The sequence below is a fragment of the Serratia sp. szju genome (assembly GCF_044594185.1).
In the GTDB taxonomy this organism is placed as follows: Bacteria; Pseudomonadota; Gammaproteobacteria; order Enterobacterales; family Enterobacteriaceae; genus Serratia; species Serratia bockelmannii.
In genome coordinates this window covers 2,853,346-2,908,424 of record NZ_CP172576.1, presented here as the reverse complement: position 1 = coordinate 2,908,424, position 55,079 = coordinate 2,853,346, and the positions used below count along the sequence as shown (strand labels likewise).

58 protein-coding genes (2 of these 58 only partly in view) are annotated in these 55,079 nt (G+C 60.8%); 16 read left to right on the top strand and 42 right to left on the bottom strand.

What is annotated here, in order from left to right; translation table 11 throughout:
* On the bottom strand, positions 1-100 hold the 5' end (the start) of the coding sequence (locus RE418_RS13825; protein ID WP_016926898.1) for a YfbU family protein. 395 nt of this gene lie to the left of the window's left edge; the window shows 100 of its 495 coding nt (coding positions 1-100); it begins with the start codon at positions 98-100; its stop codon lies off the left edge, out of view.
* A gap of 143 nt (positions 101-243) precedes the next feature.
* The gene (gene yfbV, locus RE418_RS13820) at positions 244-699 is read right to left on the bottom strand and encodes a terminus macrodomain insulation protein YfbV (protein WP_025303668.1); all 456 of its coding nucleotides are present in this window, start codon (positions 697-699) and stop codon (positions 244-246) included.
* 358 nt (positions 700-1,057) lie between these two features.
* Here yfbV and ackA point away from each other — a divergent pair, with 358 nt between their 5' ends.
* On the top strand, positions 1,058-2,260 hold the full coding sequence (ackA, locus tag RE418_RS13815; RefSeq protein ID WP_025303669.1) for an acetate kinase: 1,203 nt from the start codon (positions 1,058-1,060) through the stop codon (positions 2,258-2,260).
* Between the two features lie 74 nt (positions 2,261-2,334).
* Positions 2,335-4,494 carry a phosphate acetyltransferase gene (gene pta / locus RE418_RS13810; protein WP_049203683.1) on the top strand — a complete coding sequence of 720 codons (2,160 nt, stop codon included), beginning with the start codon at positions 2,335-2,337 and terminating at the stop codon, positions 4,492-4,494.
* Between the two features lie 71 nt (positions 4,495-4,565).
* On the opposite strand, the gene RE418_RS13805 is transcribed toward pta, so the two are convergent.
* The 7 genes from RE418_RS13805 to RE418_RS13775 form a co-directional block, all read right to left on the bottom strand.
* Positions 4,566-4,988 carry a putative T6SS immunity periplasmic lipoprotein gene (locus tag RE418_RS13805; RefSeq protein WP_049203685.1) on the bottom strand — a complete coding sequence of 141 codons (423 nt, stop codon included), beginning with the start codon at positions 4,986-4,988 and terminating at the stop codon, positions 4,566-4,568.
* On the bottom strand, positions 4,985-5,524 hold the full coding sequence (locus RE418_RS13800; RefSeq protein ID WP_399675163.1) for a hypothetical protein: 540 nt from the start codon (positions 5,522-5,524) through the stop codon (positions 4,985-4,987). The genes RE418_RS13805 and RE418_RS13800 overlap by 4 nt, the downstream gene beginning before the upstream one ends.
* Positions 5,525-5,747: 223 nt before the next feature.
* Entirely contained in the window at positions 5,748-6,707 is a 960-nt protein-coding gene (locus RE418_RS13795; protein ID WP_025303673.1) for a transketolase family protein, read from the bottom strand.
* Positions 6,700-7,551 carry a transketolase gene (locus tag RE418_RS13790; RefSeq protein WP_049207319.1) on the bottom strand — a complete coding sequence of 284 codons (852 nt, stop codon included), beginning with the start codon at positions 7,549-7,551 and terminating at the stop codon, positions 6,700-6,702. The genes RE418_RS13795 and RE418_RS13790 overlap by 8 nt, the downstream gene beginning before the upstream one ends.
* Positions 7,552-7,563: 12 nt before the next feature.
* A complete protein-coding gene (locus RE418_RS13785) occupies positions 7,564-8,943 on the bottom strand; it encodes a PTS ascorbate transporter subunit IIC (protein ID WP_043140091.1) in 1,380 nt (459 codons plus the stop codon).
* Between the two features lie 23 nt (positions 8,944-8,966).
* Entirely contained in the window at positions 8,967-9,248 is a 282-nt protein-coding gene (locus RE418_RS13780; protein WP_025303676.1) for a PTS sugar transporter subunit IIB, read from the bottom strand.
* A gap of 92 nt (positions 9,249-9,340) precedes the next feature.
* The gene (locus tag RE418_RS13775; protein WP_025303677.1) at positions 9,341-9,784 is read right to left on the bottom strand and encodes a PTS sugar transporter subunit IIA; all 444 of its coding nucleotides are present in this window, start codon (positions 9,782-9,784) and stop codon (positions 9,341-9,343) included.
* 310 nt (positions 9,785-10,094) lie between these two features.
* On the opposite strand from RE418_RS13775, the gene RE418_RS13770 reads away from it, so the two are divergent.
* On the top strand, positions 10,095-11,114 hold the full coding sequence (locus tag RE418_RS13770) for a LacI family DNA-binding transcriptional regulator (protein ID WP_089181150.1): 1,020 nt from the start codon (positions 10,095-10,097) through the stop codon (positions 11,112-11,114).
* Positions 11,115-11,168: 54 nt separating this feature from the next.
* On the opposite strand, the gene yfcD is transcribed toward RE418_RS13770, so the two are convergent.
* Positions 11,169-11,714 (bottom strand): NUDIX hydrolase YfcD, encoded by a 546-nt coding sequence (gene yfcD / locus RE418_RS13765; protein ID WP_004936086.1) that lies wholly within the window; start codon positions 11,712-11,714, stop codon positions 11,169-11,171.
* A gap of 99 nt (positions 11,715-11,813) precedes the next feature.
* Entirely contained in the window at positions 11,814-12,365 is a 552-nt protein-coding gene (gene yfcE, locus RE418_RS13760; protein WP_025303680.1) for a phosphodiesterase, read from the bottom strand.
* 233 nt (positions 12,366-12,598) lie between these two features.
* On the opposite strand from yfcE, the gene yfcG reads away from it, so the two are divergent.
* The 3 genes from yfcG (at position 12,599) to RE418_RS13745 (ending at position 14,642) form a co-directional block, all read left to right on the top strand.
* Positions 12,599-13,228, top strand: a complete 630-nt coding sequence (gene yfcG / locus RE418_RS13755) for a GSH-dependent disulfide bond oxidoreductase (RefSeq protein WP_043140104.1) — start codon at positions 12,599-12,601, stop codon at positions 13,226-13,228.
* Between the two features lie 111 nt (positions 13,229-13,339).
* Positions 13,340-13,711, top strand: a complete 372-nt coding sequence (gene folX, locus RE418_RS13750) for a dihydroneopterin triphosphate 2'-epimerase (RefSeq protein ID WP_025303682.1) — start codon at positions 13,340-13,342, stop codon at positions 13,709-13,711.
* A 16-nt stretch (positions 13,712-13,727) separates the two neighbouring features.
* A complete protein-coding gene (locus tag RE418_RS13745; RefSeq protein ID WP_043140109.1) occupies positions 13,728-14,642 on the top strand; it encodes a TIGR01777 family oxidoreductase in 915 nt (304 codons plus the stop codon).
* A 7-nt stretch (positions 14,643-14,649) separates the two neighbouring features.
* Here RE418_RS13745 and hisP read toward each other — a convergent pair whose 3' ends face one another.
* From hisP to RE418_RS13670, 15 genes are all read right to left on the bottom strand, one after another.
* On the bottom strand, positions 14,650-15,423 hold the full coding sequence (gene hisP / locus RE418_RS13740) for a histidine ABC transporter ATP-binding protein HisP (protein ID WP_004936098.1): 774 nt from the start codon (positions 15,421-15,423) through the stop codon (positions 14,650-14,652).
* A gap of 21 nt (positions 15,424-15,444) precedes the next feature.
* Positions 15,445-16,149, bottom strand: coding sequence for an ABC transporter permease (locus tag RE418_RS13735; RefSeq protein WP_025303685.1), 705 nt, complete (start codon positions 16,147-16,149; stop codon positions 15,445-15,447).
* Positions 16,146-16,832 (bottom strand): histidine ABC transporter permease HisQ, encoded by a 687-nt coding sequence (locus RE418_RS13730; RefSeq protein ID WP_089196116.1) that lies wholly within the window; start codon positions 16,830-16,832, stop codon positions 16,146-16,148. Before RE418_RS13730 ends, RE418_RS13735 begins: the two co-directional genes overlap by 4 nt.
* Before the next feature lie 82 nt (positions 16,833-16,914).
* Positions 16,915-17,697 (bottom strand): histidine ABC transporter substrate-binding protein HisJ, encoded by a 783-nt coding sequence (hisJ, locus tag RE418_RS13725; RefSeq protein ID WP_004936109.1) that lies wholly within the window; start codon positions 17,695-17,697, stop codon positions 16,915-16,917.
* Between the two features lie 303 nt (positions 17,698-18,000).
* Positions 18,001-18,573 (bottom strand): UbiX family flavin prenyltransferase, encoded by a 573-nt coding sequence (locus RE418_RS13720; RefSeq protein ID WP_019453741.1) that lies wholly within the window; start codon positions 18,571-18,573, stop codon positions 18,001-18,003.
* A 131-nt stretch (positions 18,574-18,704) separates the two neighbouring features.
* Complete coding sequence (gene purF, locus RE418_RS13715) at positions 18,705-20,222, bottom strand: amidophosphoribosyltransferase (RefSeq protein ID WP_025303688.1); 1,518 nt, start codon at positions 20,220-20,222, stop codon at positions 18,705-18,707.
* A 21-nt stretch (positions 20,223-20,243) separates the two neighbouring features.
* Positions 20,244-20,744: a colicin V production protein gene (gene cvpA / locus RE418_RS13710; RefSeq protein WP_004936119.1), complete on the bottom strand. Its 501-nt coding sequence runs from the start codon at positions 20,742-20,744 to the stop codon at positions 20,244-20,246.
* 234 nt (positions 20,745-20,978) lie between these two features.
* Positions 20,979-21,716 carry a cell division protein DedD gene (gene dedD / locus RE418_RS13705; RefSeq protein ID WP_025303689.1) on the bottom strand — a complete coding sequence of 246 codons (738 nt, stop codon included), beginning with the start codon at positions 21,714-21,716 and terminating at the stop codon, positions 20,979-20,981.
* Complete coding sequence (folC, locus tag RE418_RS13700) at positions 21,717-22,982, bottom strand: bifunctional tetrahydrofolate synthase/dihydrofolate synthase (RefSeq protein WP_043140120.1); 1,266 nt, start codon at positions 22,980-22,982, stop codon at positions 21,717-21,719.
* A 191-nt stretch (positions 22,983-23,173) separates the two neighbouring features.
* The gene (accD, locus tag RE418_RS13695; protein ID WP_025303691.1) at positions 23,174-24,082 is read right to left on the bottom strand and encodes an acetyl-CoA carboxylase, carboxyltransferase subunit beta; all 909 of its coding nucleotides are present in this window, start codon (positions 24,080-24,082) and stop codon (positions 23,174-23,176) included.
* A gap of 232 nt (positions 24,083-24,314) precedes the next feature.
* On the bottom strand, positions 24,315-24,977 hold the full coding sequence (locus RE418_RS13690; RefSeq protein WP_004936130.1) for a DedA family protein: 663 nt from the start codon (positions 24,975-24,977) through the stop codon (positions 24,315-24,317).
* Positions 24,978-25,055: 78 nt separating this feature from the next.
* Positions 25,056-25,877 carry a tRNA pseudouridine(38-40) synthase TruA gene (gene truA, locus RE418_RS13685; protein WP_025303692.1) on the bottom strand — a complete coding sequence of 274 codons (822 nt, stop codon included), beginning with the start codon at positions 25,875-25,877 and terminating at the stop codon, positions 25,056-25,058.
* Complete coding sequence (locus RE418_RS13680) at positions 25,877-26,887, bottom strand: aspartate-semialdehyde dehydrogenase (protein ID WP_089181153.1); 1,011 nt, start codon at positions 26,885-26,887, stop codon at positions 25,877-25,879. Before RE418_RS13680 ends, truA begins: the two co-directional genes overlap by 1 nt.
* Positions 26,888-26,997: 110 nt before the next feature.
* Positions 26,998-28,119: a 4-phosphoerythronate dehydrogenase PdxB gene (pdxB, locus tag RE418_RS13675; RefSeq protein WP_089181154.1), complete on the bottom strand. Its 1,122-nt coding sequence runs from the start codon at positions 28,117-28,119 to the stop codon at positions 26,998-27,000.
* Positions 28,120-28,172: 53 nt separating this feature from the next.
* On the bottom strand, positions 28,173-28,946 hold the full coding sequence (locus RE418_RS13670) for a helix-turn-helix domain-containing protein (RefSeq protein WP_025303695.1): 774 nt from the start codon (positions 28,944-28,946) through the stop codon (positions 28,173-28,175).
* Positions 28,947-29,063: 117 nt separating this feature from the next.
* On the opposite strand from RE418_RS13670, the gene RE418_RS13665 reads away from it, so the two are divergent.
* Positions 29,064-29,984 carry a DMT family transporter gene (locus RE418_RS13665; RefSeq protein ID WP_019453750.1) on the top strand — a complete coding sequence of 307 codons (921 nt, stop codon included), beginning with the start codon at positions 29,064-29,066 and terminating at the stop codon, positions 29,982-29,984.
* Here the strand turns inward: RE418_RS13665 and RE418_RS13660 are convergent.
* The 3 genes from RE418_RS13660 to RE418_RS13650 all read right to left on the bottom strand — a co-directional run bounded on the left by RE418_RS13660 (position 29,981) and on the right by RE418_RS13650 (position 32,557).
* The gene (locus RE418_RS13660; RefSeq protein ID WP_025303697.1) at positions 29,981-31,399 is read right to left on the bottom strand and encodes a sensor histidine kinase; all 1,419 of its coding nucleotides are present in this window, start codon (positions 31,397-31,399) and stop codon (positions 29,981-29,983) included. The genes RE418_RS13665 and RE418_RS13660 overlap by 4 nt on opposite strands.
* On the bottom strand, positions 31,386-32,060 hold the full coding sequence (gene tctD / locus RE418_RS13655; protein WP_025303698.1) for a transcriptional regulator TctD: 675 nt from the start codon (positions 32,058-32,060) through the stop codon (positions 31,386-31,388). Before tctD ends, RE418_RS13660 begins: the two co-directional genes overlap by 14 nt.
* A gap of 167 nt (positions 32,061-32,227) precedes the next feature.
* Positions 32,228-32,557 (bottom strand): hypothetical protein, encoded by a 330-nt coding sequence (locus RE418_RS13650; RefSeq protein ID WP_025303699.1) that lies wholly within the window; start codon positions 32,555-32,557, stop codon positions 32,228-32,230.
* A 275-nt stretch (positions 32,558-32,832) separates the two neighbouring features.
* On the opposite strand from RE418_RS13650, the gene RE418_RS13645 reads away from it, so the two are divergent.
* The 3 genes from RE418_RS13645 to RE418_RS13635 are packed head-to-tail and all read left to right on the top strand — an operon-like array spanning position 32,833 to position 35,789.
* The gene (locus RE418_RS13645) at positions 32,833-33,813 is read left to right on the top strand and encodes a tripartite tricarboxylate transporter substrate binding protein (RefSeq protein ID WP_025303700.1); all 981 of its coding nucleotides are present in this window, start codon (positions 32,833-32,835) and stop codon (positions 33,811-33,813) included.
* A 15-nt stretch (positions 33,814-33,828) separates the two neighbouring features.
* Positions 33,829-34,260, top strand: coding sequence for a tripartite tricarboxylate transporter TctB family protein (locus RE418_RS13640; protein ID WP_025303701.1), 432 nt, complete (start codon positions 33,829-33,831; stop codon positions 34,258-34,260).
* Between the two features lie 11 nt (positions 34,261-34,271).
* On the top strand, positions 34,272-35,789 hold the full coding sequence (locus tag RE418_RS13635; protein ID WP_043140139.1) for a tripartite tricarboxylate transporter permease: 1,518 nt from the start codon (positions 34,272-34,274) through the stop codon (positions 35,787-35,789).
* Between the two features lie 34 nt (positions 35,790-35,823).
* Here the strand turns inward: RE418_RS13635 and RE418_RS13630 are convergent, their stop codons facing one another.
* Positions 35,824-36,453, bottom strand: coding sequence for a CatB-related O-acetyltransferase (locus RE418_RS13630; RefSeq protein WP_089181155.1), 630 nt, complete (start codon positions 36,451-36,453; stop codon positions 35,824-35,826).
* A gap of 156 nt (positions 36,454-36,609) precedes the next feature.
* Positions 36,610-37,605: a DMT family transporter gene (locus RE418_RS13625; RefSeq protein ID WP_049203705.1), complete on the bottom strand. Its 996-nt coding sequence runs from the start codon at positions 37,603-37,605 to the stop codon at positions 36,610-36,612.
* A gap of 172 nt (positions 37,606-37,777) precedes the next feature.
* Between RE418_RS13625 and RE418_RS13620 the strand changes: the two genes are divergently transcribed.
* Positions 37,778-39,244, top strand: a complete 1,467-nt coding sequence (locus tag RE418_RS13620; RefSeq protein WP_089181156.1) for a PLP-dependent aminotransferase family protein — start codon at positions 37,778-37,780, stop codon at positions 39,242-39,244.
* Here the strand turns inward: RE418_RS13620 and RE418_RS13615 are convergent.
* The 4 genes from RE418_RS13615 to RE418_RS13600 are packed head-to-tail and all read right to left on the bottom strand — an operon-like array spanning position 39,241 to position 42,895.
* Complete coding sequence (locus RE418_RS13615) at positions 39,241-39,741, bottom strand: protein disulfide oxidoreductase (RefSeq protein WP_089181157.1); 501 nt, start codon at positions 39,739-39,741, stop codon at positions 39,241-39,243. The two genes, RE418_RS13620 and RE418_RS13615, sit on opposite strands and share 4 nt — an antisense overlap.
* Positions 39,734-40,450: a DsbA family protein gene (locus RE418_RS13610; protein ID WP_049294894.1), complete on the bottom strand. Its 717-nt coding sequence runs from the start codon at positions 40,448-40,450 to the stop codon at positions 39,734-39,736. Before RE418_RS13610 ends, RE418_RS13615 begins: the two co-directional genes overlap by 8 nt.
* Positions 40,447-42,483: a protein-disulfide reductase DsbD gene (locus tag RE418_RS13605; RefSeq protein ID WP_043140150.1), complete on the bottom strand. Its 2,037-nt coding sequence runs from the start codon at positions 42,481-42,483 to the stop codon at positions 40,447-40,449. Before RE418_RS13605 ends, RE418_RS13610 begins: the two co-directional genes overlap by 4 nt.
* A gap of 49 nt (positions 42,484-42,532) precedes the next feature.
* Positions 42,533-42,895 (bottom strand): hypothetical protein, encoded by a 363-nt coding sequence (locus RE418_RS13600; protein WP_033639760.1) that lies wholly within the window; start codon positions 42,893-42,895, stop codon positions 42,533-42,535.
* Positions 42,896-43,100: 205 nt separating this feature from the next.
* Between RE418_RS13600 and flk the strand changes: the two genes are divergently transcribed.
* Complete coding sequence (gene flk / locus RE418_RS13595; RefSeq protein WP_089181158.1) at positions 43,101-44,129, top strand: flagella biosynthesis regulator Flk; 1,029 nt, start codon at positions 43,101-43,103, stop codon at positions 44,127-44,129.
* A gap of 4 nt (positions 44,130-44,133) precedes the next feature.
* Here flk and RE418_RS13590 read toward each other — a convergent pair whose 3' ends face one another.
* Complete coding sequence (locus tag RE418_RS13590; RefSeq protein ID WP_089181159.1) at positions 44,134-44,589, bottom strand: rhodanese-like domain-containing protein; 456 nt, start codon at positions 44,587-44,589, stop codon at positions 44,134-44,136.
* 93 nt (positions 44,590-44,682) lie between these two features.
* Between RE418_RS13590 and RE418_RS13585 the strand changes: the two genes are divergently transcribed.
* On the top strand, positions 44,683-46,116 hold the full coding sequence (locus RE418_RS13585) for a PLP-dependent aminotransferase family protein (protein WP_199559652.1): 1,434 nt from the start codon (positions 44,683-44,685) through the stop codon (positions 46,114-46,116).
* A 27-nt stretch (positions 46,117-46,143) separates the two neighbouring features.
* On the opposite strand, the gene RE418_RS13580 is transcribed toward RE418_RS13585, so the two are convergent.
* Positions 46,144-47,040: an endonuclease/exonuclease/phosphatase family protein gene (locus RE418_RS13580; protein ID WP_025303712.1), complete on the bottom strand. Its 897-nt coding sequence runs from the start codon at positions 47,038-47,040 to the stop codon at positions 46,144-46,146.
* 217 nt (positions 47,041-47,257) lie between these two features.
* Between RE418_RS13580 and pepT the strand changes: the two genes are divergently transcribed.
* Positions 47,258-48,505 (top strand): peptidase T, encoded by a 1,248-nt coding sequence (pepT, locus tag RE418_RS13575; protein ID WP_089181161.1) that lies wholly within the window; start codon positions 47,258-47,260, stop codon positions 48,503-48,505.
* Here pepT and RE418_RS13570 read toward each other — a convergent pair.
* Entirely contained in the window at positions 48,502-49,614 is a 1,113-nt protein-coding gene (locus tag RE418_RS13570; protein ID WP_025303714.1) for an SLC13 family permease, read from the bottom strand. The two genes, pepT and RE418_RS13570, sit on opposite strands and share 4 nt — an antisense overlap.
* Before the next feature lie 154 nt (positions 49,615-49,768).
* Between RE418_RS13570 and apbE the strand changes: the two genes are divergently transcribed.
* Complete coding sequence (apbE, locus tag RE418_RS13565) at positions 49,769-50,800, top strand: FAD:protein FMN transferase ApbE (protein WP_060447961.1); 1,032 nt, start codon at positions 49,769-49,771, stop codon at positions 50,798-50,800.
* A 52-nt stretch (positions 50,801-50,852) separates the two neighbouring features.
* Here apbE and RE418_RS13560 read toward each other — a convergent pair whose 3' ends face one another.
* Both RE418_RS13560 and fabB read right to left on the bottom strand, forming a co-directional pair.
* On the bottom strand, positions 50,853-51,074 hold the full coding sequence (locus RE418_RS13560; RefSeq protein WP_004936201.1) for a hypothetical protein: 222 nt from the start codon (positions 51,072-51,074) through the stop codon (positions 50,853-50,855).
* Between the two features lie 212 nt (positions 51,075-51,286).
* Positions 51,287-52,507 carry a beta-ketoacyl-ACP synthase I gene (fabB, locus tag RE418_RS13555; protein WP_016926857.1) on the bottom strand — a complete coding sequence of 407 codons (1,221 nt, stop codon included), beginning with the start codon at positions 52,505-52,507 and terminating at the stop codon, positions 51,287-51,289.
* Positions 52,508-52,677: 170 nt separating this feature from the next.
* On the opposite strand from fabB, the gene mnmC reads away from it, so the two are divergent.
* On the top strand, positions 52,678-54,699 hold the full coding sequence (gene mnmC, locus RE418_RS13550) for a bifunctional tRNA (5-methylaminomethyl-2-thiouridine)(34)-methyltransferase MnmD/FAD-dependent 5-carboxymethylaminomethyl-2-thiouridine(34) oxidoreductase MnmC (protein WP_060433918.1): 2,022 nt from the start codon (positions 52,678-52,680) through the stop codon (positions 54,697-54,699).
* 41 nt (positions 54,700-54,740) lie between these two features.
* On the opposite strand, the gene RE418_RS13545 is transcribed toward mnmC, so the two are convergent.
* Both RE418_RS13545 and RE418_RS13540 read right to left on the bottom strand, forming a co-directional pair.
* The gene (locus tag RE418_RS13545) at positions 54,741-55,022 is read right to left on the bottom strand and encodes a YfcL family protein (RefSeq protein WP_016926855.1); all 282 of its coding nucleotides are present in this window, start codon (positions 55,020-55,022) and stop codon (positions 54,741-54,743) included.
* 32 nt (positions 55,023-55,054) lie between these two features.
* Positions 55,055-55,079 carry the end of an elongation factor P hydroxylase gene (locus RE418_RS13540; protein WP_043140178.1) on the bottom strand. It continues 533 nt past the right edge of the window, so only the last 25 of its 558 coding nucleotides appear in the window; its start codon lies off the right edge, out of view; its stop codon occupies positions 55,055-55,057.

The window sequence follows — 55,079 nt, the reverse complement described above, 5'->3', positions numbered from 1 at the left end:
TTTGCAACCGGCGATAACGGTCGCCGTTGTCCGGATCGAGCAGGGTCATCATCTTGTACTGGTTCGACAGGATCAGCCGCTGGGCGTTGGTCATTTCCATCAGGATTTCCTCATTTCTGTGTGATGGCGGGAGCATCGCACAGCGCAAGAACGCAGGAAATCACAACTCGACCGTTCTTTGATTTAAACCGGGGTTATTGCCGCTTTGACGAGAAAGGCCGCATCAGCGCGGCCTTTTTTCATTTACAGATCGTCGAGGAAGGTTTTGTCCAGCTGCTTGAAGGCGCGCTTGAGCAAATCAGCCAACGACTGATAGGTCGGCGTGCCTTCGAGCGGCGCCACCGCCTGCCCGGCTTCCGTCAGCTTGTTGCGCACCTCATGGAACCATTGCAGCAGCGTCGGCGGCAGCGGCGTGACCGAACGACGCCCCAGCCACCACAAGCCCTGCATCGGCAGGCTGCAGGCGAACAGCGCGGTGGCGATCGCCGGGCCCAGCTGGCCGCCCAGCGCGATCTGCCAGGTCAGCGTGAAAATCGCCAACGGCGGCATGAAACGGATAGCGAAACGGGTGGCACGCGCAACGCGATTCTCCGGAAAGACCGGTGCCAGACGTTTGTCCGACGGCCAGGTTTTCATATAATGCTGCCCGCGCTGGAAGACCTGAAACCAGCTTACGGAACCGGACGGTTTGCTCGTCATTGCGTACCTCAACGTCACGTAAAGAAACTAAAAGCGTGCTGCCAGAGACCATACTAAAAAATTTGAAGCTTTAAATTTATTTTGTGTTTGCACCGGGCTATCGGTATCCTAAGCCGGCCTTGTGGCCGGTAGAAGATGACGTAAATTTTGTCAACTTTTAGCCCTATAAAAATCAAGATTATTTAAACCGCAGAGAAATCATCGGTTTTTCCATCATCCTGTGATTTGTGCACTTCACATGATGTTAATCATAAATGTCATCGGCACTATGCGCTACGCTTGTTGTCTGATTGACGATTAATTCACCACGTGTGTTCGATTTTCTTTTAACAACACGACTATTTAAGTAGGTACTTCCATGTCGAGTAAGCTAGTACTGGTTCTTAACTGCGGCAGTTCTTCTCTGAAATTCGCCATCATCGATGCCGTTAACGGCGACGAATTCCTCTCCGGTTTGGCCGAGTGTTTCCACCTGCCTGAAGCTCGCATCAAGTGGAAAATGGACGGCGCCAAACACGAAGCTGCCCTGGGGGCCGGCGCTGCACACAGCGAAGCGCTGAACTTCATTGTTAATACTATTCTGGCACAAAAACCAGAGCTTTCCGCGCAGCTGACCGCTATCGGCCACCGCATCGTGCACGGCGGCGAGAAGTTCACCGCTTCTGCCGTGATCAACGACGAAGTTCTGCAGGGTATCAAAGATTCCGTGCCGTTTGCACCACTGCACAACCCAGCTCACCTGATCGGCATCGCGGAAGCGCTGAAATCCTTCCCTAACCTGGCCGACAAGAACGTTGCCGTGTTCGACACCGCGTTCCACCAGACTATGCCGGAAGAATCTTACCTGTACGCCCTGCCGTACAGCCTGTACCGCGACCACGGCGTTCGCCGCTACGGCGCGCACGGCACCAGCCACTTCTACGTGACTCAAGAAGCCGCGAAGATGCTGAACAAGCCGGTAGAAGAAGTGAACGTGATCACTTGCCACCTGGGCAACGGCGGCTCCGTCACCGCAGTGCGCAACGGCCAGTGCGTTGACACCTCCATGGGTCTGACCCCGCTGGAAGGCCTGGTGATGGGCACCCGCAGCGGTGACATCGATCCGGCTATCATCTTCCACCTGCACGATTCTCTGGGCATGAGCGTTGACCAGATCAACAAGATGCTGACCAAAGAATCCGGCCTGCTGGGCCTGACCGAAGTCACCAGCGACTGCCGTTACGTTGAAGACAACTACGACAGCAAAGCCGACGCCAAACGCGCCATGGACGTGTTCTGCCACCGTCTGGCCAAATACGTCGGCGCCTACAGCGCGCTGATGGAAGGCCGTCTGGACGCGGTGATCTTCACCGGCGGCATCGGCGAGAACGCCGGCATGGTGCGTGAGCTGACCCTGAACAAACTGGGCCTGCTGGGCTTCGAAATCGACCACGACCGCAACATGGCCGCTCGCTTCGGCAAATCCGGCGCCATCACCAAAGACGGCAGCCGCCTGGCGCTGGTGATCCCGACCAACGAAGAGTTGGTCATCGCGCAGGACGCATCCCGCCTGACCGCGTAATGCTCTCAAAACACCGTCAGCCCAGGCTGACGGTGTTGTTTTAGCCTCATGTTAATCGTGAAGAGGACTATTCTGTGTCACGTACTATTATGTTGATCCCCACCGGCACCAGCGTCGGCCTGACCAGCGTCAGCCTGGGTGTCATCCGCTCCATGGAGCAAAAAGGCGTTCGTCTGAGCGTGTTCAAGCCTATCGCTCAACCGCGCACCGGCGACAACGCGCTCGACCAGACCACCACCATCATCCGCAGCAGCAACTCCACCATTACGGCGGCCGAACCGCTGCGCATGGACTACGTTGAGGGCCTGCTGAGCTCCAACCAGCAAGACGTGCTGATGGAAGAGATCGTGGCGCGTTACCACGAGAACACCAAAGACGCGGAAGTGGTGCTGATCGAAGGCCTGGTGCCGACTCGCAAACACCAGTTCGCCAACGCGCTGAACTACGAGATCGCCAAAACCCTGAACGCCGAGATCGTCTTCGTGCTGGCGCTGGGCAACGACTCCCCGGCGCAGCTGAAAGAGCGCATCGAACTGGCGCGCACCAGCTTCGGCGGCAGCAAGAACAAAAACATCACCGGCGTTATCATCAACAAGCTGAACGCACCGGTCGACGATCAGGGCCGTACCCGTCCTGACCTGTCCGAAATCTTCGACGACTCCACCAAAGCCAGCATCGCCCACGTCGATCCTGCGCAGCTGTTCGCCAACAGCCCGCTGCCGGTTCTGGGCTGCGTGCCGTGGAGCTTCGATCTGATCGCCACCCGCGCCATCGACATGGCTCGCCACCTGAAGGCCCGCGTGGTCAACGAAGGCGACATCATGACCCGCCGCGTGAAGTCCGTGACCTTCTGTGCGCGCAGCATCCCGCACATGCTGGAACACTTCCGCCCAGGCTCTCTGCTGGTGACCTCCGCAGACCGTCCTGACGTGCTGGTCTCCGCCTGCCTGGCGGCGATGAACGGCGTGGAAATCGGCGCCATCCTGCTGACCGGCGGCTACGCCATCGACGAGCCGATCAAGAAGCTGTGCGAACGCGCCTTCCAAACCGGCCTGCCGGTGTTCATGGTTGACACCAACACCTGGCAAACCTCGCTGAGCCTGCAGAGCTTCAACCTCGAAGTGCCGGCGGACGACCACCAGCGCATCGAGAAAGTGCAGAACTACGTGGCCAGCCACATCAACACCGAGTGGATCGACTCGCTGACCGCCACCTCTGAGCGTTCACGCCGCCTGTCTCCACCGGCGTTCCGTTACGAACTGACCGAGCTGGCGCGTAAAGCCGGCAAACGCATCGTGCTGCCGGAAGGCGACGAGCCGCGTACCGTGAAAGCGGCGGCCATCTGTGCCGAACGCGGCATCGCGGAATGCGTGCTGCTCGGCAACCCGGACGAGATCCAGCGCGTAGCGGCAGCACAGGGCGTTGAGTTGGGCAAAGGCATCGAAATCGTCGATCCGGTCGCCGTACGTGAAAACTACGTGCCGCGTCTGGTTGAGCTGCGCAAGAGCAAGGGCATGACCGAAGTGGTCGCGCGCGAGCAGCTGGAAGACAACGTGGTGCTCGGCACCCTGATGCTGGAACAAGGCGAAGTCGACGGTCTGGTCTCCGGCGCGGTTCACACCACCGCCAACACCATCCGTCCGCCGTTGCAGCTGATCAAAACCGCACCGGGCAGCTCGCTGGTGTCCTCCGTGTTCTTCATGCTGTTGCCTGACCAGGTACTGGTCTACGGCGACTGCGCGATCAACCCGGATCCGACCGCCGAGCAGCTGTCTGAAATCGCCATCCAGTCTGCGGATTCCGCCGCTGCCTTCGGCATCGAGCCGCGCGTAGCGATGATCTCCTACTCCACCGGTAACTCCGGTGCGGGCAGCGACGTCGAGAAAGTGCGCGAAGCGACCCGTCTGGCGCAGGAAAAACGCCCGGATCTGATCATCGACGGCCCGCTGCAGTACGACGCCGCCATCATGGCCGACGTTGCCAAGTCCAAGGCGCCGAACTCACCGGTGGCCGGCCAGGCGACCGTGTTCATCTTCCCGGATTTGAACACCGGCAACACCACCTACAAAGCGGTACAGCGCTCCGCTGACCTGGTTTCCATCGGGCCGATGCTGCAAGGCATGCGCAAGCCGGTGAACGACCTGTCGCGCGGCGCACTGGTTGACGATATCGTCTACACCGTTGCGCTGACGGCGATCCAGTCTTCCCAGGCTGACGCTGCCGCCAAGGCGTAATTCATCGCCAAACGAAACAAGGGCCGGCATTGCCGGCCCTTGTTATTTAATTCATCCCTTCTCTGGCTTTATTACTCCGCACTGGCAATAACCTGCAAAATCTGGCCGTCACTGATTTTCAGCGAGAAACTGCGCTGCCAGAAACGTTTGGAATCTGCATCCTGAGGATCTACGGTACTGATTGCCACGGTGTATGGCACATTGCTCTCAAATGCCTTGAACGAGTATGGGATACATTGGCCGGGCGTAATCGTCTCAACGGGCTTCGGTGGTAGAGTGGTCCTGCGCCAGAGCTCATGCGTTTGACTATCCAACCGTTGTTCAATAGCAATGCTGACCAGATTGACCCTGCCACTCTGTGTTGGGTAGGCTTGTGGTAAAGAGAAACAGAGATCATTTCCCCGCAGCGTAATATCCGCAGTGTAAAAACGTTGTTTTTCAAGCATACAGCCACTGAGCAACATCATCATGATGAGGGTATAGATTCTTCTCATTTCAGGTTTTTCCTGTCGGCAGGAGTATTAAGAAATCCTTTCAAAACATGCTCATAACGGCTTTTCACATCTGGACCTATAATACCTTGCATCAGTTTCACCTCAAACCACCGTTCTTTGCCATAACGAGAAAGGATGAAATAATCTGCAAGAAGGCTGGCTTGTGCCTCCATACCGTAATCAGCTAAGGAGTAGTAATCAGGCAGCGAGTATTTATAAGTTACCGCCCAGCTCATTATTCCCCGCAGCCGGACGTTCATCCCCATCTGATACTGCCATACGTGGGCCATTTCATGCATGAACCACCATAGGTAGCGCGTTGTTTCTGTAGAAAAATCTTCCCTGAAGTGTTTTTCAGGCCAATAAAGTTCACCATTAGGCGTAACGGCCGTTTCCTCATTCTGCAAACCAAACGGGAAATAGCTCGCGTTATGCACTTTAACAAGACTGTAGTCGATGGCATTTTTATAGAGAAAGCGGGATAGCGTGATCTCGCCTAGCGTCAGCCTTCTGAACGAGCCTCTTGCTGTTATCATTATTCACTCCATGAATATAACCAATTGTATTTATTATACTATTTTTAGTATCTCTTTTTACCTAAGCATTGGCCATCTATTATCCATTAAAAACAAAAAGCCCCCTAAGGGGCTTCTCAGTTGATAACATGTGAGTCATGACTCAGATACTGGGCAGGAAGCTATGTGCTTTGTCCAGACCACCAGACCCCATTCGTTACAGCAGTTGTTATTGACTCGAGAACTATTTTTGCAGCAACTGCCCGGCAGCCTCCAGAATATGCTCGGCGGTCAGGCCGTACTCCTGCTGTAAAAACGCCTGGGTGCCCACCTGGCCGTAACGCTCCTTCACCCCCACGCGCCGCATCGGCGTCGGGCACTCTTCCGCCAGCACCTCCGCCACTGCGGATCCCAGCCCGTTATGAATGCTGTGATTTTCACAGGTGACGATACGTCCGGTCTTGGCCGCGTAGGTTTTGATCAGTTCACGGTCGATAGGCTTGAGGGTGAACATATCGATCACTGCCGCGCTGACGCCCTGCCGCGCCAGCATCTGCGCCGCCTTCAGCGCCTCCGCCACCATGATGCCATTGGCAATCAGCGTAATGTCGTCGCCGTCGCGCAGCAGGTTGCCCTTGCCGATGGTAAAGCGCGAGCCTTCCTGGTAGATGCGCGTCGCCTGCTTGCGGATGGTGCGCACCCAGTAGAAGCCGCGTAGATCCATCAGCTGGCGCAGAATGTCGGCGAACATGGTAGCGTCGGTCACTTCCAGCACCACCGAGTGCGCCAGCCCGCGCACGATGCCCATGTCCTCGAACGACATGTGGGTGCCGCCGTTGTGGCAGGCGCTCACCCCGGCGTCGGAGGCGATCACTTTGACGTTGTTGCGCTGATAATCCAGCGACATGAACAGCTGATCGAAACAGCGGCGGCTGGCGAAAGCGGTAAAGGTATGCACGAACGGCACCCGGCCGGTGAGCGACAGCCCGGCGGCGACGCCGATCACGTTGGCCTCCATGATGCCGCAGTTAATCACGTGCTGCGGGTGATCCTTGTGCACGCCGTCCATCGCCATCGAGCTCATCAAATCGGCCTCCAGCGCGATGATCGGCGCGCCCGCTTCTATCTGCCGCCGCACCGCGCCGGCATAGACTTTGCGCATTTCGACGGCGTCGTTTTCCAACTGGGTCACTACGTTAAACATGGGCGGCCTCCAGTTCGGCGATGGCTTTTTCGATTTCCAGCTGCACGTCCGGCGTCAGGCGCAGGTGGTGTGAGTTCGACAGGTTTTCCAGATAGGTCACCCCCTGTCCCTTGATGCTGTCGAGCACGATCGCCAGCGGCCGCTGTTCACCGCCGCGCGCCGGCGCCACCGCCGCCAGCAGCGCCGCGATGTCGTCGCCCTTGATGGTCTGCACCTCAAAGCCGAAAGCGCGGAACTTGGCGGCCAGATCGAACGGTTGGATCACCTCGTCCAGCGCACCGTCTAGCTGTTGCTTGTTGTAATCGATGAACAGCGTCAGGTTGTTCAGGTTGTGGTGGGCGATAAACTGGAACGCCTCCCAGCACTGCCCTTCGTTCAGCTCACCGTCGCCGAGGATGCTGAACACCCGGTTACGACGCCCCGCCAGCCGATGGGATAACGCCATGCCGGCGGCGATCGACACGCCCTGCCCCAGTGAACCGGTGGTGGCGTCCACGCCGCGCGTGCGCAATCGGTCCGGGTGGCTAGGCAGACGCGTGCCGTTCTGGTTGAGGGTCTTCAGCTCCGCCAGCGGGAAGTAGCCCTTGATCGCCAGCGTGCTGTACAGCGCCGGGCCGGCGTGCCCCTTCGACAGCACGAAGTCATCGCGCTCCGGCCAGTCCGGATCCGCCGGATCGATACGCATCACGCTGCCGTACAGCACCGCCAGCGTCTCCACCACCGACATGCAGCCGCCGTAGTGGCCGAAGCCCAGCCCGGTCAACGCCTTCAATGTTTCCAGGCGGATCGCGCGCGCCAGGGTCTGCAGCTCTTCAATTTCCGTTTCGCTCGTTGTGTCGTTCATCAGTCTGCCTCGTTATTTCTCGACGCGGTCAGCGGCCGGCGCGCCTTTGCGTTTTCCCAGGAAGTTATGCGCCACCAGCAGCGCGAACACGGCGACGATCGCCAGCATGATCATCTCCTTCGACATAAAGCGCGCCATGTTGCCCAGCAGGATGCCGATCACGCCGAAGTCGGCGTCGGAGAAGGTGGTGTTGGCAAAGCCAAGCGCCCCCAGCACCGGCAACAGCAGCACCGGCAGGAAGGTGATCAGCAGCCCGTTGGCAAAGGCGCCCAGCATCGCGCCGCGCCGCCCGCCGGTGGCGTTGCCGAACACCCCGGCGGTAGCGCCGGTGAAGAAATGCGGCACCACGCCGGGCAGGATCAGCACCATTTTCAGCTGCCCCAGCAGGAACAGCCCGGCCAACCCGCCAAGGAAGCTGAACAGGAAGCCGATCAGCACCGCGTTGGGGGCATAGGGATAGACCACCGGGCAATCCAGCGCCGGCCGCGCGTTAGGCACCAGCTTTTCTGAGAAACCGGTGAACGCCGGCACAATCTCCGCCAGAATCAAGCGCACGCCTTGCAGAATGATGAATACCCCGGCGGCGAAGGTGATGGCCTGGATAATCGAATACACCAGGTAGTTCTGGCCGCCGCTGAGCTCGCTTTCCACATAGGCCCGCCCGGCGCAGATCGCCAGGATCAGGTAGATGACAATCATGGTCATCGAGATCGAAATGGAACTGTCACGCAAGAAACTGAGGTTTTTCGGCAGGTTCATCTCCTCGGTCGAGCGCGAGTTTTTGCCCACCTTCGAGCCGATCCAGCCGGACAACACATAGCCCAGGGTGCCGAAGTGGCCGAAAGCGATATCGTCGTTGCCGGTAATGCGGCGCATATAGCGCTGGGCGATCGCCGGGAAGAACGCCATCACCAGCCCCAGGGTCAGCGCACCGGTAAACACCAACTGCACGCCCTCGAAGCCCGCCACCGTCAGGATGATGCCGATCATGCAGGCCATGTAGAAGGTGTGGTGGCCGGTCAGGAAGATGTATTTCAGCCGGGTGAACCGTGCCACCACGATGTTCGCCACCATGCCGAACGCCATGATCAACGCGGTGGAGGCGCCGTATTTCTCCAGCGCGATGGAGACGATCGCTTCATTGTTCGGAATGATGCCCTGAATATTGAACGCATGTTCGAACATGCCGCCCAGCGGATTGAGCGATCCGACCAATACCGTGGCACCGCCGCCCAAAACGATAAAGCCGAGAATAGTTTTTACCGTGCCTTTCACCACGTCGGAAAACGATTTCTTTTGCGCCAGCAAACCGATCAGCGCAATAAGCCCGACCAGCACCGAAGGCACCTTTAATATATCCACCACAAACTTAAGCGTTTCCTGGATAAACATATCCACCTCGCCAATCGTTTTATTTAGATGATTGAGTGGGCTTCGAAGTAAGCGCGCAGCTTGGCTTCCAGCTCATTAATGTCGATGATGTTGCTGATCACCACCAGCTGCTCGGCCGGTACGCTGGCGCTGTCGGCGATGTCTTTCGCCATCACGAACACGTCGGCGGCGCCGGGGGTAGCGGACGACAGATCGGAGTGTTCGACTTCGGCCTCCACCCCCATCTTTTTCAGCACTTTTTTAATGTTCATTTCCACCATAAAACTGCTGCCGAGACCGGAACCGCAAATCGCCATGATTTTCATAATATCCACCTGTTGAATTTAGCGTGTAGGGTAGCGCCGCCGGTCATATTCCCAGCGTTGTTAGCATTAATCGTGTTCCTGGTGATTAAACGTTAATAGCGGGCGATAATATCCTCAATTTGCCGTTTATCTGTGGCGTGAAATAACGCCTCCATCGCCGAGTTATCGGAAAATAATTCCGCCAACTGCGAAATCATTTCAATGTGGCTGTTGCCGTCGGGCGCCGAAAGCATCACCACCACCTGAACCGGATCGTTATCCGCGGAATGGAAATTCACGCCCTGATGGATCTTCAACAGCGACAGCCCCAGCGCGTTGGCGCCCTCCTCCGGCCTGGCGTGCGGCATGGCGATGCCCGGCGCCAGGACGAAGTAAGGGCCGAGCTTCTCCTGCTGATGAAAGATAGCCGTCAGGTAATTCGGCGTAATCACGCCGCCTTGCAGCAGCGGCTGCGCGCTCAGCGTGACCGCCTGGCGCCAGTCCTCCACCCGTTCGCACAGCTGTATATGATCGGCGGTCAGCCACTCTTTCAGCACATTACCCTCCCAAACGTTGATGGTTTCGGCCGGTGATTAATTCACCGACGACGGTAAAACTTTAATCAACCCCTCTCGGCGACACAGTGATGGATATCACAAAGATAGCGCTACCAAAGCGCTATCATGCGGATCTGTGATAGCGCTATCAAAACACCGCGTGGCGGCATGGCGTTAACCACAATTTTTTCTCGCTCTTTCGGGTAACGGGGTAGAATGTGCCGCATACGGGGATCGTCGAAGCCGCGCCGTCGGCTTCCCACCCTCACCATTTTTATGCGCCGCTCGCGCATTTCAGTCGGGATTAGGCATGTCGATCGGTAAAAAACGACGCAGCACAGGCAGGGTGACGTTGGCTGACGTAGCGCAGCTGGCGGGCGTCGGCACCATGACGGTGTCGCGCGCGCTGCGCACGCCGGAGCAGGTTTCAGACAAACTGCGCGAGAAGATTGAAGCCGCGGTGAGCGAACTGGGGTATCTGCCCAACCTGGCCGCCAGTTCGCTGGCGTCGGCCTCGTCCTACACCATCGCCATGGTGGTGCCCAGCCTGTCCGAATCTGGCTGCGCCGAGATGTTCGCCGGCCTGCAGAAAGTGCTGCAGCCGGCCGGCTATCACATCATGCTGGCGGAGTCGCAGCACCACCTAGAGCGCGAAGAAAAGCTGCTGGAGACGCTGCTCTCTTACAACCTCGCGGCGGCGGTGCTGCTCAGCGTCGAGCATTCGCAAAACGCCCGCAACGCGTTGATCGCCGCCAACATTCCGGTGGTGGAGATCGGCGCCGTGCGCGCCGATCCGATCGATATGAGCATCGGCATCGACTATGTGGCGGCCATGTATCAGCTGACGCAAACGGTGATCGCCAGCGGCTATCAGAATATCGGGCTGCTGTGCGCCAATCAGGAACAGTGGATTTTCCAGCAGCACCTGCAGGGCTGGCACAAGGCGCTGCTGCGCAACCATATGTCGCCGCATCGGGTGATCAACGCCGCGCAGCCCGCCAGCTTCAGCACCGGTGCGCAGCAGCTGCCGGAATTCTTGCTGGCCTGGCCGGAACTGGACGCGCTGGTGTGCGCCTCGGACGAACTGGCCGGCGGCGCACTGTACGAATGCCAGCGGCGGCGCATCAGGGTGCCGGACAATCTGGCGGTGGTGGGGTTCGGCAACAGCGAGTTCGGCCGGGTGTGCCAGCCGCCGCTGACCACCATGACCATTCCGCATCGCGATATCGGCATTCAGGCCGGCCAGGCGCTGCTGGCACGGCTGAACGAACAGCCCTGGCTGCCGGAAGGCACCCTGCCCGCCACGCTGTGCCGCCGCGACAGCTGCTGAATCCGAACCGTAAAAAAAGCCGGTCGATGACCGGCTTTCTCACGCGTTGGCGCCTCAGTGGTTGTCGAGCGGCTTACCGTAATCCTGTTCGTTGTTGCGCGTCAGCCACAGCGACAGCGCCTTCAGCGAATCCGGGGTAAACTCGTCGCAGCGAGCGGTGATCTCTTCCGGCGTCAGCCAGCACACCTCGGCCACTTCTTCTTCCTGCAGTGCAAACGGGCCGTGTGACACGCAGCTGAACAGAGCGCCCCACACCCGGCACTGCTCTTCTTCGAAGTAGAACAGACCATGTTCGGCGAAAGGCACGCCGGCGATGCCCAGCTCTTCTTCCGCCTCGCGGCGCGCCGAATCCAGCACGTTTTCACCGCTTTGCACTACGCCACCCGCCGTCGCGTCCAACCAGCCCGGGTAGAAGTCTTTAATCTCGGTGCGACGCTGCACCAGAATTTTTCCCATCCCATCATGCACCACAATATAGGTCGCACGATGACGCAGCCGCTCCGCCCGCATCTGTTGACGACTGGATTGCGCAATCACCTCGTTTTGCTCGTCGACGATATCAACCCATTCGGTATCTGCAGCCTGACCCTGTTCCGCCATCCTCTAAAACCTTCTATTTTGGCGCGATGCATCCCGCGCGCTGGTTAATCAATGAGTGTTTTTCAAAGATTTTTATTGTGTGTGTATAAATTAGTGCGTTTAGCGTGTTAACGCCACCTCCGCGACGACCTTGCCGTCGTCGAGCGTCAGCACCCGCAAAGTGCCCCGATCCAACATGCCGTAGCTAGCCGGGAAGCCCCCTTTCGGGATGCTGACCGAGCCCGGATTGAAGCAATAGATCTCACCCTGCCGCTCCGCCTGCGGCAGATGCGTATGGCCGTAGGCCAGGACGTCACCGCGGGATAACGGCGGCAGTGCCGAAGGATGATAAAGGTGACCGTGGGTCAAAAACAATCGTCTTTTTTGCAGTAGAACCTGTTGCCACGGCGCCTCGATAGGAAACGTCAGCAGCATCTGATCGACCTCGCTGTCACAATTGCCGCGAACGGCGATGATCTTGTCGCTATAGCGATTCAATCGTTCGGCAACCTGAGCGGGCTGATAGCCGGCCGGCAGCGCGTTGCGCGGGCCGTGATTCAGCAAATCACCCAGAAGAATCAGCCAGTCGGCGCCGTGTTGTGCGAATAATTCCAGCACGCGTTCGGTGGCCGGCAGCGATCCGTGGATATCCGAGGCGAACATCAGCTTCATAACCTTGTCCTATAGAGGGAAATAAGCGCCATTTTACCGCGCCGGCGCCGTACGGCAAACCACCGCCCGCCCCGGTGGAGAATTGTGATCCAACTGCGCAGATAGCATCGGACGAATCCCACATAGCCTGCTATCCTTAGCTGCTATTGTTGGATCTCTGATATACCTTTGTGCGCGGCGAAGACCGCAGCAACGTGTAATGAATTACAGATCACCTTACCGCAGGAGGCAACATGATTGACCTGTATTACGCGCCTACTCCCAATGGTCACAAGATCACCTTGTTTTTGGAAGAGGTCGGCTTACCCTACCGTATCCATCGCGTAAACATCAGCGCCGGCGACCAGTTCAAACCGGACTTTCTGAGCATTTCTCCCAACAACAAAATCCCGGCGATCGTCGATCAGCAACCGGTGGACGGCGGCGCGCCAATCAGTCTGTTCGAATCCGGGGAAATCCTGCTGTATCTGGCGGAGAAGACCGGCAAGCTGCTGAGCACCGGCCTGCGCGAACGCGCCGCGACCCTACAGTGGTTGTTCTGGCAGGTGGCGGGGTTCGGGCCGATGCTCGGGCAGAATCACCACTTTAATCACTACGCGCCGCAGCCGGTGCCTTACGCCATCGAGCGTTACCATCTGGAGACCAAGCGGCTGTACGGCGTGCTGGAAGCTGAACTGCAAAAACACCCGTACCTGGGCGGCGACAACTACAGCATCGCCGATATCGCCACCTATCCGTGGGTCGTATCGCATCCGCGTCAACGCATCGATCTGGCAGATTACCCAGCGGTGCGCAACTGGTTCGAGCGCATCAGCAACCGCCCGGCGACCGAGCGCGCCTACAAACTGGCCGAACAAGGCTAAGCGCCTTCCCCGACTCCCCGTCGGCCGGGGAGTCACATCGTCCCCTCGTTATCTTTTCCTTACTTTCCGTGTATTCTGAACGCTAATAATCAGACCTATGGAGAATCTCTGATGTCTTTCAGTCAACCCGACGCCGTTATTCGCATTAAAAATCTGCGGCTGCGCACGTTCATCGGTATCAAGGAAGAGGAAATCAACAACCGACAGGACGTCCTGATCAACGTGGTGATCCACTACCCGGCGGACAAAGCGCGCAACAGCGAAGACATCGCCGATGCACTCAACTACCGCACCATCACCAAAGCGATCATCCGCCATGTGGAAGATAACCGTTTCGCGTTGCTGGAAAAATTAACGCAGGATGTGCTCGACATCGTAAAAGAACACGCCTGGGTAACCTATGCTGAAGTGGAGATAGATAAACTTCTGGCCCTGCGCTACGCCGATTCGGTTTCCATGACCATGAGCTACCGCCGGGACTAACTCAGGGAGGTCGACAATGCGGATCCTGATCACCGGCGCAACGGGATTGATAGGCAGCAGTCTGACGGCCAGGCTGCTGGCGCTTTCTCACCACATTACGGTGTTGACCCGAGACGAGCGGCGAGCCCGAGCCCGGCTGGGCGATCGGCCGAACTATTGGCAAACGCTGGACGACCGGCAGTCGCTGGATGAATTCGACGCGGTGATCAACCTGGCCGGCGAACCTATCGCCGACAAGCGCTGGAGCGCACAGCAGAAAGAGCGCCTGTGCCGCAGCCGTTGGGATCTGACCGAACGATTGGCGCAGCTGATCAAGGCCGGCAGCACGCCGCCCGGTGTGTTGATTTCCGGTTCCGCCGTCGGCTACTACGGCGATCAGGGGCAGGCGGTGGTGACCGAAGAGGAGCCACCGCACGACGAATTCACCCACCAGCTGTGTCAACGCTGGGAAACGCTGGCGCTGCAGGCGCAAAGCGATGCCACCCGCGTCTGCCTGCTGCGCACCGGCGTGGTGCTGGCGCCACAGGGCGGCGCGCTGGCCAAAATGCTGCCGCCGTTCCGCTTCGGGCTGGGCGGCCCGATCGGCGACGGTCGCCAATATCTGCCGTGGATCCATCTCGACGACATGGTCAACGGCATTATTTATCTACTGGATCACGCCACGCTGAGCGGCCCGTTTAACATGGTCGCGCCCTACCCGGTGCACAACGAGCAGTTCGCCGCCCAATTGGCCAACGTGCTCGATCGCCCGGCGTTTCTGCGGGTGCCGGCGTTCGCCATGCGGCTGTTGATGGGGGAAGCGGCGGTGCTGGTGCTCGGCGGCCAGCGGGCGGTGCCGAAGCGCCTGGAAGAGGCCGGCTTCCACTTCCGCTATCTGGAATTGGAACAGGCATTGGATGACGTGATTAATCAGCGGGCCGAAGCCCGCTGATCTGAGGTTACTTCAACGCGCCGGACAGGAACTGCTGCAGGCGCGGGCTTTTGGGGTTGCCGAACAGCTCGGCCGGCGGCCCCTGCTCTTCGATCAACCCTTTGTGCAGGAAGATCACGTGGTTGGAAACGTGGCGCGCAAATTCCATTTCGTGCGTCACCACCACCATGGTTTTTCCCTCCTCCGCCAGCTTCTGCATGATGCGCAGCACCTCGCCCACCAGCTCGGGATCCAGCGCCGACGTCGGTTCGTCAAACAGCAGCACCTCCGGCTCCATCGCCAATGCGCGAGCAATGGAGACGCGCTGCTGCTGGCCACCCGACAGGTGCACCGGGTACTTGCCGCGCGCCCGCTCGTCGATGCCCACTTTATCCAGGTAACGCACCGCGCGCTCATGCGCGTCGGCCTTGCTCAGCCCCAGCACCTGCACCGGCGCCTCCATCACGTTCTCCAGCACCGTCATATGGCTCCACAGGTTAAAGTGCTGGAACACCATGGTCAGGCGGGTGCGCAGCAGCTGCAGCTGCTTCTTGTCGAACACTTTCAGCTGGCCGTCCTTGTCGCGCACCATGCGAATATCTTCGTTGTTCAGGCTGATCGAGCCTTCGCTCGGCTTCTCGAGGAAGTTGATGCAGCGCAGAAAGGTGCTTTTGCCGGAGCCAGAGGAGCCGATGATGCTGATCACATCCCCGGCGTTGGCCGCCAGCGAGACGCCTTTCAGCACTTCGTGGTCGCCATAGCGTTTGTGCAGTTCCGTGACGGCTAATTTATTCTCAGACATGGTTTTTCTTCCCGTCATTTATCAGTGACTAACGTGTGCCATCCAGCGTTTTTCAGCTTTGCGGAACAGGCTGATTAACACGTAGGAGATGATCAGGTACAGCACCGCCGCGATGCCGAAAGCGTAGAACGGCTGGTAAGTCGCGGCGTTGATGTCGCGCGCGATCTTCAGCAGATCCGGCACGGTGGCGGTAAACGCCAGCGCGGTGGAGTGCAGCATCAGGATCACTTCGTTGCTGTAAGCCGGCAACGCGGTGCGCAGTGCCGAAGGCAAAATGATGCAGCGATACATCTTGAAGCGCGAGAAACCGTAGGCGTTGGCGGCCTCGATTTCACCGTGCGGCACCGCGCGGATCGCCCCGGCGAAGATCTCGGTGGTATAGGCGCAGGTGTTGAGCGTCAGCGCCAGGATGGTGCAGTTAAGCCCGCTGCGGAAAAACGCATTAAGAAACTCGGTGCCGCGCACGATCTCGAGGCTGTACATGCCGGAGTAGAACACCAGTAGCTGCACGTACAGCGGCGTACCGCGAAACACATAGGTGTAAAGCCACACCGGGAAACGCACCCAGCGAAGGGAAGAGACGCGCGCCACCGCCATCGGGATCGCCAGCAGCCCGCCCATCACCACCGAGGCGATCAGCAGCCACAGCGTGACTGCCACGCCAGTGAAACGGTAGCCGTCGCTCCACAGCAGCGACTGCCAATACTGTTGCAAAATCTCGATCATAGCTCGGCCCTCTTGACGCCCAGTGAGTAACGCCGTTCAAGCCACAGCAGCACGCCGTTGGAAACGGTAGTGAAGATCAGGTACACCATGCCGGCCACGATGGCGAAGAAGAACGGCTGATAGGTGCCTTTCCCCGCCAGCTGCGTGGCTTTCACCACGTCGTTCAGGCCGAGGATCGACACCAGCGCCGTCGCCTTCAGGATCACCTGCCAGTTGTTGCCGATGCCCGGCAAAGCGAAACGCATCATCGCCGGGAACAGAATGCGCCGAAAGATCTGCGCGCCGCTGAAGCCGTAGGCCGTCGCCGCTTCGATCTGCCCTTTCGGCACCGCCAGATAGGCGCCGCGGAAGGTCTCAGTGAAGTAAGCACCGTAGATAAAGCCGAGGGTAATGATACCGGCGCCGAGAGGATCGATATCGATCTGCGAGAAGCCGAGCAGCGTGGTGATGTTGTTCAGCGCGATTTGCAGGCCGTAAAAGATCAGCAGCATCAGCACCAGATCGGGCACGCCGCGGATCAGCGTGGTATAGGCGCCGAACAGACCGGAGATAAAGGGGTTATGAGACAGTTTGCCACCGGCGCCGATCAGGCCGATCACCACCGCCAGCAACACGGAACTGAGGGCCAGCTCCAACGTCACCAGAGCCCCCTCGAAAATCAGTTGGGAATAGCCTTGCAGCATCTACTTCACCCTGTGGTCTAGGATCCGAACCATCGGGGCCGGCACGCCGGCCCCGCAGTCACAGCATGGAACGGTAAGCGGATTACCCGCCGTAGACGTCAAAGTCGAAGTACTTTTTCGCGTATTTGTCGTAGGTGCCGTCTTTGCGCATCTCGGCGAAGGCTTTGTCCAGCGCCGCTTTCAGCTCGGTATCGGTCTTGCGCAGCCCCATGCCGGTGCCGACGCCGAAGAACTTGTCATCCTTCACCGATTCGCCGGCGAACGCATAGTCTTTGCCCGGCGGCTGTTTCAGGAAGCCGTCGCTGCCCGCCACTTCATCCTGGAAGGCGGCGTCAATACGGCCGGAAGCCAGATCGGCGTAAACCAGATCCTGGTTCTGGTAAGGCACGACGGTGATGCCCTTCGGCTGCCACATGGCGTTGGCGTAGGCTTCCTGGGTGGTGCCCTGCAGCACGCCCACGCTCTTGCCTTTCAGAGCGTCCACGGTAGGCAACAGCTTGGACCCTTTCGGCGCGATCAGACGCGCGTTGGCGGCATACAGCTTGTCGGTAAAGGCGATTTCCTGCTGGCGTTTTTCAGTGATGGACAGCGAAGAGATGATGGCGTCGATTTTCTTCGCCTTGAGGGAGGGGATCAGCGCGTCGAAGTCGCTCTCCACGAAGGTGCATTGGGTATTGATGCGTTTGCACAGCTCTTTGGCCAAATCAATGTCAAAGCCAACCAATTCGCCTTTGGCGTTTTTGGATTCAAACGGTGCGTAAGTCGGATCGGTGCCAATCTTCAGCGTGGAAGGAATGGCGGCAAAGGCGCTGCTGGCGGCGCTCAAAGCCAGAACTAACGGCAAAATCAAAACCCGCTTTTTCATAAATTACCCTCAAATTGATTTTTTTGATGCCACTACGGGCATTACTTTCCCCACCAAATCAATTTGCAGTAATCGTGCCACATTAGGTGCTACGGGCGGAGGGAACGGCTCCGGCCTTCACAATACTGTTTCCTGGGACGATAACCGCAAAATTAAATCGGCCGGTTGGGGCCGCGCCACTGGCAACCGCAATAAGGCGGCACCATGAAACAGTGAGCGTGATGAAGTGGGATCATTATGGTGCATACTCCGCCCCAATTCAGTGCGGTGTTGCACAAATGTACCAATTTAGGGATAAAACTGTTAATTAGCACCCTGCCAGCGGGTGAACAGATCGGTCGGCAATTCGATATCAAACTGGTCGATCACCCGATTGACGGTTTGATCGATGATGTCTTCCACGCTTTTCGGCTGGTGGTAAAACGCCGGCACCGGCGGCATGATCACCGCGCCCATCTCCGCCGCCTGCGTCATCAGCCGCAAATGACCAAGATGCAACGGCGTTTCCCGCACGCACAAGACCAAACGGCGGCGCTCTTTGAGCACCACGTCGGCGGCGCGGGTCAGCAATCCGTCACTGTAGCTGTTAACGATGCCAGACAGGGTTTTGATCGAACAAGGCAGGATCGCCATGCCCAACGTTTTGAAGGAGCCCGAGGAGATGCCGGCGGCGATGTCGCGCGCATCGTGCACCACGTCGGCCAGCGCCTGCACTTCACGCAGGCTGTACGGCGTTTCCAGCGCCAGCGTCTGTCTTGCAGCATTACTCATCACCAGATGGGTTTCCACCTCTGCGACGTCGCGCAAAACCTGTAACAGGCGCACGCCGTAGATAGCGCCGCTGGCGCCGGAAATGCCAATGATGAGTCGTTTCATGAAGAATGGCCTCTGCCGTAAAAAGTAAGATCAGGCAGACTTTGCCGCAATGGCGAGGGATAAGCAAGTCAGAGGAACAAGGTGCACCGCCGCAGACGCGGCGATGCACCTTGAGGGATCAACGCAGACCGTTAGCCTTCGTTGTGCAGTTCCAGATTTTCCGCTTCGGTTTGCACCCGCATCGCCTTGGCATCGTCGCTGCGCAGCGACTCCAGGTATTCCAGATAGCTTTGGTCGACGTCTTTGGTCACGTAGATACCATTGAAGACCGAGCATTCGAACTGGATGATGTCCGGGTTCTCTTCGCGCACCGCTTCGATCAGATCGTCGAGGTCCTGGAAGATCAGCCCGTCGGCGCCGATAATCTGACGGATTTCATCCACTTCACGCCCGTGGGCGATCAGTTCGTTGGCGCTCGGCATGTCGATGCCGTAGACGTTAGGGAAACGCACTTCCGGCGCGGCGGAAGCCAGATACACGCGCTTAGCGCCCGCTTCGCGCGCCATCTCGACGATTTGCTCAGAGGTCGTGCCGCGCACGATGGAGTCATCCACCAGCAGCACGTTCTTGTCGCGGAACTCGGCACGGTTGGCGTTCAGCTTGCGGCGTACCGACTGGCGACGCGCCTGCTGGCCCGGCATGATAAAGGTGCGGCCAACGTAGCGGTTTTTCACGAAGCCCTGGCGGTAGGGCTTCTCGAGAATACGCGCGATCTCCAGCGCGATATCGCAGGAAGTTTCAGGAATCGGGATCACCACGTCGATATCCAGATCTTCCCACTCGCGGGCGATCTTCTCACCCAGCTTCTGGCCCATGCGCACGCGGGCGCTGTAGACCGAGATCTTGTCCATAAAGGAGTCTGGGCGCGCAAAATAAACATATTCGAACAGGCACGGGTTGGTTTTCGGGTTCTCTGCGCACTGGCGGGTGAACAGCTGGCCCTTGGTGGTGATGTACACCGCTTCGCCCGGCGCCACGTCGCGCAGGAACTCAAAGCCCAGGGTATCCAGCGCCACGCTCTCGGAAGCCACCATGTACTCGCTGCGGCCATCCTCCAGCGTGCGCTTGCCGATCACCAGCGGACGAATACCGTTGGGATCGCGGAACGCTAGCAGGCCATGACCGATGATCATCGCCACGCAGGCGTAAGCGCCGCGCAGTTGCTGATGCATAGCGGCGACCGCGGTAAAGATGTTGTCGGCTTCCAGCGGATAGTGCGGGAAGCGATCCAGCTCGCTGGCCAGCACGTTCAGCAGGATTTCCGAGTCGGAGGTGGTGTTGACATGGCGGCGGCCGCTTTCGAACAGCTTTTGGCGCAGCTCATGGGCGTTGGTCAGGTTGCCGTTGTGGGCCAGCGTAATGCCGAACGGCGAGTTGACGTAGAAAGGCTGGGCCTCAGAGGCGCTCGAGCTGCCGGCCGTCGGGTAACGCACATGGCCAATGCCCATGTTGCCCTGCAAGCGTTGCATATGGCGCGCCTCAAACACATCCTTCACCAGGCCGTTGGCTTTACGCAAACGGAACCCGTTGTGGGCGTCAATGGTGACGATGCCTGCGGCATCCTGGCCACGGTGCTGAAGCACCGTCAGCGCATCATAAATCGACTGGTTTACCGGCATGAAACCGGCGATACCGACAATACCGCACATGTTGTCTTTTCCTCATCAGCGCTACCGCCCCGGCAATTGGGTCGGCAAGAAACTCGACGTGCTCTGCAGGTAGTCAAAGAACCACCTGATGACGTAACTGAACTGGGGGATCAGCTGCGACTGTTTCCAGTCGGCACTTTGTGAAAAGCCGGTAAAGGTATCCAGGAAGAACAGGATCGCCGCGACAATCAACACGCCGCGCAGTGCGCCGAAGCAGATGCCCAGCACCCGGTCGGTGCCCGACAACCCGGTTTTCTCTACCAGTGAGCTAATCACATAGTTAACAATAGCCCCTACGATCAGGGTCGCGATGAACAAAATCGCGATCGCGATGCCGTTTCGCACCAGTTCATCTTCAAAACGAGTGAAATAGACCGCAAGGTAAGAGTAGAAATGGCTGGCAACAAAAAACGCACATCCCCATGTCACAAGTGACAATGCTTCGCGAACAAACCCTCGGATCAGGCTCACCAGAGCCGAAAATCCAATCACCGCTATAATGACGTAATCAATCCAGACCATGAACTATTCCAATGATGAATCGCCCCTGCATCCAATTCGCGGCGAATTCTAACAGAAAAAGAAAACGTTTGCGTAGGGGATTTCCTACCACGTTACAAATAAAAAGCGGCGATTAAAAAATTCCCAATCGCCGCGCCTACATAGGTGATTTCGCCTGTAAAAGGCGCGGTTTCTCTCGCTTTCTCTCCACCACTCCTGAATTCAGGGGCGCATCCTGCTGCGCCCCCGCGGGGTTTAACGGCCGTACGGCTTCACCTGCCCGCTCAGCCCGCTGATCGAGTTCAGCGACGGCAGCGCCGCCTGCAGCTTCTGCTTGGAAGCGTCCGGGCCAACGTAGATGCGGGTGATCTGCCCTTGCACCGGCGTTGACGGCACGGTAAAGGCGCGATAGCCCGAGAGACGCAGCGAAGCGACAATCTCGTTCGCCTTGGCGGCGTTCTTCAGCGCCCCGAGCTGCACGACATAGGCTTGCCCGGACGGCGCTTTTTCTTCCGCCGGTTTGGGCTGCGGCGCCGGTTCTGGTTTCGGCGTCGGTTCCGGCTTCGGCACCGGTTTCACCTCCACCGGCTTCGGCTGCGGTACCGGTTTTGGTTTCACTTCCACCGGTTTGGTTTCCACCGGCTTCGGCTTAGGCTGCTGCACCGGCTGAGGACGCGTCTCGACCGGCGGCGGCGCTACCTGCGTCGGTTGCTGAGCGCTCTGCCGCACCGCCTGTTGCGCCGCCGCTTCGTTGGCCGCCTGCTGCTCGACCAGCGCGCCCGCCCCTTCCGGCGGCTGCGCCGGCAACGGCTGCGTCACCGGCGGCAGCACGTCGTTCTCTTCGACGTCGCCCGCCTTCGGCACCAATGGAATGGCCGCGAACTCATCCTCGTAATGCTTCTTTTTGCCGTCCAGCAACCCTGGCAGGATGATTACCCCCAGCGCCACCAGAATCACGGTTCCAACCAGTCGGTTCTGAAATTTACTCGCCACTCACACTCCCCGCATCTCGTCTAACGCCGCCATCACCTGCGCCACGGTGTGGAACGATCCACAGACGATCACAATATCCTGTTTATCAGCATCCTGCATAGCCTGCCGCCAGGCAGTTTCGACATCATTAAAGCGGCGCGGTTCCGTCAGATGCTGCGCCAGCTGTTCGACGCTGGCACCGCGCGGCCCGTCGAGCGGTGCGCAGTACCATTCATCCACCTGCTCGCTGAGGCAGGCCAGCGTGCCGGCGATGTCCTTGTCGGACAGCATGCCCACCACCGCGCGCACCTTGCCGCCGTCGCGCGGCAGCTTGGCCAGACGCCCGGCCAGATAGCCGGCGGCGTGCGGGTTGTGTGCCACGTCGAGGATCAGCATCGGCTCCCGCCGCACGATCTGGAAACGCCCCGGCAGCGTCGCCTGCTGCAGCCCGGTGAAGATCGCGCGTTCGTCGATTTCCAGCGGGGAACAGTTCAGCGCCGCCAGCGCGGTAGCGGCGTTGGCCAGCGGTACGTTCGGCGTCGGCAGATCGGTCAGCTGCGTGTCACCGCCCTGCCACTGCCAGCGATCGCCCTGCTCGCTGAAGCTCCAGGCTTCACCGCGGCGATACAGCGGTGCGCCCAGCGTTTCGGCGACCTGGCGAATGCTGTCCGGCATGTCGGGTTCGCCCACCACCGCCGGCTTGCCGCTGCGGAAAATACCGGCCTTTTCACGGCCGATGCTTTCGCGGTCGTTGCCCAGCCAGTCGGTATGATCGAGCGCAATGCTGGTGATCACCGCCACGCTCGGATCGACGATATTGGTGGCGTCGAGACGCCCGCCCAGGCCCACTTCCAGGATCACCACGTCGAGCCGCGCCTGTTTGAACAGCTGCAGCGCCGACAGGGTGCCGAATTCGAAATAGGTCAGCGACGTTTCGCCGCGGCCGGCTTCAATGGCGGCGAACGAGCGGCTATGCTCTGCTTCGCTCAGCTCTTCCCCCTGAATGCGCACGCGTTCGGTATAGCGCACCAGATGCGGCGAACTGTAGACGCCGACGCGCAGGCCGGCGGCCAGCAGAATGGCTTCGAGGGTACGACAGGTCGTGCCTTTGCCGTTGGTGCCGGCAACGGTGAACACCGTAGGAGCGGGGGTCAGTAAATCCAGATGCGCCGCGACGCGCTGTACGCGCTCAAGACCGAGTTCGATCGCCTGGCTGTGCAGACGTTCCAGATAGTAAAGCCACGAGCTCAATGGCGACGTGGCTTGGGGAATTTGGTGGTTTTGCATGAGTCCCGTCACTGAACTTGGGTTCATTAATCCATCAGGGCACCACCCTCACCGCGGTAAAGGCGATGCGCTTCGTAACCGCCGCCAACCCGCAAACCATGGCGCGATAGGCCACGGCCGGCAGGGAACGGGCATCAGCCGTCACTTAGCCACAAAGTGGCGGCTGAACCCGGGCGGGATCTGTCTTTGCCTCAGGCGTCGGCCTGCGGCTCCGGCTCAATGACCGGCGCGGCCTCATCGAAATGCGGCTGCGGTTGGTTGGTCAGCTTGGACAGAATGCTCGCCAACGTTTGGCGCATCTCCGGACGGCGAACAATCATGTCGATCGCGCCTTTTTCGATCAGGAACTCGCTGCGCTGGAAGCCAGGCGGCAGTTTCTCGCGCACGGTCTGCTCGATGACGCGCGGGCCGGCAAAGCCGATCAGCGCTTTCGGCTCGGCGATATTGATGTCGCCCAGCATCGCCAGGCTGGCGGAGACGCCGCCCATGGTCGGGTCGGTCAGCACGGAGATGTACGGCAAGCCGCGCTCCTGCATCTTAGCCAACGCCGCGCTGGTTTTCGCCATCTGCATCAGCGACATCAGCGCTTCCTGCATGCGCGCGCCGCCGCTGGCGGAGAAGCACACTAGTGGACAGTTGTCCTCCAGCGCCTGCTCAACCGCACGCACGAAACGCGCGCCGACCACGGAAGACATTGAGCCGCCGATGAAAGCGAATTCGAAGGATGCGGCGACGATCGGCATACCGTACAGCGTGCCCTTCATCACCACCAGCGCATCTTTCTCGCCGGTCGCTTTCTGTGCGGCGACCAGACGATCTTTATAGCGCTTGGAATCCTTGAATTTCAGAACGTCCTTCGGCTCCAGATCGCTGCCCAGCTCCACTTCACTGCCTTCGTCCAGCAGGGTATGCAGACGCGCGCGCGCGCCCATACGCATGTGGTGGTCGCACTTCGGACACACTTCCAGATTACGCTCCAGCTCGGCGCGGTAGAGAACCTGGCCGCAGCTGTCGCATTTGGTCCAGACCCCTTCAGGAATGCTCGCCTTACGGGTTTGTGTGATATTGCTCTTGTTAAGAATTCGTTCAATCCAGCTCATCGATGACCTTTCTGTTTGAACCTGGCACACGCCAGTCCGCTGTTCATGCTTTAACAATCCCCCTGAAAACACCCCAATGAAAAAATGCCCGTTCGCGGCGCGGCAAGCGCGGCGACTGAGGCATCGGCTTCAGGGTTGTTCGCAGGAACAGACCATAATGTCGCTCATTAAACCATATCGGCCCGGCGCTGTGGACAAAAAACTGGTCGAACCGACAGGTTAAGCGATGTTTTTACTGTTTTTGCTGGCGGGCGGCCGCGCGCTTGTGACGCCAAATTTCAATCACGCCCGGCAGAATCGAAACGATGATGATCCCGACGATCAACAGTTTCAGGTTCTCCTGCACCACCGGCAGATCGCCGAACAGGTAGCCAGCATAAGTGAAGAGCAGCACCCAAACCAGTGCACCAATCACGTTGTAGGCGGCGAAGTGGCGATAGGACATATGCCCCATGCCGGCGACGAACGGCGCAAAAGTACGCACGATCGGCACGAATCGCGCCAGAATAATCGTTTTCCCACCGTGCTTCTCATAGAACTGATGCGTCTTGTCCAGGTAGCTACGGCGGAAAATTTTCGAGTTCGGGTTGCTGAACAGCTTCTCGCCGAACAACCGCCCGATAGTGTAGTTCACCGCATCGCCAATGATCGCCGCTACGGCCATCAACGCCACCATGGTGTGCACGTTGAGATCGTTGGTCGGCAACGCCGCCAGCGCGCCGGCGACAAACAGCAAAGAATCCCCCGGCAGGAACGGCGTCACCACCAGGCCGGTTTCGCAAAACAAGATCAGGAACAGAATAGCGTAGACCCACATGCCGTATTGTGCGACCAGCTCGGCCAGGTGCACATCAATATGCAAAATGAAATCAATAATAAACTTGATGATGTCCATAAATTCTCTCATTGATACCGGGTGTTTCAATCACCCGGCAGAAGCACAAGGGAGCGACGCTTTCAGGCGTGCCGGCGTTTAATCGTCGGGCAAAAACAGCGGCCCCATCGGCGGCCGCGGTAGACCAAAATGATCGGGATAGTCCACGGCAACCAGATACAGCCCCTCGGCTCGCGCCGTCGCCGCCGCCAGATTGCGATCCTTCAGCGCCAGCAACTCGGCCATCCAGTTCTCATCCTGATTGCCGCAGCCGATCTCCATCAGGCTGCCGACGATATTGCGAACCATGTGATGCACAAAGGCATTCGCCTTGATATCTACCACAATATATTCGCCGTAGCGCGTAACCTTAACGTGTTTTACGCAGCGCCACGGGGTGCGCGACTGACACTGCACCGCGCGGAACGAGGTGAAGTCATTCTCGCCCAGCAGCGCCTGCGCCGCCCGGTGCATGCGATCGGCATCCAGCGGGTGATAAAAGTGCGTCACCCCCTGTTGCAACACCGCCGGCCGGTAGCGATGGTTGAAAATAATATAGCGGTAACGGCGCGCGGTAGCGCTGAAACGCGCGTGAAAATCGTCGGCGACGGGGCTCACCCAGCGCACCGCGATGTCCGGCGGCAAATGGGTGTTCACGCCCATCGTCCAGGCGGCGTCCTTGCGACGCGCGGTGGTTTCGAAATGCACCACCTGCCCGGTGGCGTGCACCCCGGCGTCGGTGCGCCCGGCGCACAGCACGTTGATCGGCGCATCCGCCACCTTGCTCAACGCCTGCTCAAGGCGCTCCTGCACGCTGGCCACTTCTTGCTGCCGCTGCCAGCCGTAGTACCGGCTGCCGTCATATTCGATGCCCAGCGCTACCTTCAGCGTCGGCTGAGCGGGCGAGACCACCTCTGACATCAGTACATCTGCTCCTGCACCAGACGCTCGGCGGTTTCGATCGCCATTAACGCGCCGCCGAAGCGCACGTTGTCCGCCACCGTCCAGAACTGCAGCAGCTCGGGAATGCCGTAATCGTTACGCAGGCAACCGATGCTGAGCGCATCGCTGCCGGAGGCTTCGGTCACCTGAGTCGGGTAATCGTCCTCTTCGCTCAGCTGAATGTCCTCGACTTCTTCGAGCTCGCTGCGCGCCTCTTCGGCGGACAGCGGGCGCAGCGCTTCCAGATGCACCACCTGCGCATGGCCGTAAAACACCGGCGACTGAACGCAGCTCACCGAAATCGGCAACCCTTCGTCCTGCAGCACCTTGCGCACCTGATCGACGATCAGACGCTCTTCGCGCACGCTGCCCTGCTCGTCGGCAACGAGCGGCAGCAGGTTAAACGCCAGCTGTTTAGCGAAGACGCCTTCCTCGGCAGGAATGCCGTTCAGCAGGCGCGCGCTCTGGCCGGCCAGATCGTCCACCGCGGCCTTGCCGCGCGAGGATACCGACATCAGCGTGGTAACGTGCAGACGCGAGAGCCCCGCCTGTTCGGTCAGCGGTTTGATCGCCGTCAGCAGCTGGCTGACCATGCTGTCGGCCACCGCGACGATATTGCGGTTGCGGTAATCCGCCAGCACCTGCGGGTTAACGCCAGGGACTACCAGCGGCACATCCGGCTCCATGGCGAACAGACCGCTGGTGTCGATCACCAGGCAGCCCATGTTGCCGGCCTCTTCGGCATAGCGAGCGGAAGCGTCGCTGGCGGCGACGAAGAAGGCCAGTTGGGCCTGCGACCAGTCGAACTCTTCGGCGTTCTGCACCAGAAGAGACTTGCCGTTGAAGCGCACATTGGCGCCCGCACTGCGTTCGCTTGCCAGAGGATAGAGCTCACCCACCGGGAACTGGCGTTCCTGCAACAATTCCAGCAACGCTTCACCTACCGCGCCAGTGGCGCCGAGCAGCGCGATATTCCAGCCGTCAGACATCGGGTTTTCTCCAGAGTATTTCATTCATAAAAGCAGACGGGCAGTGCAATCACCGCCCGATAATCTTTACCGCTCACTGTAGCGGCGTTGGCTTAAGACAACCTTACGCGCTACGCCAGGCTAAAGCCCAGCTTGCCGAGCAGCTCGGCGCTGGCGCTGTCATCGCATTGCACGGCCAGCGAAGACCACTCGCGGCGCTCCTGGTAGTGCTTGCGCAGGCGATCGAATTCGCCCGGTTGCCCAGCGACTTTGCGCAGCGGCGCATCATCGCGGCGCACATCATACACCAAGTGCATCAATCGTTTTAACCGCGCTTCATCCAGCGGCCCATTGAGGCGGATCTGGCTGAACTCCGGCACCGGCAACAGCGAGGCCAGCGCCACCTGTTGCGGCTGCCCCAGATGGCGGCTGAACGCCTCGAACACCTGGGTGGTGCCGCGCGCCTTGCCTTCCAGCGTATACCCAGCGATGTGCGCGGTGCCAATATCCACCCGCGCCAGCAGCGGTAAGGCGAGATCCGGCTCCGGTTCCCACACGTCCAGCACCGTACTCAGCTTTTTGCCCTTTTCTAGCGCCTGCAGCAAGGCTGCGTTATCCACCACCGGTCCGCGGCAGGCGTTGATCAGAATGCGGTTGTCCGGCAGGGCCGCCAACAGCTCGGCGTCCGCCAGATGCAGCGAATGGTATGGGCCGGATTTATTCAGCGGCGTATGGAAGGTCAGCACGTCGGCCTCGGCCACCAGCTTCTCCAACGGCCAGAATTCCCCGGCGTCGCCGCGATCGGCACGCGGCGGATCGCACAGCAGCGTGCGCACGCCCAGCGCTTTGAGGCGAGCATCCAGACGGGAACCAACGTTGCCCACGCCGACGATGCCGACGGTTTTATCCCGCAGGTGGAAGCCGTCGCGTTCGGCCAGCAGCATCAAGGCAGAGAACACATACTCGACCACCGCGATAGCGTTGCAGCCCGGCGCGGCGGAAAAGCCGATGCCCTGACGTTGCAGCCAGGCTTCATCGACGTGATCGGTGCCGGCGGTGGCGGTGCCGACAAAGTCGATATGGCTGCCGGCCAACAAGGCTTCATTGACCTTGGTGACCGAACGCACCATCAGCGCATCGGCATCCGCCAGCGCCTCGAGCGGGATCGGGCGGCCCGGTATCGCCTGCACCTCGCCCAGGCGGCTGAACAGCTCGGCCGCGTACGGCATATTTTCATCAACCAGAATTTTCACTGCGTTCTCCGACGGTTTACGGCTATTTGTCTGCGAAATAGTGTGCCACCGAATCAGGCACGGCGAAAGCGCTCAGGGGTAGTGCCGGCGATCTGCTGGAACATGACGATAAAGGCCGACGCGGAGCTGTAGCCGACGTCTAACGCCACGTCCTGCACGGTCTTGCCCTGCTCGAGCAGGGAGACGGCATGCAGGAACCGCAGGCGCTGGCGCCATTCGCTGAACGACATGCCCAGATCCTGTTGGCAGCGTCGCGACAGCGTGCGCTCGGTGGTGTAGACCCGAGCCGCCCACGCCGCCAGCGAGGTGTTGTCCGCCGGACAATGCTCCAACGCTTCCAGCACCGGCGCCAAGAACTTGTCGTCCGACGACGGCAGATAGGTTTGCTGGCGCGGCGACAGGCGCAGCTGATCGATCAGCACCTGGCAGAGACGCAAATCCGCCTCCGCCTGCGGAATGTACTGCTTGCGCGCATAGAAATCCTCGGCGATGGCGCGGAATATCGGCGTTACGCTCACCAGACAGGGGTCGGCCGGCATGCCGGTGCACAGCGCCGGCGTGATGTCCACCATGCGGCACTGCGCCAGCCGCTGGTTATAGCAGGAGTGTTCGATGCCAGCCGGCGCCCACAGCACGAACTCCGGCGGCGCCAGAAAGCGCTGCCCGCCGATGCGCAGCACCATCACCCCGGCTTTAACCCACATCAACTGACCCCAGGTGTGGCTGTGCGGCTGGAATTCGGTGCGCGCGTTGAACTCCTCGCAGCGGAACTGCACCGGGTTGGGCGCCGGGATCAACGACTCGGGGAAATGGCGGATTTCTGGCATGGTTTCGTCCCGTGATTTGTCTTGTTTACGCCGATTTTTGTCTGGATATCGCTATATATGATAAACCGGACACGCGTAGACTAGCCAGCATGTTGGACGTTATTGAGAATAATTATCATGAATATGCTCTTCCCGCTGTTGGCCGTGCTGATTTGGTCGATTAATGCCGTCGTCAGCAAACTCTCCGCCACCGCCATCGATCCGGCGGCCATCTCGCTCTACCGCTGGCTGCTGGCGCTGATTGCCCTCACGCCGTTCGTGCTGCCGGGCGTGCTGCGCAACTGGGCGCAGGTGCGCGCCAACTGGTGGAAGCTGATGATCCTCGGCCTGCTGGGCATGGTGCTGTACCAAAGCCTGGCCTATTACGCCGCGCACAGCGTCAGCGCGCTGTTTATGGGCATCATCGTGTCGCTGATCCCGCTGCTGACCATCCTGATCAGCATCGTTCTGCTGCGCATTGCGCCAACCGTCGGCGTGCTGCTCGGCAGCATACTCTCCTTCTGCGGCCTGATCTGGCTGGTCAGCGGCGGTCAGCCCGGCGTGCTGTTGCAGCACGGTATCGGCAAAGGGGAATTGATGATGCTGCTCGCCACCGCCTCGTACGCGCTGTATGGCGTGTTGACCAAACGCTGGGCCATCGCGCTGCCGAACTGGCAATCGCTGTATGTGCAGATCCTGTTCGGCGTGCTGTTGTTACTGCCTAATTTCCTGATGGCGCAGGATGTCGGCTTGAACGGCCATAACCTGCCGCTGGTGCTGTTCGCCGGCATTCCGGCTTCGATCATCGCCCCGTTCCTGTGGATCCAGGGCGTGATGCGCCTGGGCGCCAACACCGCCTCGATCTTCATGAACCTGGCACCGGTGTTTACCGCCGCTATCGCCGTGCTGTTCCTGCATGAGCAGTTGCACGGTTACCACCTGATCGGCGGCGGCATTACCCTGCTGGGCGTTATCCTGTCGCAGCGGCTGCGCACGCCGCTGACGCGTAAAGCCAAAGCCCCGGCGGCCAACGCAGAGTCCTGCAAAGAACAGGCTTAAGGCAGCAGCCTGAAACGCACCCGCACCAACAGGCCGCCCAGCGCGGCAGAGCTCAACAGCTCCGGGCGGGTGCCGTGATACGCGGTGATGTCTTTCACCAACGCCAGTCCCAATCCGGCGCCCGGCTGATCGCCCACGTTGTCCAGCCGGTGAAACGGCTGCAGCGCCAGCGCCTTGTCCTGCAAGGCGATGCCGGGGCCGCTGTCTTCTATCTCCAGCACGCCTTCCCCTGCCGCCTTATCCTGCGTGAGGCGCGCGGTCACCACGCCCTGACGCGGTGTATATTTCAGCGCGTTGTCCAGCAGGTTGGCGCACAGCTCGGCCAACAGCAGCGGCTCCCCCGCCACTTGACACGCCGCCTCGCCTTCGAACCCGAGATCGATCTGTTTACTGCGCGCCTGCGGCAAGCGGGAAAAGCAGGCGTCGCGCAGCACCTGCGCCAGGTTGACCGGTTGCAACTTACGATCGGCCTGGTGCTCGCTGGCCTTCAGGCGTGAAAGATACAGCAGGCGGTCGGTCAGCGACACGGTATTATCCAGCGTCGCGCTCATCGCCTGCAGGCTTTCGCGCCACTGCTGCGGCCGGTCACTGGCCAGCGCGACCCCAACCTGAGTCTTCAACACCGCCAGCGGCGTGCGCAGTTGGTGCGAAGCGTCGGCGCTGAAGCGCTCCTGACGTGCCACCATCAGCCGCAGCCGTTCGATGTAACGATTAAACGCCACCAGCAGCGGCTGCATCTCCGACCATGGCAATACCCGCGGCAAGGGCGTCAGCTCGCCCGGATCGCGCCGAAGCATGATACCGGAGAGCTTACGCATCGGCTTCAACACCCGCTTGAGCAATGCGAACGCCAGGATCAGGGTTAACGCCACCACCGTGCCCTGGCTCAGCAGCGCCGCGATCATCATCTGCCGCGCCAGGTAACGGCGCGACTCCAGGGTTTCCGCCACCAGAATGGTCGCCATGCCGCTCACGCCCGACTCGTTGACCGGTTGAAACAGCGCCGCCACGCGGATCGGCCTGCCGAGGTATTCCGCATCGTAAAAATGCACCAGCGCCGGGTAGAGCGTGGAACGCGGGATATGGGGCGGCAAAGGCGGCAAATCGTCATAGCCCGAGATGCTTTTCCCCTGCGGCGAGATCACCTCGTAATACAGCTGATCGTTCATGTTGCGCTCGAAGCTGTCGAGCACCACATAGGGCACATCAACCGCCAGCTTGCCTTCGCGCACCACCAGTCGCTCCGCTACGGTGCGCGCCGACGCCAGCAGCGTGCGATCGTAAGCCAGGGTGGCGGCGCTCATGGCGCTGAAATAGTGGGTGTAGATAGAGATGCCGCCCAACGCCAGCAGCGGCAGGCCAAAAAACAATAGCAGTTGATAGAACAGCGAACGCGGCGCGTTAAACCACCGCATCGCACAGCTCCAGGCTGTAACCCAGGCCACGCAGCGTGACGATCGCCACGTCGCTGCCCTGCAGCTTTTTCCGCAGGCGGTGTACGTAAAGCTCGATGCTCTCCGGATTGGCCTCGTCGGACAACGTAAATACCTGCTCGAACAGCTGTTGCTTGGCCACCGGGCGGCCGCGCCGGTGCATCAACGCGGTCAACACCGCCAGCTCGCGCGGCGTCAGCGCCAGCGGTTTGCTCTCCAGCAGAAAATAGCCTTCGTCGTGATAGGTCAACGCGCCGTACTGCAACGCCGGCTGCGGGGCGCCGACGCTGCGGCGCAGCAGCGCCCGAATACGCGCTTCCAGCTCGTCCAGTTCGAACGGCTTGGTGAGGTAATCGTCCGCCCCCAGATTCAGGCCTTTTACCCGGTCGGCCACGTCGGTGCGCGCCGTCAGCAGCAGCACCGGCAGATCCTGCCCGCGCTTGCGCAGGCGCGCCAGCAAATCCAGACCGTTCATACGCGGCAGCGCCACATCCAGCACCGCGAGCGCATAGCGTTCGTTGAGCAGCAGGTGATCCGCTGCCACGCCGTCCGGGGCGACGTCGACGGCAAAGCCGGCGCCGGTCAGCGCCTTTTGCAACCAGTGAGACAGCTCGGGGTGATCTTCAACCAATAACAGTCGCATGTTCCCATTCCATTGATTTATCTGAACAACCTGGCGCCAATATCGCGCTTGTTAACAGGTCGATAACAGAGAATGGCATGGAAAATAAGGGGATAAAAGAGCGCCGCGCCGCCAGTTTTGGGAGCTGGCACACAATTATGCGTATAGAGCGCGATCGCAGGACGATGTCAGATCAGCGGAATGGGGCTATCGGCCACGGCAATGTCCAGTACCGGGCGCAGCTTGTCGGCGGTAAACGGCGAAGAAACCAGCACGGAGCGATTGTTGACGGCAAATACCAGATCGATGCCGGTCACGCAGGCGGTCATCTGGCAGGCATACTTTTCACCGTCGGCGTTGACGAAATGCAGTTCAAACACGCCAACGTCGGCACGCAGTCGCTTCAAACGGCACTGCCCGGTTTCACCGACCATCTCCGCATAGACCTCAGGCAACCGTTTAATCGCGCATACTTTGGCGCTGTCCCTACCACCAAATAATTTCCCTAACGAAAACATATCACTGCGTCTCTATTCATTTCACTGATCATGATTTTATCGCGAAAGCAGAACGGCAAACCTGATATTACGCAGGATTTTGGCCGGTTTTGCGCCCTGTTCCTGCCCGCATTTCTATGGTAGCGCACCCGTGATTCACTGGCGACAAGAGACCCTAATCACAGACTGGAAACTTTTCCGGCCACTGAAAGGTAAATGAAAGGTTGTTGTTTTAACAATCCTGCAACCGCGCTCTGCGGGATTCACAACCAGAACAATACCGAGGGCAAGCCACAATGAAAAAAATAATGACCCGTACCTTTACCGCCGCCGCACTGTTGCTGGCAGCCTCTCAGGCCTTTGCCGTGGAAGCGCCCAAACGCACCGAATGTATTGCGCCGGCCAAGCCCGGCGGCGGTTTCGATCTGACCTGCAAGCTGATTCAGGTGTCGTTGCAGGACACCAAAGCGATCGATAAACCGATGCGCGTCACCTATATGCCCGGCGGCGTCGGCGCGGTGGCCTACAACGCCATCGTCGCGCAGCGACCGGCGGAGTTCGGCACCGTGGTGGCCTTCTCCGGCGGCTCGCTGCTCAATCTGGCCCAGGGCAAGTTCGGCCGCTACAACGTGGACGACGTGAAATGGCTGGCGGCGGTCGGAACCGACTACGGCATGATCGCGGTGCGCGCCGACTCGCCTTACAAAACCCTGAAAGACCTGATGGACGCCTTCCAAAAAGATCCCAACAGCGTGGTGTTCGGCGCCGGCGCCTCCATCGGCAGCCAGGACTGGATGAAAACTGCGCTGCTGGCGCGCGAAGTTGGCGTGGATCCGCGCAAGATGCGCTACGTGGCGTTCGAAGGCGGCGGTGAGCCGGTCACCGCGCTGTTGGGCAATCATATTCAGGCAGTTTCCGGTGATCTGAGCGAGATGGTGCCTTACCTGCAGGGCGACAAAATCCGCGTGCTGGCGGTGTATGCCGAGCAACGTTTGCCTGGCCAGTTGGCCGACATTCCAACCGCCAAAGAACAGGGGTACAGCCTGGTGTGGCCGATCATTCGCGGCTTCTACGTCGGGCCGAAAGTCAGCGATGAAGAGTATCAGTGGTGGATCGACACCTTCCAGAAAATGATGGCGACCGATGAATTCAAGCAGCAACGCGATCTGCGCGGCCTGTTCGAATTCAACATGACCGGCAAAGAGCTGGACGCCTACGTGAAGAATCAGGTTGCCCAATACCGTGAGCAGGCGAAAGTGTTCGGCCTGGCCAAATAACCGCAGGGGAAAACCATGAGCGATCGTATTTTTGCCGGCTTTTGGCTGCTGCTGTGTATCGGCGGGCTGTTCATCGGCTGGGGCATTCAAAGCGAATACAGCTATGAACCGCTGGGGCCGCGCCCTTTCCCGCTGGCGATCCTCAGCCTGATGGCGCTGTGCGCGGCCCTGTTGCTGCTGCGCCGCCCACAGGCGGTGGACTGGCCGCACCACAAGGTGCTGCAGCGGCTGCTGGTGCTGGTGATCACCCTGGTGCTGTATGCCTGGGGCTTTGAATGGCTGGGCTTTCCGCTGGCGACCGCGCTGCTGACGTTCAGCATCGGCCTGTTGTTTCAGGCCAGCCTGCCGGCGGCGGCCCTCTCCGGCGTCGTCATGGGCGCAGCGCTGTACTACGCCTTTGACCAACTTCTCGATGTCACACTGCCGCTCGGCATCTGGCTGAGCTAACGGGAGCGATGATGGATACCTGGATGTATTTGACCCAAGGGTTCGAAGTGGCGCTGGTGCCGCAGAACCTGATTATCGCCCTGATCGGCTGCTTCGTCGGCACCATCGTCGGCCTGCTGCCGGGCCTCGGGCCGATCAACGGCGTGGCGATCCTGCTGCCGCTGGCATTTGCCCTCAAGCTGCCGGCCGAATCGGCGCTAATCCTGCTGGCGACGGTGTATATCGGCTGCGAGTACGGCGGCCGCATCTCCTCGATTCTGCTCAACGTGCCGGGCGACGCGGCGGCGATCATGACCGCGCTGGACGGCTACCCGATGGCGCAGCAGGGGCGCGCCGGCGTGGCGCTGTCCATCTCGGCGGTCAGTTCGTTCGTCGGATCGATGATCGCCATCGGCGGCATCATCCTGTTCGCGCCGCTGCTGGCCCGCTGGTCGCTGGCCTTCGGCCCGGCAGAGTATTTCGCCCTGATGGTATTCGCCATCGCCTGCCTCGGCAGCATGATGAGCCAGAACCCGCTGAAATCGCTGCTGGCGGCGCTGATCGGCCTGGGGCTGGCGACGGTGGGCGTCGACGCCAACACCGGCGTTTACCGCTTTACCTTCGACAGTGTGCACCTCTCCGACGGCGTGCAGTTTATCGTGGTGGTGATCGGCCTGTTCTCGGTCAGCGAAATCCTGCTGATGCTGGAAAGCACCAGCGCCGGGCAAAAGCTGGTGCGTAAAACCGGCCGGTTGCTGTTCAACCGCAAAGAGGCGGCGCAGTGCGCAGGCCCGACCCTGCGCTCGTCGGTGATCGGTTTCTTCGTCGGCATTCTGCCGGGCGCCGGCGCCACCATCGCCAGCGCGTTGACCTACATGACCGAGAAGAAAATCAGCGGTAACAGCGACACCTTCGGCAAGGGCGACATCCGCGGCGTAGCGGCGCCGGAAGCGGCCAACAACGCCTCGGCCTGCGGCTCATTCATTCCGATGCTGACGCTGGGGGTGCCGGGTTCCGGCACCACGGCGGTGATGATGGGGGCGCTGACGCTGTACAACATCACCCCCGGCCCGGCGATGTTCACCGAACAGCCGGATATCGTCTGGGGGCTGATCGCCGCACTGCTGATCGCTAACGTCATTCTGCTGATCATGAACCTGCCGCTGGTCGGCCTGTTCACCCGCATGCTGACCATTCCGCTGTGGTTCCTGGTGCCGGCGATCGCCGCAGTTTCCGCTGTGGGGGTTTATGCGGTGCACAGCACCACCTTCGACCTGCTGTTGATGGTGGGGTTGGGCGTGTTCGGCTATATCCTGCGGAAAATGCACTTCCCGATGTCGCCGCTGATTCTGGGCTTTGTTCTGGGTGAGATGCTGGAGCAGAACCTGCGCCGCGCGCTGTCGATCAGCAACGGCGAATTCGGCATCCTGTGGAGCAGCAGCATCGCGCAAACGCTGCTGGTGCTGGCGGTCGCGGTACTGGCGCTGCCGCCGCTGCTGCGCCTGATGCGTAAACGCCGCCAACCGGTGGCCGAGGCCAAGGCCGAGTAATGCGAAACGGGCGGGGCTCCCCCGCCCGTTATGGTTAACGGCGCAAGGCCGCAATTCCCCTTTCCAACGCATCGATATCGACATCGGCGAGCAGAGGTTGAATCACCGCAAAGTCCGCCTCGGACAAGTCATAGAGGCGCAACGCAAGCAACCGCGCGATGATTTCCGGCGCGAATCGCCAACGGATAAACCTCGCCGGGTTACCGCCGACGATGGCATAAGGCTCAACATCGCCGGCCACCACGCTGCCAGCGGCGACGATCGCCCCTTCGCCTATCGATACCCCTGGCATCAACATCGCCCGCATGCCAATCCAGCAACCGTCCCCCAGCCGGGTGTCGCCTTTGGGGCGGTACGCCCGTTTGATGGTTTCCATAAAGGGGTACAGGCTCAACCAGTCGATACGGTGGGTGTGATTGCCCCCCATCAGGATCACCGCTTCGGCCGCGATGCACACATAATCGCCGATCAGCAAGCGATCTATGTCACCCAGCGGCTGCCATTGCCGGCTGACCGCGTCGCCGTGCAGATAGCGCACTACCGAGCGTTCGAAGCCGTTATCCCAACAGTCGCTGTAGTAGCTGTGGGTGCCTTTGACGATGATATTCGGGTTGGTCACCGTCTGATGCAGCAGCTCGGTTTTAGACCAGTGTTTTTCGGACATGGCGTATTCTCTTGTTACGGGAATAAAAGCCACGGAACGGAATGTCTGTGGCCGTGTTGTCGTTCACTCAACACGGCCATTCAAGCGATAAGCGCTCGTTTCAATCTCGGGCTATTCATCATTACCGCCTCTCTTGCGAGGCGTAATGGTAGCCGATCACGCCTCGGCGGTCTTGCTTTTCAACAGCAGCACCCCGCCCATCACCAGCGCGCTGCCCAGCAGCTGCAGCTGATTCATGCTCTCCCCCAGCAGGAAATAGGCGATCGCCGCGGTGAACACCAGTTCCAGCGACAGGATCAGGTTGGCTACGGCCAGCGGCAGCGTTTTCAGGCTGATATTGTACAGCCCGAAGCCCAGCAGCGTCGGCCCGGCGGCCAGCGCCAGCAACAACAGCCAGCCGCTCCACTGAATGCCCTGCGCGCCGTGCGACAGGAACCACAGAGAGCCGGCCATGCCGTGGAACGCCGCCAGCGGGAACGCCGTCAGCGCCGCGTTGAACACCAGCTGATACAGTGCCGAAAAACCGAAAACGTACAAAATGGTGTTCCACACCGGATAGCCCCGTTCGCTGGCCACTCGCCCGCCGAGGGTATACAGGGTATAGCCGATGCCCGACAGCATCCCCACCAGCAGCCCCAACAAGTCGAAGTGCTGGTTGCCCATGCTGTCGCCGTTGCTGACCAGGAAACAACCGCCCAGGCTGATGGCGATCACCAGCAGTTGGCGCAGCGTCAGGCGTTCGCTGTACATCACCCAGCCGAGGAACACGGTAAAGCCCACCGAGCAGTAGGTCAGAATGGTCGCCACCGATGCGCCGTTCAGCGCCACCGACAGCGTCCACAGGCTGTTGAACAGCGCCAGCAGCAGCCCGTAAAGCGCGTAGAACAATACCTGTTCACGGCGCAGGCGCGCCCACTGCGGTTTCACCACCAACAGCAGCGGCAACAGCACCAGCGCCACCAGCGCCGCGCGCCAGAACGCCAGCACGAAAGTCGGCAGGTGATAGTACTCGGTCAGCGCGCGAATGATGATGGCGGTAAAGGCCAGCAGCATGGCGCTGATAATGGCGATGACGTAACCCTGGCGGCTGCCCTGAAAGAGACGCGCGCCGGGCAGCAAAGGCCGGGCGGAAACGCCTGACGGTAATGACATGAGATCCTCGGAGAAATGGCGACATAAATACTCAGGCACAGAGTGTAACTCGGCCATTTTTTCTCACTATAGCCACTTTACGGCGTTGTCATGCAGGCCACTTTTCTGCGCTTGAAGCCCCGTTGACATGGGTTATAGTAAAAAGCTCTCTCCCTAACCGGGCCAATTTCGCATGCACATTCCGTTAGATCGCGAGCAGGACGTTCCGCTCTATTTACAGATCGAAGAAGCGCTGCGGCGCGCCATCCTCACCGGCGTGTTCGTCGATGGCGACAAGCTGCCCTCGACGCGCACGCTGGCGGCCGAGCTGGCGGTCAGCCGTTTAACGGTGGATAACGCCTACGCCGAGCTGGCGGCCAAGGGCTTTTTGCATCAGCGGCGCGGCAGCGGCGCCTATGTTGCGCACCCGCAGACGCAGGCGCGCCCAGCCCGGCCGAGCAGCGATACCCCCTTCCCGCTGGAAAGCTTCACCACCCTCACCTCGCGGCTGGACGGCTATGCCGACGCCCCGCTGCCCGAGGGGCTGATCAACTTCGCCGCCGGCGTCGGCAGCCCTAAGGTGTTTCCGCTGGAGGCGTTTCGCAAAGTGCTGCTGTCGGTGCTCAGCCGCCATGCGGAAGAAGCCTTCAGCTACGGGGAGTACTGCGGCTACTACCCGCTGCGCGATACGCTGAGCCGCATTCTCAGCGCACAGGGTATCCCCACGCAGGCGGAACAGGTGCTGATCACCAACGGCTCGCAGCACGCCATCAGTCTGGTGGTGCAAAGCCTGCTGGCGCCGGGCGATACGGTGATCGTCGAAGAGCCGACCTACGCCGAAGCGCTGGGCCTGCTGCGCCAGCACCGCATCAATATCGTCACCGTGCCCGGCGATCGCCACGGCATGCTGGTCGAACGATTGCCCGAGTTGCTGGAACGCCACCGCCCTAAACTGATCTACACCATCCCCAATTTCCACAACCCGACCGGCCGCTGCCTGAGCGAGGTGCGTCGGCGACGCCTACTGGCGATCGCCCAACAGGCCGGCGTGGTGATCCTGGAGGACGATTTCGTCGGCGATCTGCGTTACCAGGGCAAGCAGCTGCCGTCGCTGCGCGCGCTGGCGCAGCCGGGCGCGGTGATCTACGTCAGCACTTTCTCCAAGATGCTGCTGCCCAGCATGCGCATCGGCTATCTGGTGGCGGACAGCGAACACTATCAGCGTTTCGCCAGGCTGAAACACGTCGACAGCTTCACCAGCTCCAGTCTGATCCAGCGGGCACTGGACGCGTTCGTCACCGTCGGCCGTTACGACAAGCAGCTGCGGCGCGCCGGGCGCGTCTACCGCCGCCATCTGGAAGTGATGATCGACGCGTTGCAACGGCGGTTGCCGCCGGGGTGCCGTTTCGAAACGCCGCAAGGCGGCTTGTTTATCTGGCTGACGCTGCCCGCGACGGTAACCACCACCGAACTGATGCCGGTGGCCTGGCGACACGGCGTCACTTTCGCGCGCGGCGAATGCTTTTATGCCCAGGAACAGCTGGGCGCGCACAGTCTGCGGCTAAACTTTGCCGCCAACTCGCCGCCGCAGATTGAAGAAGGTATCGCCCGGCTAGGCCGGGCGATTGAGGAAGTGATAACAGAGAAAAACGCCGGTTAGACAGCGGCCCACCACAGCCGCAGCTTCATCCCCCAGTAACTGGTCCAGCCGGTGGTGCTCTGCACCACTTTGCCCTGCGAGATCACCACGAAGGTCGGCGTCACACCAATCTGCCACTGCACCGACAGCGTACCGGCCGGATCGTTGACCACCGGCAGCGCCAGCCGTTTGCGTGCCAGCCACTGTTTCACCTGGGTATCGTCGCCCGAGCGCAGCGCGACGGTCAGCACGTTGCCGCCCGTCGCCTGCAAACGGGCGACGTCCGGCGTGGTGAAACGGCAGACGCCGCACCAACTGGCCCAGAAGTAAACCAGCAGCGGCCGTTCATGGCTGAGCTGCGCCAACGATACGCGATCACCGTCCAACGTGGTCAGCGTCTGGGCATCGAAGGCCGGCGGCGCCTGCGGCGCGTTCAGCCAATCCATTACCGTGACCACCGCCAGTACGATCAGCGCCAGCAGCAGCAACTCGCGCCCCCAGCGCTTGAGCTTAGCCATGGTTGGCCTTCGCCAGCTGCTGCTTCACCATCGTTTCCAGCTCTTCATAGGACACCGCCCCCGGCAGCATCCGATCGCCGATCAGCGTCGCCGGCGTCCCTTGTACGCCCAATTGTTCCGCCAATTCCATATTGGTGCGCAGCGTGGTCATGCTTTGTTCGCTCGGAGCCACCGCCTTGACGCCGGTTTTCTCCTGCGCGGCGGCGATGCTGGCCTTGTCGTGGAAGCCCTTTTTCGCCATCAGCCGCTGGTGCAAAGCCCAGAATTGATCCGGATGCTGCTGCCAGGTGGTGAGCGCCACGCGCGCCGAGCTGACCGAGCTTTCGCCCTTGAACGGCAATAGCTTCACCACCAGCGCCACATCCGGGTATTGCTTGACGATCTTCTCCAGCATCGGATCAAACCGCTTGCAGTACGGGCAGTTATAGTCGGTAAAGGTCACCAGCGTCAGTTTGGCGTTGGCGGCGCCCAGGCGCGGGCTGGCCGGATCCTGATACAGCGTTTTGGCATTCTGCTTGATAGCCTGGCTGATTTGCTGGCCTGCGGTCTGCTGCTGCCAGGCGTCCACCGCCTGCGCCAGAATGTCCGGGTTGGACACCAGCGTTTCGCGGATCATCTCTTTAATGCGCGCCTCTTGCGCCGGGGTGAAAGGCTCGGCGGCCCACGCCGGGGCGGCGATGATCATCAGTAAAATCAGTAGCTTTTTCATTGTTCGGTTCCTTTGGCATGGGAGAGCGTTTGCAGCACGGCGTCACGGGTCAACAGCGGGGATAACACCTCGCCGTCCGGGCTGCCGGGGCCATAGATTTGGTTGAAAGGCACGGCGACGCTGCCGCGCTTTTGCAGGAAGGCGCTGATGTCGGCCGACGGGCGGCTCCAGTCGCCGCGCAGCGCGACCACATCGTCGGCGCTCAGCGCGCGCTGTACGTCATCGCGCAGCAGCACATTGAATTTGTTGGCTTTACAGGTCACGCACCAGTCGGCGGTCACGTCGACGAACACCCGCTTATGCTGGGCCAGCGCCTCGGCAATCGCCTGTTCGCTCAGCGGTTGCCACTGCACCCGATCCTGCAACGGTTGGCGCCACAGGCCGGCGGTCAGCGAGCCGGCCAACAAGGCCACGCCAGCCAGCACCAACGTGCCCGCCGCCAGCTTGGCCGCTAACCGTGCTCCCTGCTGACGCCATACTGCCAGCAGCAACGCCAGCAGCGCCAGCGCCCCCAGCCACAGCGTGGCCTGCACGCCGATATGATTGCTCAGCAGGCTCAGCAGCCACAGCGACGACGCCAGCATCAACAACCCCATCGCCAGCTTGACGGTATTCATCCAGTGGCCGGGGCGCGGCAAGCGCAGCGCCAGCGAAGGCCAGGCGGCAATCAGCAGCCACGGCAGGCTCATGCCGATGCCGAGTGCGATGAACATGCCCCACAGCACCGGCAGCGACGCCGCCAGCGCGAAGGCCACCGCCGTGCCGAGAAACGGCGCCGAGCACGGCGTCGCCAGTAGCGTAGCGAACGCGCCCTGCCAGAAATGGCCGCTCAGACCGTGCCCGTTATGGGTGGCCAGTGAGGTATTCAGATCGGATGAGAGGCGCAGATGGAACAGGCCAAACAGGTTGGCGCTGAACAGCAGCGTCACCAGCACCATAAAGCCGATAAACCACGGATTCTGGAACTGAATGCCCCAGCCAAGCGCGTGGTTGCCGAGTCTCAGCAGCGTCATCAGCAAGGCCAACGCCATAAACGAGGCGACGATACCCAGCGACGACGCCAGGAACTGCAAACGAACGCTGCGCCGATCGCGATGCTCCACCTGCAGGATAGAACCGAGCTTGATGCCCAGCACTGGCAGCACGCACGGCATCAGGTTGAGGATTAACCCACCCGCCAGCGCCATCAATACCGCTTGCCATAACGGGAACGCCGCACCGGCAGGCGCGGCCAGCGGATCGCCAATCGGCAGCGTAATCTGCTGCGCCATGCCGCCGTCGTCAATCACCAACGTCAGCGTTTTGCCGCGCAGATCCGGCGCCGCATCGCCCCAACCGTCGCTGACCGGCACTCGCGCCAACAGCTGAGCACCGTCGGTCTCGACCTGCGGCTTGCCGAGATCGGCATCCGCTAGCGTATCGAAGAACAGCGCGGGTTGCTGCCAACCGGCGGCACGTTCGGCGGAAATCTGCAGCTCGCCGCTGCGGTAACCGGCCTTGACGCTTTCCGCCAACCCAGCGGCGATCGGCACCTGCCCCATCGCCTGCGCGAAATCGTGGTTAAACAGCGGATCGTTCGGCGTAGTCAGATCCAGGCTGAACGGGTAGTCGGTCAGAATGCAGACATTGCTGCAAGTGGACAGCGTCAGGGTGCCCGCCAGCGGGCCGGACACCTGGCCTGGCATCACGATCGGCAGCGTGACCCGATCGTGATAGCCCTGGGTGGAAATGCCGGCCACCTCGAAACGCTGCGGCGTCGGCCAGTGCCAGGTTGCGGGCGGCGGGTTGCCCTGCCAGACGATAGCCGGCGCGATGCCGCCTTCGCCTGGAGAGCGCCAGTAGGTTTTCCAGCCTTTTTGCAGCTCGACCGACAGCAGCAGACGGGTCTCTCCCGGCTGTGACGTGTCGGCGCGCAGCCGCACCTTGGCATGATCGTTGGCCGGATTTTGCAGCCAGCCGCTGTCCGCCGCCTGCAAGGCGGGCAGCCACAGCATAAACAGGCAAGCGCAGGCCAGCCTGATAATTTTCAACATGTTAATTCTCCATAAATGATTAATTCACCGCGAAAAACGGGCGATTAACTCATTCACGGAAGACGCATAATCGAAGGTGCACCCTGAGGGTGGGCGGAGAAATGGCGCGAGGAGGAGGAATGCGCAGACGCGCGGCAATGGTCGGCGCCAACAGAGCCAGCAGCAGACCCAGCCCGAACAGCACGGTTTCGAACATTACCGGCGGCGCGGCCAGCAATGATTTGGCGCTCAGTTCACAGGGCGTCGGCTGCGCTTCGGCGGCGGCATCGCTGGACTGAACGGCGGTAGCGGCCGGGATCCCCAGCGTTTGCTGCAGCGCATGCAGGCCCGCCATGCGCTGGGTCATGCACGTCAGCACCACCAGGCAAGCCAGGCATAAAAACCATTTTGCAATCCGCTGCCGTTTAACCATGCCATCCTCATGTTCAGATCTGGGGTTATCTTAGCGGCGCAGACGCGATTAGCAACGTTTTGTCGGTAAAGAAATGTCTGAGCGACGGTATTGATGGCGGCGAATTACAGGTATCATAGAGGGTAAGCCTGCGCTTTTCGCCGGGTACGATGACGATTCTCTCCTCCAGGCACACTGCGGGGATACACAGCGAAGGACTGGTGATATGCAACCTTTGAGTGGGCCGGGCACCCCAATCGCCGGCGAGCGCCCCCCTTCCCCGGGCAAAACGGCGGCCACTGACGATCAACCCCTCTCTCCGGCACAGCGCACAACGCTGGAAAAACTGATCGTGAAAATCATGACGCTCAGCCCGGTAAAATCGGCGGAGATCTGGGCGTCTCTGCGTCACGATCTCGGCGCCGACAAAGGCGGCGAACTGCTGGCGCGCCATTTTCAACCGGCGGAACAGCTGCTGCAAACACGCCTGACGCAGGCGCAGCAAAACCATGCCGGGCGCCAACTGCTGCAACAGCTGGCCGAATTACTGCCCCTGGGCAACAACCGCCAGGCGGTCAGTGACTTTATTCGTCAACGGTTCGGCCATACGGTGTTGAGCCAGTTAAGCCCACCACAGCTGCAGCAGGTGCTGAATCTGTTGCAGACCGGCGGCCTGACCATTCCCCAACCGCAGCAAACCGCCACCAGCGATCGCCCGCTGCTGCCCGCAGAGCATCAAAGCCTGCAGCAGCAGGTCACCAAACTCAGCGCCGCGACCGGTGAAGCGCCGGCTAAAATTTGGCAAACGCTGTTCGATCTGGCGGGCGTGAAAACCAACGATCCGCTGCCGGCGCGCCACTTCCAGCTGCTGAACCAGTTTTTACAGGTGAAGGTGGCGCTCAGCCCGCAGAACGCGCCAACGCTGAACAACCTGCTGGCGGCGCTCAAACAGCCGGCGGATGAGCAAGAACTGCAGCAGATGAACGACTATTGCCAGACGCGCTTCAACTGCGGCGCCAACGCGCCGCTGACGCATCCGCAAATGAGCGACGCCATTCATCAGCTGTTTGCCCGCCGTCTGGAGAAAGCCGGCCAGGCACAGCCGATCGCCAGCCCCCCTATCGAACCGCAGCCGCTGCTCAACCCGCTGATCGCCGCCCTGCCTCTGCCGCTGCAAAAAGCGCTGAGTAAGCCCGCCGTGGCGCTGTTCCTGCTGCTGTTGGCGTTGGCCGTCGTGCTGGCGCTGGTGTTTTAACGCCTTAGGCGCAGCCGCAGTCCGCTGCGGCCGCCCGATCGCGCAGTGACCCCGGCAGTTCGCCGATGGCCAACGGATGGCCGTCGCGCAGCCAGAAATCCAGCCCGCCAATCAACTCCTTCACCCTGAACCCCAACGTCGCCAGCTTGTAGGCGCCTTTGGTGGAACCGTTGCAGCCGATGCCGTCGCAGTAGGTCACATACACCTTTTGGCGATCCAGGTGCGCCGTGCCGGCTTCATCCATCAGGCGATGCGGCAAGCTGAATGCGCCGGGGATATGCCCGGCGGCGTACAGCGCCTCCGCACGGGTATCGATCACCACCATCCCGTCCACGCCATTGCGCAAATCTTCCGCCACGTCCCAGGCATCCGCATAGCGGCTCAGTTTGGCCGCCAGATAGGCCAGGCTCTCTTCCGGCGCCGCTGGCGGAAAAGCCAGCACCAAGGATTCTTTCGGCATATCACTCACTCCCGTTGATCAAGACAGATGACAATAGTGCCCGATTTTGGTCTTATGATTGATACCCATTTTTTACTCATGATAAGACCCATTATGCGGCACACGCTGATCACGCTGTTTCAGCAATCGCCTCACGCCGCCGGCACGCTGCGCGATCGTCTGTGTGCGGCATTGCGGCAGGCCATCCACCACGGCGCATTGAGCGTTGGGCAACGGCTGCCCTCCAGCCGAGTGCTGGCTGGGGATCTGAACCTCTCAAGGGTGACCGTCGAAGCAGCCTACGGCCAGTTGGAGGCGGAGGGGTATTTGCAGCGCCGCGTCGGCCAGGGCACATTTGTGGCTATCCGCATCGCCAAATCGCCGCCGCCGGCGACCCGCACCGCCATGCCGCGCCTTTCGCTGCGCGGCCAACAGATCGTGCAAACCGGCGGCTGCCGCGATCCGCAGCATCCTCAAGCCTTCGCTGCCGGTTCGCCGGACCTGCGCGCGTTTCCGCTGGCCCTGTGGAAGCAGCTGACCGCTCAACGCCTGCGCCTGCAGGGAGAAAGCCTGCTGCGCTACGGCGACCCGCAGGGCTATCTGCCGCTGCGCGAAGCCATTGCCGCCCACGTCAACCAAACGCGCGGCGTAGTCTGCGATGCGAGCCAGGTTATCGTGCTGACCAGTTCGCAGCAGGCGCTGCAAATGATCGCCACCTTACTGTTGGACAGCGGCGACAGCGTCTGGATGGAAGAGCCGGGTTACGCCGGGGCGAGAAACGCCTTTATCAGCGCCGGCGCCGCGCTGACGCCGGTGGCCGTAGACGGCGACGGCCTGCAAGCAGAACCTTCCTTGCCCGATCCGCGTTTGATTTATCTGACGCCCTCACACCAATACCCGACCGGCGCGGCGCTCAGCCTGGCGCGCCGCTTGGCGTTGCTGGCGCTGGCGGAGCGGCAACAGGCCTGGATCATTGAGGACGATTACGACAGCGAATTTCACTACGACGGGCTGCCAATTCCGGCGATGCAAGGCTTGGATCGCCATGGCCGGGTGCTCTATCTCGGCACCTTCTCCAAATCATTGTTCCCTTCGCTGCGGCTGGCGTACCTGATCGTGCCACCCGCGCTGGTCGCTCCCTTCGTCACCGCGCGCACGGTCTATGACGGCCACAGCGCGCAATTGATGCAGGCGGTGACCGCCGAGTTCATCCGCCAGGGGCACTTCGCCGCGCATATTCGCTACATGCGCCAGCTCTACCACAGCCGGCGCGATGTGCTGCTGACGGAAGTGTGCGAAAAGCTGAGCCACTTCGCCACGGCCGTTCCCGCCGCCGGCGGCCTGCAGCTCAGCGTTTGGCTGCCGCCCGGCCGAGAGGCGGCGCTCAGCCGGCAGGCGTGGCGGCTCGGCGTCCTTACGCCCGGGTTAACGGCGCAATACCAAACGGTTCAGGCCCAGCGCGATGGCTGGCTGCTGGGTTTTTCGGCCCTGACGCCGGGCGAGATCTGCAGCGCCGTCGAGCGGCTGGCGCGGATCGCCGCGGCTTAGCCCTGCCCCGGAGAGACGCCGGCCGGCTTATTGCTCGGTCAGGCGCATCTCCGCCACCAGCGGCAGGTGGTCGCTCACCGCCGGCCAGTGCACGCCGTTCCAATCACCGCTGGCGTTCGGCACCGTCAGGCTGTCCAGATGCCAACGCTGCGCATTGCCGCTAAAGATGTAATCCACCTTGATCTCGGCGTTTTCCGCCGGCCAGCTGCGGCCGTCCTGCCCGTTAGGCATGATGTCGTTCCAATAGCGGCTCAGCTCCAGCCAGGTGACGCTGCCCGGCACATCGTTCATGTCGCCGAACAGCAGCTTGATGCCGCGCACTTCGATGGCGCGATCGTTCAGCTCCCGCACCTGATCCAGACGCATTGTCGGATCTTCCTTGGTATCGAGATGTGCGTTGAACAGGGTGATCGGCGCCGGGAACTCCGGCACGTCAACTTTGGCACTGAAGGCGATGCGCTGTTCGCGCTGGCCGGACGGCAACGGATAGATCACGGCGTCGTGCAGCGGATACTTCGAGAGAAACGCCAGGCCATATTCACCGCCGTCGAAATCGATCGCCCGGCCAAACACCGCCTGCATGCCGGTCAGCTTCGCCAGTTCCGCCGCCTGATCGACGCGCCCGCTGCGGGCGGTGAGTTTATCCACCTCCTGCAGCGCCACCACGTCGACGTTCATCGCGCGAATCGCCTTGGCGATGGCGGTCATGTCGCTGACCTTGCCGGCGGCGATATTGAAGCTGGCGACGCGGATCTTCGGCGCCTGCTCCAGCTCGTAGGTTTTGTTCTTCAGGCCGCCCAACGCGCTGGCCACTTCGCGGCTGTTGGCGTTGCTGTTGGCATGCCCGGTATCGGCGGACGCCCAGGCGCTGTGAGAGATGCCCAGGGACAGTAAAGTGATAAGCAGAGCGTGACCGGTGTGCATGAATTCTCCTTGAGGGACAGATAAGTGTTATGTAGGCGCTTCCCGGCCCACAGCTAACACCGATTTTGCCGCAGAAACCTGCGACTATTTCCTAGTTGCACCGCTATTTTTCGTTTCTGCGCGATGCTTCGCATTCTGGCGGTTTACGCATTGCGCCGTTGGACAATCGGCTGATTTCGTTTTAAAACCGGTAGATTGCCAACCGCGAGGAGTTCCGATGACCAGCCCGATTGCCGAACAGCTTACCGAACGTTTCTTCCGCTATCTGGCGGTGACCAGCCAGAGCGACGCCGCCGCAACCGCCCTGCCCAGCACGCCGGGGCAGCATGAGATGGCGCAACTGTTGGCGGACGAGCTGCACCGGCTCGGCCTGGCCGATGTGCAGATCGACGAGCACGCTACCGTCACCGCCCGCAAGCCCGGCACCCAGCCCGGCGCGCCGCGCATCGGCTTCATCACGCATATCGACACCGTGGACGTCGGCCTGTCGCCCGAGATTCGCCCGCAGCGCCTGCGCTTCACCGGCGAGGATTTATGCCTGAACGCCGAGCAAGACATCTGGCTGCGGGTCGCCGAGCATCCGGAGATCCTGCACTACCGGAACGAAGAGATCCTGTTCAGCGACGGCACCAGCGTGCTGGGCGCCGACAATAAGGCGGCGGTCACCGTGGTGATGACGCTGCTGGCCAACCTGAGCGCCACCGATCGCCACGGCGATATCGTGGTGGCATTCGTGCCGGATGAAGAGATCGGCCTGCGCGGCGCCAAAGCGCTGGATCTGCAGCGTTTCCCTGTCGATTTCGCCTACACCATCGACTGCTGCGAACTGGGTGAAGTGGTGTACGAGAATTTCAACGCGGCATCGGCGGAGATCCGCATCGAGGGGGTGACCGCCCACCCGATGTCGGCGAAAAACGTGTTAATCAACCCGATACGCATCGCCAACGACATCATTAACCGATTCGACGTGCAGGATACCCCGGAACACACCGAAGGGCGCGAGGGGTATTTCTGGTTCACCGATCTGGCCGCCAACGCCAATCAGGCGACGCTGAAGGTCTCGATTCGCGACTTCGATCGCGCAACCTTCGAGGCGCGCAAAGCCCGCCTTGAGGAGACGGTGCGCCAGGTGGCGGCCAACTATCCGCGCGCCAACGTTAGCTGCAACGTCAGCGACATCTACAGCAACATCAGCAATGCCATCGGCGAAGATCGACGCGCTATCGATCTGATCTTCGGCGCCCTTGCCGCCCACGGCATCCCGCCGAAGGTGATCCCAATGCGCGGCGGCACCGACGGCGCAGCGCTCTCCAGCCGCGGTATCCTGACGCCCAATTACTTCACCGGCGCGCATAACTTCCACTCGCGCTTCGAGTTTTTGCCCGTCAACGCCTTCGTGAAATCTTATCAGGTGACCCGCAGCATTTGCCTGCTGGCCGCGCGGCAGAGTGGCAATCCGGGCTAGCTCATCACCCAACCGAGCAGCGCGGCCCACACCAACAGCGGCAGCGAGTAATAGTGGAAGCGCAACCAGATCTTGCGCTCCCCTGCCATACGCAGCGCAATCAGGTTGGCGAGCGATCCGACCGCCAACCCGAAGCCCCCGGCGTTGACCGCATAGGCCAGCTGCGGGCTGGAAGGCACATAGTTGAGCAACAAAATGGTGGCCGGCACGTTACTGACGATCTGCGACAGCCCAACCCCCAACGCATACACGCTCCCCTCGCTCAGCCCGGCGATGGCGGCAAATGCCGGCTGAAGCGGCGGCAAGCGGGTAAACAGGCCGACATCGATGAACATGGCGGCGAACACGAAAATCAGACTCCAGTCGATCTGCAACAGTACCCGGCGCGCCAGCAGCAAGAAACCGGCGAACACCGCCAGCAGCCCGTACAACGGCAGATCGAAATCAAGACACAGCAGGAAAACTGCATACAGCCCTACGCAGCTCAGCAACAGCGGCCGCTGGTACGGATACCCCTCGGTATTCGGCGTTTTCACGATGTCGCGCGCCGGGAAGCTGAACCAGGTCAGCGCCAGCAGGCTCAACATCATTGCGGCGCCAAACGGCGCCATCTGGCCGATAAAATCGAGGAAAGAGAGGCCGGATCGGCTCCACAGCAGGATATTTTGCGGGTTGCCGATCGGCGTCAGCAACGAACCGGCGTTCACCGCCAGCGCCTGGAAGATGATCAAGCGGCCAACCGGCAGCGCCGACAGCTTTTTTAGCGTGATGGTGAGCGGAATGACGATAAACAGCGCCACGTCGTTGGTCAGAAACGACGACAGCAGCGCGGCTGAAAACACCAGGAACAGCGCTAGCCGTCGTTCGCTGTGCAACCGGTTGATAATCTTACGGCCAACGAAGTCGAAGTAGCCGCTGACCTCAACGCCTTTGGTCAGCAGCATCAGCCCCAGCAGGGTGATGAGGGTGCGGCCGTCGATAAAGCCGCCCAACGCCGCCAATGGCTGCGGATGAAAGACGAACATCGCCACGCCGGCCAGCAGCAATACATGCAAGAAGCGATCTTTGACAAAGGGATGGATTATCCGGGAAATGGCGGTTGCACTCATGGTGGCAGCTTGAAACCTCAGCGAAAAGCATGAGCGAGACGTTAGCTCAGGCGCGGCTTCAGCGCCAGCAAAATGCTATTTTACCTTTATCCGCTTTTCATTTGCCGCGCTTTACTTTATTTGTAGCGGCTTTCACGGTTTCAAAGGACATGTTATGGCTTCCCTGTTCGCCAAAGGGGCGTTGCTCAGCGCCTTATGCGCCCTGCTCGCCGCCTGCGACGATGCCGCCTCCCGCCCGCAAATCGATATCGACGGCAAGACCATGGGCACCTTCTACAGCGTTAAGGTCAGCGGTGACGTCGCGATCGGCAAACAAGAGCTGCAGCGGCAGATCGACACGGTGCTCGAACGGGCCAACGACGACATCTCGACCTACCGCGCCGATTCGGTGCTGTCGCGGTTTAACCACAGCGCCAGCCTCGAACCGCAGCCTATCCCGCGTGGCATGGCGGACATCGTGTTGATGGCCCAGCGCATCGGCCGTGATACCGGCGGCGCCATGGACATCACCGTCGGCCCGCTGGTAAACCTGTGGGGATTCGGCCCAGACAAGCATCCGGTCAAGGTGCCGGAACAGGCGCAGATCGACGCGGCGAAGCAGCGCACCGGCCTGCAGCACCTGAAGCTGATCAGCGACAGCCGCGGGGAGTGGCTGCAAAAAGATCTGCCGGGCATGTATGTCGATCTCTCGACGCTGGGCGAAGGCTATGGCGCCGATGAGTTGGTGCGCCTGATGAACCGTAACGGCATTACCAACTACCTGGTATCGGTCGGTGGCGCGGTCTCTTCGCGCGGCGTCAACGGCCAGGGCAAACCCTGGCGGGTAGCGATCCAAAAGCCGACCGATCGTGAAAATGCGGTGCAGGCGCTGGTGGATCTGCACGGTTACGGCATCAGCACCGCCGGCAGCTACCGCAATTACTTTGAACAAAACGGCCAGCGCTACTCCCATGTCATCGATCCGACCACCGGCAGGCCGATCAACCACCGGCTGGTTTCCGCCACGGTGATCGCCCCCACTGCGCTCGAGGCCGACGGCTGGGACACCGGCCTGATGGTGCTGGGCCCGGAGAAAGCGTTGCAGCTCGCCGAAGAGAAAGGGCTGGCGGTCTACCTGATCAGCAAAACCGACGAGAGCTTTAGCGCCGTGATGACGCCGCAGTTCAAGGCGTTTTTAGTGCAGTGAGATAAAAAAAGCCCGGCGCGCCATGGCCGGGCTTATTCCTGTTCCGCGCCGATCACTTGGTCAGCGCGATGATACCGAGGGTCAGACCGGCAACCGCTGCCGCGCCGCCGGCGATCGCGCCTGCGGTTTCCCAGTTATCCTGAGTGGTGCCCTTCATACAGGTGTTGGTGTGCACCAGACGCCCCTGGTCATCGTAGACCGGCACGCAGGGAGAATCGGTGGCGCATCCGGCCAACACGGCCGACAGTAACCCAACCGCAATTAACTTTTTCATACTTCTTGCCTCAATGTTCGATCACTTTAGAAAGCTACGCCGAGCGATAATCACGCTACCTGGCTATTGTATGCTCAACGCGTGTAATGGCGAGGTAATGATGTGTCAGGGGATGTGATTTGGGAAAACTCCGAGCGCTCGCCCGGCGGGCTTTGAGCAGTAAAAAGCCCGCGAAAACGCGGGCTTGATAGCGAAGTGACGCGCCGGCGGAATTATTTCGCCAGTTTGCGCATCACCAGGGTGGCGTTGGTGCCGCCGAAACCGAAGCTGTTGGACATCACGGTGGTCAGCTCGCGCTGAGTCGGCTGGGTCACGATGTTCATGCCGGCCGCCTGCTCATCCAGGGTTTCGATGTTAATGCTCGGCGCGATAAAGCCGTGCTCCAGCATCAGCAGGCTGTAAATCGCTTCCTGCACGCCCGCGGCGCCCAGCGAGTGACCGGTCATCGCCTTGGTGGAGGAGATGGCCGGGGTATTGTCACCGAACACTTCACGAATAGCGCCCAGCTCTTTCACGTCGCCTACCGGCGTAGAGGTGCCGTGCACGTTGATGTAGTCGATCGGCGCATCCAGATCCTGCATCGCCATCTTCATGCAGCGCACTGCGCCTTCGCCCGAAGGGGCAACCATGTCGGCACCGTCGGAAGTCGCGCCGTAGCCAACGATTTCTGCATAGATGTGCGCACCGCGCGCCAGCGCGTGCTCCAGTTCTTCAACCACCACCATGCCGCCGCCGCCGGCGATGACGAAACCGTCACGATCGGCGTCGTAGGTGCGGGAGGCTTTTTCCGGCGTGTCGTTGTACTTGGTGGACAGCGCGCCCATCGCGTCGAACTCGCAGGCCATTTCCCAGCACAGCTCTTCACCGCCGCCGGCGAACACGATGTCCTGTTTGCCCAACTGAATTTGCTCAACCGCGTTGCCGATGCAGTGCGCGGAGGTCGCGCAAGCGGAGCTGATGGAGTAGTTTACGCCATGGATTTTGAACGGCGTTGCCAGGCAGGCGGAAACGCCGGAAGCCATGGCTTTGGTCACCACGTACGGGCCAACCGCTTTCAGGCCGCGCGGGCTGCGCATCGCATCGGCGCCGAACACCTGGAAGCGCGGAGAACCGCCGCCGGAACCGGCAATCAGGCCTACACGCGGGTTGTTTTGATACTCTTCTTCCTTCAGGCCGGAAGACGCGATCGCTTCTTGCATCGCCAGGAAGGCATAAATGGAAGCATCGCTCATGAAACGCACTGCCTTGCGGTCGATCAGGCCGGTCGTGTCGAGCTTAACTTGCCCCCATACGTGACTACGCATGCCGGAATCTTTCAGCTCCTGGGAGAAAGTGATCCCAGAACGTCCTTCCTGCAGGCTTGCCAGGACCTCCTGCTGGTTATTACCAATGCTGGAGACAACTCCCAGGCCAGTAATCACTGCACGTTTCATTCAATACCTCTTCCACTATTTACCTACGGGATTTTGCATCGCACTTTAGCGTACAGATGTAAGCCGAACAAGTCCGATCAGCGTTTTTCAGCTTTATTGTTGTCCAGTTTGCGCCGGGGCGCCAGCGCCGTTAGAATTCGCGGCATCCCTTGAATTTCGAGCTATTGACCGTGAACCACGCCCCCATCCAAACCGCAACGCTAACCTGGAACGAACAGGGTACACCTGTTTCGAAACAGTTTGATGACGTCTATTTTTCCAATCAGGATGGGCTGGAAGAAACCCGCTATGTCTTCCTGCATGGCAACCGGCTGCCGCAGCGTTTTGCCACTCACCCGCGCCCGCTGTTGGTGGTGGCGGAAACCGGGTTCGGCACCGGGCTTAATTTCCTCACGCTGTGGCAGGCCTTCGCCGGCTTCCGCCAGGCCGAGCCGGACGCCGCGCTGCAACGCCTGCACTTTATCAGCTTCGAAAAATTCCCCCTGCAGCAGGCTGACCTGGCGGCGGCGCATGCGCGCTGGCCGGAGCTGGCGCCTTATGCCGACGAGCTGCGCGCCCAATGGCCGCTGCCGCTACCGGGCTGCCATCGTCTGCTGCTGGCCGAAGGCCGCATTACGCTCGATCTGTGGTTCGGCGACGTCAACGATCTGCTGCCGCAGTTTGACGCCAGCATGAATAACCAGGTGGATGCCTGGTTCCTCGACGGTTTCGCGCCGGCAAAAAATCCCGACATGTGGACCGATCAACTGTTCGCCGCCATGGCGCGTTTCGCCCGGCCGGGAGGCAGCTTCGCCACCTTTACCGCCGCCGGCTTTGTGCGCCGTGGCTTGCAACAGGCCGGTTTTCAGGTCAACCGCTGCAAAGGCTTCGGCCAAAAGCGTGAGATGCTCGCCGGCGAGCTCCCGGCCGATGCGCAGCCCGCCGCACATCCGGCGCCCTGGTATCGGCGCCCGGCGGCGGACAACACCGCCGACATCGCCCTGATCGGCGGCGGCGTCGCCAGCGCGCTCACCGCGCTGGCCTTGCTGCGGCGCGGTGCCACCGTCACGCTGTACTGCGCCGATGAGCAGGCGGCGGAGGGGGCATCCGGCAATCGCCAGGGGGCGATTTATCCGTTGCTGAACGGCAGCGGCGACGCGCTGGAGAGCTTCTTCAGCGCCGCGTTTCCCTTCGCCCGCCGCCAGTACGACGCGCTGTTGCAACAAGGCGTCGCCTTTGATCATCAGTGGTGCGGCGTCAGCCAGTTGGCCTATGACGACAAGAGCGGCGCTAAGATCGCCAATATGCTGAAAACCGACTGGCCGCAGGCCTTGGCGATGGCGGCCGACCGCGAGACGCTCAGCGGACTGTGCGGCGTCGATACCGGCTTCGGCGGCATCACTTACCCCCAAGGCGGTTGGCTCTGTCCGGCCGAGCTGACGCGTGGCGCTCTCGCGCTGGCGCAGCGCCAGGGCTTGGTCTGCCACTACCGGCACGATGCACAGAGGCTGACGCAGGAAGAAAACGGCTGGCGCATCGACTTCGCCCACGGCGAAAGCCGCAGCCATGCGACGGTGATCCTGGCCAATGGCCATCGGCTGGCCGAACTGGCGCCGACGGAAGCCCTGCCGCTGTATTCGGTACGCGGACAGGTGTCGCATATCCCAAGCTCGCCGGCCCTCGGTCAATTGAAACAGGTCTTGTGTTATGACGGCTACCTGACGCCGGTTAATGCCAACAACGGCCACCACTGCATTGGCGCCAGCTACCAGCGCGGCGACATCACCACCGACTACCGCGAGCAGGAGCAACAGGAAAACCGTGAACGCCTGCTGCGCTGCCTGCCGGAGCAGGCCTGGCCGCAGCAGGTGGACGTCAGCGCTCATCAGGCGCGCTGCGGCGTGCGCAGCGCCACCCGCGATCATTTACCGATGGTCGGCGCGCTGCCGGACTATCAGGCCACGTTGACGCAGTATCAGGATTTGCAGCGGCAGAACCAGCGCGGCGAAACCGTCGCCGATGCGCCGGTCTATCCCGGCCTGTTCGCTATCGGTGGGTTGGGATCGCGCGGGCTGTGTTCGGCGCCGCTGGCGGCGGAAATTCTGGCGGCGCAGCTGTTCGGCGAACCGTTACCGGGCGACGCGCGCCTGCTGGCGGCGTTGAATCCGAATCGAATGTGGGTGCGAAAGTTACTGAAAGGACGTGCGGTTTAATTCATGGATGAGGGGCGCGGCGACGCGCCCCGGCATGGCGGTCAGGCGGCAGGGGTGGCAGCCTGATAGAGGTTTTCCCACATGCCGCGCACCAAAATCTGATCCGGCGGCGAGAGTTCCCCAGCGGCGATCGCCTTGTGCAGGCTCTCTTCCACCCGCGCTTTCAGCGCTTCGGCAGTATGCTCGCCCTGTTCTTCCGCTTCGGCCACCGCCAGCGTCAGATGACCGCGCAGGTAGCCACCGGCAAACAGTTCATCATCGCTGGCGTGCTCTACCATGTCATCAATCAGCGCCAAAATGCGCGCTTCAAATTCTGCGATCATCAAATTTCCTCATTAAATAACGGGCTGTGGCGTCAGTTGAGATCTTCCGGATACGGA

What these genes read in the sequence shown, in the direction of transcription:
- yfbV (WP_025303668.1), bottom strand. Translation starts at nt 699, where the DNA reads ATGACGAGCAAACCGTCCGGTTCCGTAAGCTGGTTTCAGGTCTTCCAG.
- ackA (WP_025303669.1), top strand. Translation starts at nt 1,058, where the DNA reads ATGTCGAGTAAGCTAGTACTGGTTCTTAACTGCGGCAGTTCTTCTCTG.
- RE418_RS13805 (WP_049203685.1), bottom strand. Translation starts at nt 4,988, where the DNA reads ATGAGAAGAATCTATACCCTCATCATGATGATGTTGCTCAGTGGCTGT.
- RE418_RS13800 (WP_399675163.1), bottom strand. Translation starts at nt 5,524, where the DNA reads ATGATAACAGCAAGAGGCTCGTTCAGAAGGCTGACGCTAGGCGAGATC.
- RE418_RS13795 (WP_025303673.1), bottom strand. Translation starts at nt 6,707, where the DNA reads ATGTTTAACGTAGTGACCCAGTTGGAAAACGACGCCGTCGAAATGCGC.
- RE418_RS13790 (WP_049207319.1), bottom strand. Translation starts at nt 7,551, where the DNA reads ATGAACGACACAACGAGCGAAACGGAAATTGAAGAGCTGCAGACCCTG.
- RE418_RS13785 (WP_043140091.1), bottom strand. Translation starts at nt 8,943, where the DNA reads ATGTTTATCCAGGAAACGCTTAAGTTTGTGGTGGATATATTAAAGGTG.
- RE418_RS13780 (WP_025303676.1), bottom strand. Translation starts at nt 9,248, where the DNA reads ATGAAAATCATGGCGATTTGCGGTTCCGGTCTCGGCAGCAGTTTTATG.
- RE418_RS13770 (WP_089181150.1), top strand. Translation starts at nt 10,095, where the DNA reads ATGTCGATCGGTAAAAAACGACGCAGCACAGGCAGGGTGACGTTGGCT.
- yfcD (WP_004936086.1), bottom strand. Translation starts at nt 11,714, where the DNA reads ATGGCGGAACAGGGTCAGGCTGCAGATACCGAATGGGTTGATATCGTC.
- yfcE (WP_025303680.1), bottom strand. Translation starts at nt 12,365, where the DNA reads ATGAAGCTGATGTTCGCCTCGGATATCCACGGATCGCTGCCGGCCACC.
- yfcG (WP_043140104.1), top strand. Translation starts at nt 12,599, where the DNA reads ATGATTGACCTGTATTACGCGCCTACTCCCAATGGTCACAAGATCACC.
- folX (WP_025303682.1), top strand. Translation starts at nt 13,340, where the DNA reads ATGTCTTTCAGTCAACCCGACGCCGTTATTCGCATTAAAAATCTGCGG.
- RE418_RS13745 (WP_043140109.1), top strand. Translation starts at nt 13,728, where the DNA reads ATGCGGATCCTGATCACCGGCGCAACGGGATTGATAGGCAGCAGTCTG.
- hisP (WP_004936098.1), bottom strand. Translation starts at nt 15,423, where the DNA reads ATGTCTGAGAATAAATTAGCCGTCACGGAACTGCACAAACGCTATGGC.
- RE418_RS13735 (WP_025303685.1), bottom strand. Translation starts at nt 16,149, where the DNA reads ATGATCGAGATTTTGCAACAGTATTGGCAGTCGCTGCTGTGGAGCGAC.
- RE418_RS13730 (WP_089196116.1), bottom strand. Translation starts at nt 16,832, where the DNA reads ATGCTGCAAGGCTATTCCCAACTGATTTTCGAGGGGGCTCTGGTGACG.
- hisJ (WP_004936109.1), bottom strand. Translation starts at nt 17,697, where the DNA reads ATGAAAAAGCGGGTTTTGATTTTGCCGTTAGTTCTGGCTTTGAGCGCC.
- RE418_RS13720 (WP_019453741.1), bottom strand. Translation starts at nt 18,573, where the DNA reads ATGAAACGACTCATCATTGGCATTTCCGGCGCCAGCGGCGCTATCTAC.
- purF (WP_025303688.1), bottom strand. Translation starts at nt 20,222, where the DNA reads ATGTGCGGTATTGTCGGTATCGCCGGTTTCATGCCGGTAAACCAGTCG.
- cvpA (WP_004936119.1), bottom strand. Translation starts at nt 20,744, where the DNA reads ATGGTCTGGATTGATTACGTCATTATAGCGGTGATTGGATTTTCGGCT.
- folC (WP_043140120.1), bottom strand. Translation starts at nt 22,982, where the DNA reads ATGCAAAACCACCAAATTCCCCAAGCCACGTCGCCATTGAGCTCGTGG.
- accD (WP_025303691.1), bottom strand. Translation starts at nt 24,082, where the DNA reads ATGAGCTGGATTGAACGAATTCTTAACAAGAGCAATATCACACAAACC.
- RE418_RS13690 (WP_004936130.1), bottom strand. Translation starts at nt 24,977, where the DNA reads ATGGACATCATCAAGTTTATTATTGATTTCATTTTGCATATTGATGTG.
- truA (WP_025303692.1), bottom strand. Translation starts at nt 25,877, where the DNA reads ATGTCAGAGGTGGTCTCGCCCGCTCAGCCGACGCTGAAGGTAGCGCTG.
- RE418_RS13680 (WP_089181153.1), bottom strand. Translation starts at nt 26,887, where the DNA reads ATGTCTGACGGCTGGAATATCGCGCTGCTCGGCGCCACTGGCGCGGTA.
- RE418_RS13670 (WP_025303695.1), bottom strand. Translation starts at nt 28,946, where the DNA reads ATGCCAGAAATCCGCCATTTCCCCGAGTCGTTGATCCCGGCGCCCAAC.
- RE418_RS13665 (WP_019453750.1), top strand. Translation starts at nt 29,064, where the DNA reads ATGAATATGCTCTTCCCGCTGTTGGCCGTGCTGATTTGGTCGATTAAT.
- RE418_RS13660 (WP_025303697.1), bottom strand. Translation starts at nt 31,399, where the DNA reads ATGCGGTGGTTTAACGCGCCGCGTTCGCTGTTCTATCAACTGCTATTG.
- tctD (WP_025303698.1), bottom strand. Translation starts at nt 32,060, where the DNA reads ATGCGACTGTTATTGGTTGAAGATCACCCCGAGCTGTCTCACTGGTTG.
- RE418_RS13650 (WP_025303699.1), bottom strand. Translation starts at nt 32,557, where the DNA reads ATGTTTTCGTTAGGGAAATTATTTGGTGGTAGGGACAGCGCCAAAGTA.
- RE418_RS13645 (WP_025303700.1), top strand. Translation starts at nt 32,833, where the DNA reads ATGAAAAAAATAATGACCCGTACCTTTACCGCCGCCGCACTGTTGCTG.
- RE418_RS13640 (WP_025303701.1), top strand. Translation starts at nt 33,829, where the DNA reads ATGAGCGATCGTATTTTTGCCGGCTTTTGGCTGCTGCTGTGTATCGGC.
- RE418_RS13635 (WP_043140139.1), top strand. Translation starts at nt 34,272, where the DNA reads ATGGATACCTGGATGTATTTGACCCAAGGGTTCGAAGTGGCGCTGGTG.
- RE418_RS13630 (WP_089181155.1), bottom strand. Translation starts at nt 36,453, where the DNA reads ATGTCCGAAAAACACTGGTCTAAAACCGAGCTGCTGCATCAGACGGTG.
- RE418_RS13625 (WP_049203705.1), bottom strand. Translation starts at nt 37,605, where the DNA reads ATGTCATTACCGTCAGGCGTTTCCGCCCGGCCTTTGCTGCCCGGCGCG.
- RE418_RS13620 (WP_089181156.1), top strand. Translation starts at nt 37,778, where the DNA reads ATGCACATTCCGTTAGATCGCGAGCAGGACGTTCCGCTCTATTTACAG.
- RE418_RS13615 (WP_089181157.1), bottom strand. Translation starts at nt 39,741, where the DNA reads ATGGCTAAGCTCAAGCGCTGGGGGCGCGAGTTGCTGCTGCTGGCGCTG.
- RE418_RS13610 (WP_049294894.1), bottom strand. Translation starts at nt 40,450, where the DNA reads ATGAAAAAGCTACTGATTTTACTGATGATCATCGCCGCCCCGGCGTGG.
- RE418_RS13605 (WP_043140150.1), bottom strand. Translation starts at nt 42,483, where the DNA reads ATGTTGAAAATTATCAGGCTGGCCTGCGCTTGCCTGTTTATGCTGTGG.
- RE418_RS13600 (WP_033639760.1), bottom strand. Translation starts at nt 42,895, where the DNA reads ATGGTTAAACGGCAGCGGATTGCAAAATGGTTTTTATGCCTGGCTTGC.
- flk (WP_089181158.1), top strand. Translation starts at nt 43,101, where the DNA reads ATGCAACCTTTGAGTGGGCCGGGCACCCCAATCGCCGGCGAGCGCCCC.
- RE418_RS13590 (WP_089181159.1), bottom strand. Translation starts at nt 44,589, where the DNA reads ATGCCGAAAGAATCCTTGGTGCTGGCTTTTCCGCCAGCGGCGCCGGAA.
- RE418_RS13585 (WP_199559652.1), top strand. Translation starts at nt 44,683, where the DNA reads ATGCGGCACACGCTGATCACGCTGTTTCAGCAATCGCCTCACGCCGCC.
- RE418_RS13580 (WP_025303712.1), bottom strand. Translation starts at nt 47,040, where the DNA reads ATGCACACCGGTCACGCTCTGCTTATCACTTTACTGTCCCTGGGCATC.
- pepT (WP_089181161.1), top strand. Translation starts at nt 47,258, where the DNA reads ATGACCAGCCCGATTGCCGAACAGCTTACCGAACGTTTCTTCCGCTAT.
- RE418_RS13570 (WP_025303714.1), bottom strand. Translation starts at nt 49,614, where the DNA reads ATGAGTGCAACCGCCATTTCCCGGATAATCCATCCCTTTGTCAAAGAT.
- apbE (WP_060447961.1), top strand. Translation starts at nt 49,769, where the DNA reads ATGGCTTCCCTGTTCGCCAAAGGGGCGTTGCTCAGCGCCTTATGCGCC.
- RE418_RS13560 (WP_004936201.1), bottom strand. Translation starts at nt 51,074, where the DNA reads ATGAAAAAGTTAATTGCGGTTGGGTTACTGTCGGCCGTGTTGGCCGGA.
- fabB (WP_016926857.1), bottom strand. Translation starts at nt 52,507, where the DNA reads ATGAAACGTGCAGTGATTACTGGCCTGGGAGTTGTCTCCAGCATTGGT.
- RE418_RS13545 (WP_016926855.1), bottom strand. Translation starts at nt 55,022, where the DNA reads ATGATCGCAGAATTTGAAGCGCGCATTTTGGCGCTGATTGATGACATG.